The organism is Martinezella rhizogenes, assembly GCF_000799715.1.
GTDB classification, from domain to species: Bacteria; Pseudomonadota; Alphaproteobacteria; order Rhizobiales; family Rhizobiaceae; genus Rhizobium; species Rhizobium rhizogenes_C.
This window is the reverse complement of the sequence record NZ_JUHG01000017.1, coordinates 115,344-173,014: the sequence shown is the minus strand read 5'-3', so window position 1 is coordinate 173,014 and position 57,671 is coordinate 115,344. Positions and strand designations below refer to the sequence as shown.

At 58.7% G+C, this 57,671-nt stretch carries 54 protein-coding genes (2 of these 54 cut by a window edge); 30 read left to right on the top strand and 24 right to left on the bottom strand.

The features are described 5' to 3' along the window. The 11 genes from EX00_RS25190 to EX00_RS25145 all read left to right on the top strand — a co-directional run. Positions 1-480, top strand: partial view of a sensor histidine kinase gene (locus EX00_RS25190; protein WP_047464134.1) — the 3' end only. 969 nt of this gene lie to the left of the window's left edge; only the last 480 of its 1,449 coding nucleotides appear in the window; its start codon lies beyond the left edge, outside the window; the stop codon is at positions 478-480. Between the two features lie 225 nt (positions 481-705). Further along, positions 706-1,206, top strand: coding sequence for a hypothetical protein (locus EX00_RS31575; RefSeq protein WP_155294137.1), 501 nt, complete (start codon positions 706-708; stop codon positions 1,204-1,206). Next, positions 1,203-1,823 carry a methyltransferase family protein gene (locus tag EX00_RS25180; protein WP_047464132.1) on the top strand — a complete coding sequence of 207 codons (621 nt, stop codon included), beginning with the start codon at positions 1,203-1,205 and terminating at the stop codon, positions 1,821-1,823. Before EX00_RS31575 ends, EX00_RS25180 begins: the two co-directional genes overlap by 4 nt. Before the next feature lie 434 nt (positions 1,824-2,257). Next, entirely contained in the window at positions 2,258-3,403 is a 1,146-nt protein-coding gene (locus EX00_RS25175) for a patatin-like phospholipase family protein (protein WP_234709108.1), read from the top strand. Between the two features lie 36 nt (positions 3,404-3,439). After that, entirely contained in the window at positions 3,440-4,300 is an 861-nt protein-coding gene (locus tag EX00_RS25170) for a DUF3313 domain-containing protein (RefSeq protein WP_234709107.1), read from the top strand. A gap of 210 nt (positions 4,301-4,510) precedes the next feature. Then, positions 4,511-5,569, top strand: coding sequence for an alpha/beta hydrolase (locus tag EX00_RS25165; RefSeq protein ID WP_202903769.1), 1,059 nt, complete (start codon positions 4,511-4,513; stop codon positions 5,567-5,569). Positions 5,570-5,717: 148 nt separating this feature from the next. Beyond that, complete coding sequence (locus EX00_RS31800; protein WP_202903774.1) at positions 5,718-5,858, top strand: hypothetical protein; 141 nt, start codon at positions 5,718-5,720, stop codon at positions 5,856-5,858. A 62-nt stretch (positions 5,859-5,920) separates the two neighbouring features. Next, a complete protein-coding gene (locus tag EX00_RS25160; RefSeq protein ID WP_080761333.1) occupies positions 5,921-6,292 on the top strand; it encodes a carboxymuconolactone decarboxylase family protein in 372 nt (123 codons plus the stop codon). Positions 6,293-6,300: 8 nt separating this feature from the next. Further along, positions 6,301-6,771 carry a (R)-mandelonitrile lyase gene (locus EX00_RS25155; protein WP_047464128.1) on the top strand — a complete coding sequence of 157 codons (471 nt, stop codon included), beginning with the start codon at positions 6,301-6,303 and terminating at the stop codon, positions 6,769-6,771. Between the two features lie 87 nt (positions 6,772-6,858). Then, on the top strand, positions 6,859-7,344 hold the full coding sequence (locus tag EX00_RS25150) for a cytochrome P460 family protein (RefSeq protein WP_047464127.1): 486 nt from the start codon (positions 6,859-6,861) through the stop codon (positions 7,342-7,344). Positions 7,345-7,360: 16 nt separating this feature from the next. After that, entirely contained in the window at positions 7,361-8,047 is a 687-nt protein-coding gene (locus EX00_RS25145) for a DUF4405 domain-containing protein (RefSeq protein WP_047464126.1), read from the top strand. Between the two features lie 80 nt (positions 8,048-8,127). Here the strand turns inward: EX00_RS25145 and EX00_RS25140 are convergent, their stop codons facing one another. Then, a complete protein-coding gene (locus EX00_RS25140) occupies positions 8,128-9,024 on the bottom strand; it encodes a LysR family transcriptional regulator (protein ID WP_047464125.1) in 897 nt (298 codons plus the stop codon). Between the two features lie 394 nt (positions 9,025-9,418). Here EX00_RS25140 and EX00_RS25135 point away from each other — a divergent pair, with 394 nt between their 5' ends. The 3 genes from EX00_RS25135 (at position 9,419) to EX00_RS31565 (ending at position 10,876) form a co-directional block, all read left to right on the top strand. Then, positions 9,419-10,414: an aldo/keto reductase gene (locus EX00_RS25135; protein WP_047464124.1), complete on the top strand. Its 996-nt coding sequence runs from the start codon at positions 9,419-9,421 to the stop codon at positions 10,412-10,414. 73 nt (positions 10,415-10,487) lie between these two features. Beyond that, the gene (locus EX00_RS25130; RefSeq protein ID WP_047464123.1) at positions 10,488-10,703 is read left to right on the top strand and encodes an FAD:protein FMN transferase; all 216 of its coding nucleotides are present in this window, start codon (positions 10,488-10,490) and stop codon (positions 10,701-10,703) included. Between the two features lie 8 nt (positions 10,704-10,711). Beyond that, positions 10,712-10,876: a hypothetical protein gene (locus tag EX00_RS31565; protein ID WP_155294136.1), complete on the top strand. Its 165-nt coding sequence runs from the start codon at positions 10,712-10,714 to the stop codon at positions 10,874-10,876. A gap of 63 nt (positions 10,877-10,939) precedes the next feature. On the opposite strand, the gene EX00_RS25125 is transcribed toward EX00_RS31565, so the two are convergent. The 9 genes from EX00_RS25125 to EX00_RS25085 form a co-directional block, all read right to left on the bottom strand. Further along, on the bottom strand, positions 10,940-11,989 hold the full coding sequence (locus tag EX00_RS25125) for a dipeptidase (RefSeq protein WP_047464122.1): 1,050 nt from the start codon (positions 11,987-11,989) through the stop codon (positions 10,940-10,942). A 228-nt stretch (positions 11,990-12,217) separates the two neighbouring features. After that, positions 12,218-13,756 carry a hydantoinase/oxoprolinase N-terminal domain-containing protein gene (locus tag EX00_RS25120; protein ID WP_047464121.1) on the bottom strand — a complete coding sequence of 513 codons (1,539 nt, stop codon included), beginning with the start codon at positions 13,754-13,756 and terminating at the stop codon, positions 12,218-12,220. After that, positions 13,753-14,829, bottom strand: coding sequence for a DUF917 domain-containing protein (locus EX00_RS25115; protein ID WP_047464120.1), 1,077 nt, complete (start codon positions 14,827-14,829; stop codon positions 13,753-13,755). The genes EX00_RS25120 and EX00_RS25115 overlap by 4 nt, the downstream gene beginning before the upstream one ends. Before the next feature lie 67 nt (positions 14,830-14,896). Then, complete coding sequence (locus EX00_RS25110; protein WP_047464119.1) at positions 14,897-16,492, bottom strand: ABC transporter substrate-binding protein; 1,596 nt, start codon at positions 16,490-16,492, stop codon at positions 14,897-14,899. Positions 16,493-16,547: 55 nt separating this feature from the next. Continuing rightward, on the bottom strand, positions 16,548-17,681 hold the full coding sequence (locus tag EX00_RS25105) for a DUF917 domain-containing protein (protein ID WP_047464118.1): 1,134 nt from the start codon (positions 17,679-17,681) through the stop codon (positions 16,548-16,550). Beyond that, positions 17,674-19,230, bottom strand: coding sequence for a hydantoinase/oxoprolinase N-terminal domain-containing protein (locus tag EX00_RS25100; protein ID WP_047464511.1), 1,557 nt, complete (start codon positions 19,228-19,230; stop codon positions 17,674-17,676). The genes EX00_RS25105 and EX00_RS25100 overlap by 8 nt, the downstream gene beginning before the upstream one ends. Positions 19,231-19,247: 17 nt before the next feature. Next, positions 19,248-20,894, bottom strand: coding sequence for an ATP-binding cassette domain-containing protein (locus tag EX00_RS25095; protein ID WP_047464117.1), 1,647 nt, complete (start codon positions 20,892-20,894; stop codon positions 19,248-19,250). A gap of 4 nt (positions 20,895-20,898) precedes the next feature. Then, a complete protein-coding gene (locus EX00_RS25090) occupies positions 20,899-21,780 on the bottom strand; it encodes an ABC transporter permease (protein ID WP_047464116.1) in 882 nt (293 codons plus the stop codon). After that, a complete protein-coding gene (locus EX00_RS25085; RefSeq protein WP_047464115.1) occupies positions 21,780-22,808 on the bottom strand; it encodes an ABC transporter permease in 1,029 nt (342 codons plus the stop codon). Before EX00_RS25085 ends, EX00_RS25090 begins: the two co-directional genes overlap by 1 nt. Positions 22,809-22,945: 137 nt before the next feature. Here EX00_RS25085 and EX00_RS25080 point away from each other — a divergent pair, with 137 nt between their 5' ends. Both EX00_RS25080 and EX00_RS25075 read left to right on the top strand, forming a co-directional pair. Further along, positions 22,946-25,300: a helix-turn-helix transcriptional regulator gene (locus tag EX00_RS25080; RefSeq protein ID WP_047464510.1), complete on the top strand. Its 2,355-nt coding sequence runs from the start codon at positions 22,946-22,948 to the stop codon at positions 25,298-25,300. 253 nt (positions 25,301-25,553) lie between these two features. Next, positions 25,554-25,760, top strand: coding sequence for a hypothetical protein (locus EX00_RS25075; protein ID WP_047464114.1), 207 nt, complete (start codon positions 25,554-25,556; stop codon positions 25,758-25,760). Positions 25,761-25,782: 22 nt separating this feature from the next. On the opposite strand, the gene EX00_RS25070 is transcribed toward EX00_RS25075, so the two are convergent. Beyond that, positions 25,783-26,511, bottom strand: a complete 729-nt coding sequence (locus EX00_RS25070) for a GntR family transcriptional regulator (protein ID WP_047464508.1) — start codon at positions 26,509-26,511, stop codon at positions 25,783-25,785. 185 nt (positions 26,512-26,696) lie between these two features. On the opposite strand from EX00_RS25070, the gene EX00_RS25065 reads away from it, so the two are divergent. From EX00_RS25065 to EX00_RS25045, 5 genes are all read left to right on the top strand, one after another. Further along, the gene (locus EX00_RS25065) at positions 26,697-27,683 is read left to right on the top strand and encodes an ABC transporter substrate-binding protein (RefSeq protein ID WP_047464113.1); all 987 of its coding nucleotides are present in this window, start codon (positions 26,697-26,699) and stop codon (positions 27,681-27,683) included. Positions 27,684-27,772: 89 nt separating this feature from the next. Then, positions 27,773-28,552 carry an ABC transporter ATP-binding protein gene (locus EX00_RS25060; RefSeq protein WP_047464112.1) on the top strand — a complete coding sequence of 260 codons (780 nt, stop codon included), beginning with the start codon at positions 27,773-27,775 and terminating at the stop codon, positions 28,550-28,552. A 4-nt stretch (positions 28,553-28,556) separates the two neighbouring features. Further along, positions 28,557-29,480, top strand: a complete 924-nt coding sequence (locus tag EX00_RS25055) for an ABC transporter permease (protein WP_047464111.1) — start codon at positions 28,557-28,559, stop codon at positions 29,478-29,480. 13 nt (positions 29,481-29,493) lie between these two features. Next, positions 29,494-30,741 carry a kynureninase gene (gene kynU, locus EX00_RS25050; protein WP_047464110.1) on the top strand — a complete coding sequence of 416 codons (1,248 nt, stop codon included), beginning with the start codon at positions 29,494-29,496 and terminating at the stop codon, positions 30,739-30,741. A gap of 38 nt (positions 30,742-30,779) precedes the next feature. After that, a complete protein-coding gene (locus EX00_RS25045) occupies positions 30,780-31,610 on the top strand; it encodes an alpha/beta hydrolase (protein ID WP_047464109.1) in 831 nt (276 codons plus the stop codon). A 13-nt stretch (positions 31,611-31,623) separates the two neighbouring features. Here the strand turns inward: EX00_RS25045 and EX00_RS25040 are convergent, their stop codons facing one another. Next, a complete protein-coding gene (locus EX00_RS25040) occupies positions 31,624-32,046 on the bottom strand; it encodes a VOC family protein (RefSeq protein WP_047464506.1) in 423 nt (140 codons plus the stop codon). A 488-nt stretch (positions 32,047-32,534) separates the two neighbouring features. Here EX00_RS25040 and EX00_RS25035 point away from each other — a divergent pair, with 488 nt between their 5' ends. Continuing rightward, positions 32,535-33,692: an ABC transporter substrate-binding protein gene (locus EX00_RS25035; RefSeq protein WP_047464108.1), complete on the top strand. Its 1,158-nt coding sequence runs from the start codon at positions 32,535-32,537 to the stop codon at positions 33,690-33,692. A 162-nt stretch (positions 33,693-33,854) separates the two neighbouring features. On the opposite strand, the gene EX00_RS25030 is transcribed toward EX00_RS25035, so the two are convergent. Continuing rightward, entirely contained in the window at positions 33,855-35,984 is a 2,130-nt protein-coding gene (locus tag EX00_RS25030) for a TonB-dependent receptor (RefSeq protein WP_047464107.1), read from the bottom strand. A gap of 657 nt (positions 35,985-36,641) precedes the next feature. On the opposite strand from EX00_RS25030, the gene EX00_RS25020 reads away from it, so the two are divergent. Continuing rightward, positions 36,642-36,953 carry a hypothetical protein gene (locus EX00_RS25020; RefSeq protein WP_047464106.1) on the top strand — a complete coding sequence of 104 codons (312 nt, stop codon included), beginning with the start codon at positions 36,642-36,644 and terminating at the stop codon, positions 36,951-36,953. Positions 36,954-37,066: 113 nt separating this feature from the next. On the opposite strand, the gene EX00_RS25015 is transcribed toward EX00_RS25020, so the two are convergent. Together EX00_RS25015 and EX00_RS25010 are read right to left on the bottom strand one after the other, a co-directional pair. After that, positions 37,067-37,576: a hypothetical protein gene (locus tag EX00_RS25015; protein WP_047464105.1), complete on the bottom strand. Its 510-nt coding sequence runs from the start codon at positions 37,574-37,576 to the stop codon at positions 37,067-37,069. 147 nt (positions 37,577-37,723) lie between these two features. After that, positions 37,724-38,674, bottom strand: a complete 951-nt coding sequence (locus tag EX00_RS25010; protein ID WP_052210950.1) for a LysR substrate-binding domain-containing protein — start codon at positions 38,672-38,674, stop codon at positions 37,724-37,726. A 131-nt stretch (positions 38,675-38,805) separates the two neighbouring features. Here EX00_RS25010 and EX00_RS25005 point away from each other — a divergent pair, with 131 nt between their 5' ends. Next, on the top strand, positions 38,806-40,059 hold the full coding sequence (locus EX00_RS25005; protein WP_047464104.1) for an aromatic ring-hydroxylating oxygenase subunit alpha: 1,254 nt from the start codon (positions 38,806-38,808) through the stop codon (positions 40,057-40,059). Next, a complete protein-coding gene (locus tag EX00_RS25000; protein ID WP_047464103.1) occupies positions 40,049-41,128 on the top strand; it encodes an FAD-binding oxidoreductase in 1,080 nt (359 codons plus the stop codon). Before EX00_RS25005 ends, EX00_RS25000 begins: the two co-directional genes overlap by 11 nt. A gap of 88 nt (positions 41,129-41,216) precedes the next feature. On the opposite strand, the gene EX00_RS24995 is transcribed toward EX00_RS25000, so the two are convergent. From EX00_RS24995 to EX00_RS24975, 5 genes are all read right to left on the bottom strand, one after another. Continuing rightward, positions 41,217-41,984 (bottom strand): SDR family NAD(P)-dependent oxidoreductase, encoded by a 768-nt coding sequence (locus EX00_RS24995; protein ID WP_047464102.1) that lies wholly within the window; start codon positions 41,982-41,984, stop codon positions 41,217-41,219. Beyond that, positions 41,981-42,124, bottom strand: a complete 144-nt coding sequence (locus tag EX00_RS31560) for a hypothetical protein (protein WP_155294135.1) — start codon at positions 42,122-42,124, stop codon at positions 41,981-41,983. Before EX00_RS31560 ends, EX00_RS24995 begins: the two co-directional genes overlap by 4 nt. Positions 42,125-42,200: 76 nt before the next feature. Then, positions 42,201-43,523, bottom strand: a complete 1,323-nt coding sequence (locus EX00_RS24990; protein ID WP_047464101.1) for an acetyl-CoA hydrolase/transferase family protein — start codon at positions 43,521-43,523, stop codon at positions 42,201-42,203. An 878-nt stretch (positions 43,524-44,401) separates the two neighbouring features. Then, a complete protein-coding gene (locus tag EX00_RS24980) occupies positions 44,402-47,551 on the bottom strand; it encodes an efflux RND transporter permease subunit (protein ID WP_047464099.1) in 3,150 nt (1,049 codons plus the stop codon). 9 nt (positions 47,552-47,560) lie between these two features. Next, a complete protein-coding gene (locus EX00_RS24975; protein WP_234709106.1) occupies positions 47,561-48,793 on the bottom strand; it encodes an efflux RND transporter periplasmic adaptor subunit in 1,233 nt (410 codons plus the stop codon). A 284-nt stretch (positions 48,794-49,077) separates the two neighbouring features. Here EX00_RS24975 and EX00_RS24970 point away from each other — a divergent pair, with 284 nt between their 5' ends. Both EX00_RS24970 and EX00_RS24965 read left to right on the top strand, forming a co-directional pair. Further along, positions 49,078-49,797 (top strand): response regulator, encoded by a 720-nt coding sequence (locus tag EX00_RS24970; protein ID WP_047464097.1) that lies wholly within the window; start codon positions 49,078-49,080, stop codon positions 49,795-49,797. Then, complete coding sequence (locus EX00_RS24965) at positions 49,794-51,212, top strand: sensor histidine kinase (protein ID WP_047464096.1); 1,419 nt, start codon at positions 49,794-49,796, stop codon at positions 51,210-51,212. The genes EX00_RS24970 and EX00_RS24965 overlap by 4 nt, the downstream gene beginning before the upstream one ends. A 462-nt stretch (positions 51,213-51,674) precedes the next feature. On the opposite strand, the gene EX00_RS24960 is transcribed toward EX00_RS24965, so the two are convergent. The 3 genes from EX00_RS24960 to EX00_RS24950 form a co-directional block, all read right to left on the bottom strand. After that, positions 51,675-52,367, bottom strand: coding sequence for a DUF3313 domain-containing protein (locus tag EX00_RS24960; protein ID WP_052210948.1), 693 nt, complete (start codon positions 52,365-52,367; stop codon positions 51,675-51,677). Positions 52,368-52,516: 149 nt separating this feature from the next. Beyond that, positions 52,517-53,146 (bottom strand): methyltransferase family protein, encoded by a 630-nt coding sequence (locus EX00_RS24955; protein WP_047464095.1) that lies wholly within the window; start codon positions 53,144-53,146, stop codon positions 52,517-52,519. Between the two features lie 103 nt (positions 53,147-53,249). Beyond that, the gene (locus EX00_RS24950; protein ID WP_047464094.1) at positions 53,250-54,284 is read right to left on the bottom strand and encodes an ABC transporter substrate-binding protein; all 1,035 of its coding nucleotides are present in this window, start codon (positions 54,282-54,284) and stop codon (positions 53,250-53,252) included. A 370-nt stretch (positions 54,285-54,654) separates the two neighbouring features. Between EX00_RS24950 and EX00_RS24945 the strand changes: the two genes are divergently transcribed. Both EX00_RS24945 and EX00_RS24940 read left to right on the top strand, forming a co-directional pair. Continuing rightward, the gene (locus EX00_RS24945) at positions 54,655-55,347 is read left to right on the top strand and encodes a response regulator (RefSeq protein WP_047464093.1); all 693 of its coding nucleotides are present in this window, start codon (positions 54,655-54,657) and stop codon (positions 55,345-55,347) included. A gap of 2 nt (positions 55,348-55,349) precedes the next feature. Next, entirely contained in the window at positions 55,350-56,501 is a 1,152-nt protein-coding gene (locus EX00_RS24940) for an ATP-binding protein (protein ID WP_047464092.1), read from the top strand. 152 nt (positions 56,502-56,653) lie between these two features. Here the strand turns inward: EX00_RS24940 and EX00_RS24935 are convergent, their stop codons facing one another. Then, positions 56,654-57,556 carry a LysR substrate-binding domain-containing protein gene (locus EX00_RS24935; RefSeq protein ID WP_047464090.1) on the bottom strand — a complete coding sequence of 301 codons (903 nt, stop codon included), beginning with the start codon at positions 57,554-57,556 and terminating at the stop codon, positions 56,654-56,656. Between the two features lie 80 nt (positions 57,557-57,636). Here EX00_RS24935 and EX00_RS24930 point away from each other — a divergent pair, with 80 nt between their 5' ends. Continuing rightward, positions 57,637-57,671 carry the 5' portion of a serine hydrolase domain-containing protein gene (locus tag EX00_RS24930; RefSeq protein WP_047464088.1) on the top strand. Its footprint extends 1,153 nt past the window's final position, so the window shows 35 of its 1,188 coding nt (coding positions 1-35); its start codon is at positions 57,637-57,639; the stop codon falls past the right edge of the window.

Genomic DNA, 57,671 nt, shown 5'->3' with positions numbered 1-57,671 from the left:
AGCGGACCTGAGCGGTTTGGATATTTGTGCCAGCAAAAAGCGCTCATACGCGCCATCACCAATATAGTGGAGAACGCGGTAAGGTTCGGCACAAAGGTAACTATCGACTTACGCTATGGCCCGCAAGGTGGAGCAGTAATCATCGTAAGCGACGACGGCCCCGGCCTTGAAGAAGGGCTCCAAGACAAAGTTCTGGAGCCCTTCTTCAAGGCCGACGAGGCCCGGTCACAGAATTTCAACAGCGGTTTTGGGCTGGGACTTTCGATTGCGGATGAAATCGCAAAAGGCCACGGTGGCTCGCTTTTGCTGGAGAACATATCGCCGCATGGCCTCCGCGTGACGATACAATTGCCGCCGGTACAGGCTAACTCTGAATATATGATGGCTTCCACCGACAAAGGAGGGGTTCTCGGTCGAAAAGCGCTCGCTGGCGATAGGCAGACCGCCGGCACCAAGCGGATTAAAATATTCGGTACTTAAATATAAGTACTATTAATACCTAAATTTTACATTTTTATCGACGAATGCCAATTAATACTCAAAGTAATTCCATTTTTTGGCGGGAAAATGGGATTCATCGTCGAATACCGGAATTTATATTCCGAAGGCCGATATTCGCAGTAGCATAACTTAACATGTCTTAAAGCACAGAAATCAGTCTTCCGCATATCCTGGTACGCGAACCTCAGCGATCAGGAGCGCTTCATGTCCGTCAAAATCTCACCTACTTTCCACAAGGCCATTCGACCAAGGCTTGCCTGGATTGTGCCATCAATGCCGCCTTGCGGTGACAACCTTTGTCGGCCTACGCAGGGTTTGAGGCCGCATCCAACACCGGCGGTTTTCGCAGGCACGATCGCGAGAGTTCATCGGGCGTGTGTTGAACATCCCGACCTGGCGATTTACAAATTGTTGGAAGCAATGGACCGTGGCAGCCTGTTCTTCGCCTCGTTTATCGGCAGGCCTCTTTCTGTCCCGCCGTCCTATATTCTTCTCCCAGCGATCGGGCTGGGAGTATCGGGCGCCAGTGACCTTGTGTCGCGACGTATTTTCGCGCTCGTCAGTGCCGTCGCGGGTGCTCGCGGTTCTGTCGGCACCCGGCTCGGATGGCGGCCGTGGCCCGGTCAGTTGGACGAGGCCCGCGCTTCGGCGTTGAAGCCACGGGCCTTATTCGGAAAGCTGCTCGCTTTCGAGGCGGGCCATTGAGTAGCCTTTCCCTTTCCACCGTTCAGAACACCCGTATCAACGCCCTGCGCAGTCTTGCATTCTTATATTTGGGCGGCGTTTGTATCAGCCAGTCATCCTGGCCGACCGATGGCGTCGTCCATACGATTTTGGCTTCAGCGGGCATCATCGCAACATTTGTAGCAATCTTGGGGCGTATGTGGTCGACACTATACGTGGGTGGACGGAAAAGTGTCACCTTGGTCATGGATGGACCATATTCTGTAACGCGCAATCCGCTCTACTTCTTCAGTCTTGTAGGGATTGGTGGTATCGGGGCGCAAACGGGCAGCATTTTGACGATGCTCATTTTCGTCGCGACAGCCCTCGCCGTCTTCACGGCAACCGTCGCTCAGGAAGAGAAATTTCTGCGAAACCGTTTTGGAACAGTCTTTCAGGACTACCTGGCTTCAACGCCACGTCTGCTTCCGAAGCCATCCCTTTGGCGAGACACGAACGAATTGGAAATAAGACCTCGAAACGTTCTCAGAACCCTTCGGGATGGTTGTCTTTTTCTCATTCCCTGGCCGCTCTTCGAACTCATCGAAGTCGGACAAAGCAATGGTGTCCTGCCAATTCTTGTTCGGTTGCCCTTTTGAAGAAGATCGGCGGACCTGAAGATTTGCAACGGCGTCTCCTCGGCACGAACGACACATACTCGATTTTTCAAAAAATCGGACACCACTAAGTCTTGTCGAGACTTGGGGTTTTCATAGCCTATCTCGGGCGAATTTGACCCCAATTTTCCCGAGGTAGACTGGCCGGGCTCAGCCCCGAGTCCGGCCAGTTTAACCATCAATAAAAACCCCAAGGCAATGACAAAGTTGAGTTAATTCCGCCAAATAAGAATCCAAAGGAGGATTCCAGTGAATTACAAAAGCTACTTTATGTTATGGCATTTCGCCTGGATATTATTGATCCGGCAAAAGACATGGGCCGATGTCTACAGGACATCCGGCGGAAACTTTAATGTAGTTTCCAGACACTTGCTCGGAACGGGGCAATAGTTGTGCATCGTGTGATAATCATCTTCATGTTGGCTTTTCTTGCGAGCTGCATGGCACCGGACCGTGTTGCCTATGGGCCGAAGGCCGCCGCGACCGCCGGTATCGAGGGGTTTAACGATATCCGTATTTATGCGGATACGAGCCGGAATCTCCCCGAGACACATGCGTGGTTGCCTATTCCGAGAAGCAAGGAAGTCAATTACCTGGTTTTGTCGGGCGGAGGCGCTGGAGGCGCGTTCAGCGTCGGGGCGCTGAACGCCTGGTCGGATGGGGGACAGCGGCCCGAATTTGATATTGTCAGCGGCGTCAGTACGGGTGCGCTGATTGCGCCTTACGCCTTCCTTGGTCCGGCCTATGACAGCATCCTTGTCGATCTGTACACAAGCGGTGTCGCCAAGAAGTTGATCGATGCCGATTTTCTGCCCCAAGGTCTTATGGGCGCGAGCCTCCTGAAGCAGAAGCCACTTCGGACAATGGTCGAACGGCGCCTGACGCGGGACGTATTGGCGAAAATCGCCGCGGAGCATCGCAAGGGACGGCGCCTGCTTGTTTTGACCTCGAACCTCGATTCCCAAAGGGCGGTGATATGGAACATGGGCGCCATTGCGGATAGCGGCAGGCCCGATGCGCTACAACTCTTCCAGGACATCATCATCGCGTCGGCAAGTATCCCCGGCCTTTATCCAGCGGTGCTCATCAAAGCAAAATCAGGCGATCAGTCGTTCGAGGAGATGCACTCCGACGGGGGATCGGCCTCCCAGATCCTGACTATTCCGGAGGGATGGATGGCCAACTCCGACAAGGTCGAGTGGCCCAAGGGCGTGACGTTAAACATGTACATTATCGTCAACAACGCGCTGATGTCCGAATTTTCGACCACCACGAACAACACGTTTGCAGTCATGGCCAGGGCGAATTCCTCCCTCATCAAGGCACAGACACGTAGCGCGCTGGTGGCCACTTACGTCTATGCCCAAAAGAACGGCATTCGGTTCCGTGTCGCCTCGATCGATACGCAGGTCGCCTACAACATGACCGACCCATTCAACACCAACTACATGCGCGCGGTTTACAACCTCGGATACGCAAAGATGGCAAGCGACAGCCTGTGGAAAGACAGGCCCTCGTTCACCGGCACGCCTAAAATCACACAAACGGCGCAGTGGCGGTAACCGCACTGGCTTTCCCTCACCCAACAGGAGAACGAAATGTTGCATTCCCGCCTTGGCCTGGCAGGCATCCACCCGTGTTATCGACTGATTGCGCCCGCTCTCCTTGCGTTGTCGCTTGGTGGCTGCGCCGCTGTGCCCCTCGAACAAGCAAATTCGCTGACATCCTACGACGGTTTGACATCAAACAAAGGGCGATTGACGAAGGCAAATTATAAAGTCGCTCCAACCGATCTCGCATCAACTAAAACGATCTACATTGAGCCAACCGCAGTTTCAGGTGCTGCTGCACTGTCCATCAAGAAATCTTCAGACCAAGCTCTAGTCGCAAATGTAATCAGCCGCGCGCTCTGCGTTGGCGTCAGCGATCGTTTCGTGGTTGTGGAGCGAAAAGAGGATGCGGATCTCGTCGTTCACGCAACCATCACCCGCATCGTGCCGACCAATGCCACGGTGGCCGGTCTGTCGACCGTAGCGTCGCTCGGAGCCAACTTTGTCGTTCCCGTTCCCGTCCCGAGGCTGCCCATGGGGCTTGGGGGGCTTTCCGTAGAGGCCGAGGCAACCACAAGGGACGGCAGGCAAGTTGGTGCGATGGTATGGGCCAAGGGCGCGAACTTCGTGACGACGAATGCACGCGTTTCGCAAATTGGGGACGCCTATTCGCTTGCGGCGAGCTTCGGCGGTGATTTTTCCAAGATGCTCGTCACCGGCAAGACGCCCTTCAAGGGGCTGCCGAAAATCCCGTCTGGGCAAAGAATCAAGTCCGACCTCGGTGGAAAGCCCAAATACCCTGCTTGCGAGAAATTTGGCCGGTCACCCGGCCTGAAGGATTTTGCAGCCTCTCAGGTCGGGATGCCACCGTCCTGGACCGACAAACAGCGCCCGGCACAGGCCCAATAGAAAGAAAAGAAATGACGAGCAGACCCTGGAAATTCAGATCAATTTATTCCATAACAACTTATCAAAAGTTTGTGATTGATAAGTTGTTCTAATAAGGCTTATCGCCCTCGTCCCTCTAATCCTCATCGCAAATCAAGACTACCTTCTTGCGCAACCAATTGCGCGAGAAGATGATCTATGAAAAGCGGGACGTTGAAATTCCTTGCCGCCATGCTAGCTGCTTCGGCATATGTCAGCACAAACATGACTGGCTTGGCGGCCGAGGTAGATAAGAAAGCACCCCTTGCAATCGAGGAGCAAGGGAGCTTTGCCGTCGGTGGAACGGTGCTTGGTAAGCCAGGCGCTTATAACAACAACGCGCCGACGGCCGAAGGGCAGACCCTCCACGGCGACCATGTCTACGCCTTCTATCAGGTGCCGCAGGATCCGAAGACCCTGCCGATCGTCATGCTGCATGGGGCCTATCAATCCGCCCGCAGTTGGGAGACCACACCGGACGGCCGCGAGGGCTTCCAGAACATCTTCCTGCGCCGGCATTTCCCAGTCTATCTGGTCGATCAGCCACGTCGTGGACGCGCCGGCAACAGCACCGTCGCCACGACGATCGAGCCGACGCCCTACGACCAGCTCTTCTTCGATCAGTTCCGCCTCGGCAAATGGCCAAACTTCTTCGACAATGTCCAGTTCGATCGAAAGCCGGAGGCCCTGGATCAGTTCTTCCGGTCGGTCACACCCAATACCGGTCCGTATGATGCAGGGGTCGTCTCGGACGGAATGTCGGCACTATTCAGCAAGATCGGCCCGGCTATCCTCTTCACCCATTCGCAGGGCGGCGGGCCGGGCTGGCTGACTGCGATCAAGAACACCAACGTCAAGGCCATCGTCGCCTTTGAGCCCGGCAGTGGTTTTATCTTCCCCGAGAGCGAACTGCCGCCGGCGATGCCGAGCGCTGCGGGCACCTTATCTCCGGAAGCTGTGTCACGCGCGGATTTCGAGAAACTCACGCGCATCCCGATCGTCATTTACTACGGCGACAACTTCTCCGTCGAACCGACTGAGGAGCGCGGACAGGACAACTGGCGGGTGCGGCTCGCCATGGCCCGGCTCTGGGTCGATGCGGTCAACAAGCACGGCGGCGACGCCCGCTTGGTGCATCTTCCGGAGATCGGAATTCGCGGCAACACGCACTTCCTGATGTCGGATCTCAACAATGTCGAGATCGCCGATCTGGTCTCGAAATTTCTCACCGAAAAGAAGCTGGATCAATAAGGGGGCTGTTCCGCCTCGCTGACGAAAGAAAGCTTCGAGCGGAACAAAGGGGTTCGAACTGACAGACGAAATCATCAACAAGAAACGGCGCGAGTTCCTCGGAGCCTCCACGCTTATTCTCTCAGGTGCAATGTTAGGAGTTCCGACAATGAGCAACACCGACGCTGTCGCAGCCGACTACAAACAAAACCCGTTCACGCTGGTCTATGACGGCTCGATCACCGTGGTGCTCCGGTTCTGTTCCGGGGCGCCATGTTCCCCTCAACACTTGCGAGGAGTCACACATTGAAGACGCTCACCAGACATCTGTTCGTCGCAACCAGCCTGCTTCTGTCCGGAGGAATTTCCACCATGGCGACCGCCCAAAGCCAGCCCACCGCCGCGTCGGATGCGGCCCCTGTCCAGCAGCAGTCGCGCGCCCAGCAACTGATGGGAGCGACGGCGCCAAAACTGGCTGAACTCACGGATAATGTACTTTACGGCGATATCTGGGAGCGCCCAGGGCTTTCAAAGCGAGATAGGAGCCTTGTCACGATTTCCGCGTTGATCGCCCTCAATCGTCCGGATCAACTCAGATCGCACATCAAGCTTGGCCTCCAGAACGGCCTGACCAAGGACGAGATCGTCGAGACGATCACGCATATGGCCTTCTACTCGGGCTGGCCAAGCGCAGTCTCCGCTGTTGCGGTCGCCAATGACGTTTTCCAAGAGAACTCAAAGTGAGCCGTCCAATGAAGTCCCTTGCCGCGACAATCCTTTCTCTCGCCGTGCTGGCGTCGTCCGCGTCGGCTCAGTCCAACCAAACGATCACCGTTACGCATCCAGAGTCACAACCCTCCACCGTCGGGCCCGCCGATAACTTCACTGGCTCGGTACGGGTCGACTCCCGCTTCCAGGGCACCGCGCCCGCTCGCATCGGCGGCGGCATTGTGACTTTCGAGCCTGTCGCTCGCACCGCCTGGCACACGCACCCTCTGGGACAGACGCTTATCGTCACTGCCGGCCTCGGTCTCGTCCAGGAATGGGGCAAACCCGTGCAGGTCATCAGGCCAGGCGACGTCGTCTGGATTCCGCCAGGCGTCAAGCATTGGCATGGCGCGACGCCGACCAACGGCATGTCGCATATCGCCATCGTTGAAGCGCTCGACGGCAAAACTGTCGCGTGGTTGGAGAAGGTCACGGACGAACAGTATCGACAGTAGCCGCGCGCCAACGGCAGTCGCCGCGATCCCTGGAAACGGGACCGGACGGCTCCATCGCTATCAACGAACTCCGAAGCGAGGTTCTTCATGTGGAAATTTGCAAAGCCATTGGCGTTCGCAACTCTGGTCGCCGGCGCGGTCTTCGTCGTCGGCTGGCAGGTGCATGCCGAGACCAACCGGGTGAAGTTTCCCGAAAACCTCGATCAGCTCGTCCATTATACGACCGTCCGGCGCGGTAATGTGACCGAACATATCATGACGACGCAAGACGCAATCGATGCCGTCAAGAACAAGCGGCCAATCCCGGCGGGCAGCCATTTCGTGCTCGTCGATTACCGCGATGACAAACTCCATCGCTATTTCGTGATGGAAAAGGGCGAAGGGTTCGGTGCCGACTACGACGATTCCCGCCGCACTGCCGACTGGCAGTTCCAGTGGTTCTGGCCGGACAAGTCCGTCAACATGGACGAGAACACCGCTCGCTGTCAGTCGTGTCATCGCGGCCAGGCAGACAGCGATTTCCTATACACAGCCTATCGCATCCCGAGATTTGATGGCACGCCGGTCGAATAATGTGAGGAACCGCGCCTTGAATTCCGTTTTCCTCCTACGCCTTACCTTTGACCTTATCGCGGCCGGCCTGCTCCTTTTTTGTCTCTCCTACTGGTGGCTCGGGAACATAGTCCATGAATTGGCCGGAACCACCATGTTCCTGCTGGTCGTTGTGCATAATGTCTTCAATCGCCGATGGTACGGCACGATACCCAAGGCCCGTCGCAAGGCGCGCGGACTGTTCAACATCGCAGTGACGTTTCTGCTGCTTGTCGCAATGCTGGTCTTGCTCGCAACCAGCGTGTTCATTTCCAACGCGCTGTCTGGCATCATGTCGCCCTATGGCGGCTTCACCGTGAGGCAGATTCATACCTTGGCGGCTTACTGGGCGCTCGTCATCGTCGCCGTCCATATCGGTTTGCGCTGGCCGATGATCATGGACTTGGCGCTCAATCTGTCCAGCATCTCCAGACCGAGCCCATTCCGCACCTGGGCATTGCGGCTTATCGCCGTCTCGATCGCCATTCATGGCATCTGGAGCTCTTTCGAACTGGGCCTTGGCACCAAGCTCACCATGGAAGTGACTCTCGATTGGTGGAATTTCGAAGAATCGGTTGCCGGTTTCTTCGTGCACTGTGTCACGATCGCCGGCCTGTACATCTTCATCACCTATTACACCGTCAAATGGCTGCAGCGCCGCAAGCGGGTAGCCTTAACGGCCTAGGGCAGGCGCTTCCGGGTAATCGTGCCGCGCTTCCCCTGCCCTACAACATGGCGGAGTAACTGACCCCGAAGAACTTAGGATCAAGCCGAGCGGTAGCGGAGAACATCCACCAGCAACGATAGTGCGGGTGACGAATGCCGGCGACTTGGATAGTATAGATGGTAACCTGGAAAATATGGGCACCAGTCTTCCAAAACGCGTATCAGCCGACCCGTCGCGACAAAGGGCTGCACCTGGTCTTCCGGCATATAGGCCACCCCGAGGCCGTCTAAGGCCGAGCTTAGCCGCAGACCAAGATTGTTGAACACGAGTTGCCCTTCGCCGCGCACATTGACCTCACGGCCGTCTTTCTCGAGACCCCACGGGAATAGTCCACCGTAGGTGGGAAGCCGTATATTGATACACCTATGCACCATCAGGTCCTGTGGTGTTTCAGGCGGTGGACGGCGTTCAAAATAAACAGGGGACGCAACAACGGCCATCCGCATCTCCGGGCCGATGCGTACGGCAATCATATCTTTGGCGACCTGCTCGCCCATTCGGACTCCGGCATCGTACCCTTCGGCGACGATATCGGTCAGGCCATAGTCGATGATGATCTCGACATTGACGTCCGGATGATCCGGCAAAAATCGCTTTAAGGCCGGCTGTAGGATGGAAATGGCCGGATGTTCGCCCGCCGTAATCCGAACGGTTCCGGCGGGCTTTTCGCGCAGCTCGCTCAACGCTGCGAGCTGGGCTTCGATCTCTTCGAATCTGGGAGCCACAGTCTGCAACAGGCGCTCGCCGGCTTCGGTTGGGGCGACGCTGCGTGTCGTGCGAGTGAGAAGGCGAAGTCCAATCCTCTCCTCAAGAGCGCGTATCGTCTGGCTGAGAGCCGACTGCGAAACCCCGAGCTTAGCTGCGGCCTTGGTGAAACTGCGTTCTTTGGCGACGGCAGCAAACGCAGCAAGATCGTTGAAGTTTTCGTGTGCCATTCATTAGTCCAGCTAATAGCAATATGCCAATTATAGCACCTAATCGCTCGCCTTTGCGAAGGCTATATTCCTATCATCCACATCGGGAGATCATTGAAAGAATAGACCATCGCATTGCGAGAGCTATTGAAATGATAAACAGCAGTAGGGGCCGACACCCTTCTCTCGACACGTATGCAACCGGTGCCGCCTGACAAAGGCGATATGCTTGTCTGCGCGCTCATCAGCTATGCAGGGCGGAAAATAGAACTCCCGAGAAATCATTAGCCATTCTTATAAGTTCATGCGGATTAAACCGGATAATCATTCATCGTGACGTCCATTAGAGTGGCGCTGACGTGAATTGCCGCAGCCATTGTTGGCATCCGGCCATGTTAGAAAAGTGGAGAAAACCATGAAAACACGAAAACTTGGAAGCAATGGTCTCGAAGTGTCCGCCCTTGGCCTCGGATGCATGGGCATGACAGGCGTCTATGGTCCAGGCGTCGAAAAAGCCGATATGATCAAGCTCATCCATGATGCGAATGCCCGCGGCGTGACGTTTTTCGACACGGCCGAGGCTTATGGTCCATTTGCCAACGAGGAACTGGTCGGCGAAGCGCTTAAGCCCATCCGCGACAAGATTGTTATCGCCACCAAATTCGGTTTCGACATCAATCTGGAGAGCGGCGCACGTTCTGGGGGCACCAATAGCCGTCCGGAGCACATCAAGGCGGTGGCAGAGGCGGCACTCAAGCGCTTGAAGACGGATCGTATCGACCTGTTCTACCAGCACCGTGTCGACCTCAATGTACCGATCGAAGACGTCGCGGGCGCCGTCAAGGATCTTATCGCAGAAGGAAAGGTGAAGCATTTCGGCCTGTCGGAGGCCGGCGTCAACACCATTCGCAGAGCACATGCCGTTCAACAGGTCGCCGCGGTTCAGAGCGAGTATTCGCTGTTCTGGCGTGGGCCGGAAGCGGAGCTGTTGCCCGTGCTGGAGGAGCTCGGTATCGGTTTCGTTCCGTTCAGCCCGCTCGGTGCCGGTTTTCTGACCGGCAAGATCGATGAGAACACAAAGTTTGAACAAGGGGATTTCCGCAATCTCGTGCCCCGCTTCTCCCCGGAAGCTCGCAAAGCCAACATGGCGCTGGTTGGCGTGATCAAGGATGTAGCGGATCGCAAGGGCGCAACGCCGGCACAGGTCGCGCTCGCGTGGTTACTGGCGCAAAAACCCTGGATCGTGCCGATCCCCGGTACGACGAAGCTGCACCGCCTTGAGGAAAACCTCGGCGCGGTCGATCTCGAACTGACGATTAGTGATCTGGCAGAGATCAACGCCGAAGCTTCCAAGGTCGAAGTCCAGGGCGAACGCCTGCCCGAGGCCGTGTTGAAAATGACCGGCCACTGATGGCAATGGAGACGACCGTCCCGCGATTTAGGCAGGACGGTCGGGCGGCTAGCATGTTCAGCCATTCCACCACATGACCGACGGGCGAACCGGCGTTCCCGTCCGGGACGTGATCGCGACCTGGGCTATCGCAAACGATGCAATGACGGCTGATGGCCTGGCCACCGCGTTGTTTTTCACCGCGCCCGATCAGTTGACCAAGGTGTTCCCGTTTTCATTCGCTCGCATGTTCGCAGACGGAGGAGCGGAGAGCTCGTCGAACTTCGATGGCGAGTTCTTTACTCGATGAAATGAGAGATGTTGCTCTTCGATCAGTCTGCATGGCGCTGTCGCTCCGTGGTCGTCGGCGGCGTCACCCGCATGATCGCGGACGTGAACGACGGAAAAACCGTATTCCATGACATCTATACCAAGGCACAGAAGCGCGGTCTGAAGAACGAGGCAGGCTACCCTCTCTCTTAGGAACTGCTTCTGCTCTGGACAATGCGCGCCGCCCACACCATTCACTTCGGCCTAACTGGCAAACTAGTGGCATGCTCCCCAGGTGCGTTCTAGCACCGAAAGCCAGTTGCGATGCGCGATCTTCGTCAGCGCCTCGTTATCATAGCCTGCCTGCCGCAGCGCGCTCAGCAGGCGCGGAAGGCCGGTGACGTCGCCAATCTTGTTCGAGATCAGCGTGCCGTCGAAATCCGATCCCAGCGCGACATGATCGATGCCCACCCGTTCAACCAGATAGTCGATGTGGCGCACCATCACCGAAATATCCGTCCCGGCATCGGCCTTGCCCTCGGGGTGGAGGAACTTGACGCCGAAATTCAGCCCGATGAGGCCGCCTGTCTCACGGATCGCATCGAGCTGCCTGTCGGTCGCATTGCGGCTATGGGGGCAGATCGCAAAGGCGTTCGAATGCGAGGCGACGAGCGGCGCATCCGAGATTTTCGCGACATCCCAAAACCCGGCATCGTTCATATGCGAAAGGTCGATCATGATCTTCAGCCGGTTGCACAGGCGGATCAGGTCGCGACCGGCTTCGGTCAATCCGGGTCCGATATCGGGACCATGACCGAAACGGAAGGGTACGCCATGCGCGAAGATGTTGGGGCGGCTCCAGACCGGACCGAGCGTGCGCAACCCCGCCGCGTGAAGCAGATGGAGAAAATCGAGATCCGGTCCGACAGCTTCAATTCCCTCGATATGGAAGACCGCGGCGAAGCTGCCGTATTCGATTGCGGTCCGGATTTCCGCGACCGACGTGCAGACCGTGAAAGCGCCTTCCGACTGCCCCTCTATCCGGCGCAGGAGAGCGGCCTGCGCGATCGTGTGATCCAGCGCGCTCTGACGATCGACCCGTGGCAGATCGCCGTTGGCATCCAGCGCCTTGCCGGTTCCGGGGACATAGACAGCGCAAAGTCCGCCGACGAGACCGCCCTGCCGTGCACGGGGAAGGTCGATGTGCACGCCCTCCTGTCCGTTCAGGAAGCGCGCCTCCGCGCCCACACGCCCCTCGCCCATCAGGCGCGACAGAATGTCGTTATGCCCATCGAATACGGGAATATGGATCGGATCTTCGCTCATTCTTGCCTCCGTCACAGCGTGACCTCGTAGATTTTCTCGTGGGTGGCGACGAAGGCTCTGCCTTCAGCCGTTATCCAGTCCTGATGTGATAGGGCGCGAGATCGCGATTGACAACGCGGTGCGCAGCGCTCGCGAGATCCTGTTTCAGATAGGCCACGCGAGACGCAATGTCATGCCCACCACATTGCAGATGAAAAACTCGCCCTTGCCGGGGCCATGCGATTTTCTTTAATTGAAAGCGATGTCTCCGATCACCCGCACACGCACGCGGCGCGCCCCGCCCGGCAGGTAGGCGATCGGGATATCCTCGACCTCGAGGGTCTTGAGGCTTGCACGGCTCGCGCCGGAAGCGACGGCGGCATCTCGCGCCCCATCCTCCGCTTTTGCAAGCGCCTCGTCACGACTCAGGCCCGAGAACACCTGATCGACTTCGCCGGAGACCTGCGCCATCGCGGCACCCAGTGCATTCGCCACGCCGGCATTTTCGACGCGAAGAATTTCGGAAGCTCCGGCGATCTTGTCCGGGATCAGGAAGGCTCCGCCGCCAACGGCAATCAGTGGCACATCCTCCGCCGAGGTCTTCATCTGATCGAAGCTGTCTGCGACCATATCACGGATACGCCCGAGGCTCGTCTTGACGAAGGCCGGATCAAGGTTCTTCACGCGGTCCCTGTCGCCCATCTCGATCAATCCCGCCGCGACAGCGACATCCGACGTGGTCAGCGTGTTGCCGCCAAAGACGCGGGCTTCAGTCAAGATGCGATAGCCGACCGAGCGCGGGCCGATCTTTCCGGTTTCCGGATCGATGATCGTTCCGCCACCAAGAGCGATCGGCAGGAGGTCAGGCATGCGGAACAGCGTGCGTACACCGCCGATATGGACGATATTGTTCGCCTCGCGCGGAAAGCCACCGACAAGGCAGCCGATATCCGAGGTGGTGCCACCGACATCGACGACCATGGCATCCGTGAGCCCGGTCAGGAAGGCCGCGCCGCGCATCGAGTTCGTCGGTCCGGAGGCGAAACTATGAACCGGGTTTGCCGCCGCCACATCGGCAAGCGCCACCGTGCCGTCGTTCTGCGTCAAATAGAAAGGTGCGGCCAAGCCCGCCTCGCGCAGCGCATCCGAAAAAGCCTGCACGGTCGTCTTGCCGAGGGATTGCAGCGCCGCATTCAAAAGCGCGACGTTCTCGCGCTCCAGCAATCCGATCCGGCCAAGCGTATGCGACAGCGTGATCCTCGCATCCGGGATCACCGAACGGACGATCTCGGCCGCCTTGACCTCGCATTCGGTCGTCAGCGGCGAAAAGGTGGCGGAGATCGCGATTGAGGTAATGCCCGCGTCGCGGATCTTCATCGCGGCGTCGCGGATCTCATCGGGGATCATCGGCACCAGCAGGCTGCCGTCATATTCGTGGCCGCCATGCACCATGAAGATCAGTGGATCGACCGCAGCACGCAGATCCTCCGGCCAGTCGCACATCGGCGGCAGCGACGCGCCGGTCGGCAAGGCGATGCGGATCGCCGCGACGCGCTCCAGGCGCGCGCGCTCGACCACGGCATTCGTGAAATGCGTCGTGCCGATCATCACTGCATCGATGGGACGGCCAGCTCCTCCCGCTTGCCCCGCCACATGGCTCAACGCCGCCTTCACGCCCGACATCACGTCCTGCGTCGTGGGAACCTTGATCGAGGCGATGATGTTTTCGCCGTCGATCAAGACGGCATCCGTGTTGGTGCCGCCAACGTCAATACCGATGCGTTTCATGCGAATACCGATCTGAAATCAATGTCATAACCGAAAGCACGAGGGCCGACCGCGGCGATCCCCGCGGGCGAGGTCAGGAGTTTCGGGGCAGGCAGAGCCACGACCGTCACGCGCTGGCCGTACCGCACCGATTCCGTGCCGATCGCGCCGCCCGAAATCGTGTCGAGCAGGCACAGAAGATCCGGCGTCATCGCAACAGGCTCGCCGTCGCGGAAAGCGACCGCCCATTCGTTCTGGAAGGCCAGCTCCATACGCGCACCCTTGTCCGCGTCGATGCCTTCGATCACCGTGCGTCCTCGCAGGAAGCCGCCGGTGGTCTCGCGCGCAACGTCGATGACCTTGCCGCGAAACAGCTGCTTACCGCCCTCGTGTTCGAGAACCGCTTTCACCGGATCATCGTGGCGCGCACGCGCCACGATCACGGCCCGGCCGAGCTCGGTCGCCTTGGTGATCGTATAGTGAATACCCCATTCCTTGACCTCCCGGCCGGTGCGGGGTGCTTTGCAGGTGGCGGCTGTCGAGCCGACCTCGGTGCAGATCTTGCGCGAGATCCGCTCCATCCATTTCCACGACGCCGCGCGGGTGACGATGACTTCATTTTCGCGCACATCGACCAGAGAAAGCGGGAACATCGGCAGATTGCCGATGGCAAAGGAAGTCATCTGCGCCTCCGGATAGGCGCGGCCCATCGCATCGGCGTTGACGACCGGGCGGCCGAGCATGGCTGCGGCAAGAAAGGAAGACAGCGCATTCGAACCGCCGATCTCCACACTCATGATCGCGCGGAAAGGCTTGCCGAGGTAATCCTCCATAACCTCGACCGCGCGGGCAAGATGAACGGGATCGCCCAGCCGCTCCTGGCTGACCAGCGGCGCGCCCATCTTCGAGACGACGGCAACCATGTCGTCGTCGTCAAGCGCCATCGGGTCCATCACCTGAACGCGCCGGCCCTCGGCATAAAGACGGCGGAGATTCAGCGTCGAGATATAGGGATTGCCGCCACCCCCGGTCCCCAGAATCCAGGCACCCGTTGCAAGCGGCTCGATGTCGTCTTCGGAAAATTCCTGAAGCATGTGTCACCTTCGGCAATGGCGTTCCCGACCCCAACGGGGCCGGGTCTGCTTGTCTGGAATGCGGAGATCAGTTCGCCTTGCAGTCCCAATGGAAGTTCGAGAAGTTCAGATCCCAGCTTTGCATCGGGATGAATTCGTAACCCTGCAAGCATTTGTTCGCGGCATAACGGCGGTTCGGCGATACGGCCCAAACATCCGGCTGCAGATCGAAGAGCTTCGCCTGAAGCTCCTTGTAGGCCGCGTTCTGTTCCTTGACGTCGGTGGTCGCGCGCGCCTTGTCGATCAGCGCATCGACCTCCGGATTCTGCAGCCATTCCATCGACATCCAGGTGCCTGAAGCCTTGGAGTGATACTGGTTGTAGAATATCGCATCCGGCGAGGGATAATTGGGCGAGATGTTGACCTGCGTGGACGCAGGCGTCGTTTCCGGCTTGGAAGAGAGCTCGACGATGCGGTTCCACGGCTCGGGCTTGATGTCGAGGGTGATGCCGATCTGTTCAAGATTTGCCTGCATCAGCAGCGCCACGTCCGCCTCAAATGCGAGCGAGGCGACATAGCTGTTGACCAGCGTGATCTTCTGGCCAGCATATTTCGACTTGGCAAGCTCTTCCTTGGCCTTTTCGAGGTCGAAGACACCCGGCTGGATGTCGTCGCTATGGGCATCCTTGAATGCGGTCGAAAGCGGGCCGGTCATGTCGAAGCCCGGATAGATCGCCTCCTGAATGGTCTTGTAGTCGGTCGCATAGGCGATCGCCCGCCGTACATGGACATCATCCGTCGGATAGACCTTGGAGTTCAGCTTGATGACGAAGCCGCCGGCCGTGCCGGTCTGGATCAGCTTGTAGTTCGGCATCTTGCCGATTGTCTCATAGGTGTCATTGCCCATGCCATGCGAGGAAAGGCCGAGATCACCTTTCTCGGCCAGGGCCTTCACCGTGGCATCGTCGCTCGTCTGAATAAAGCGCACTTCGTCGATCGGCGTGCCCTTGGTCCAGCCGAGGAAATAGTCAGAGTTACGCGCGATCACCATGTCGGCCGAACGGTTGTAGCTGACGAGCTTGTAAGGCCCCGAGCCCGCCGAATGCTCGCCGACATAGGCTTCGCCCCATTTGTCCTCCGGCTTCGTATTGGCCTCGATCAGCTTTTCGTTGAGCGCCATCATCAGCGGCGTCACCGCCATGAAGGGCGAGAACTGACGGTCGAGCTTGATGACGACGGTGGTATCGTCGGGCGCGGTGATGTTTTCGGGTTTCACAAGGCCGACGACGAGGTTCGAGGGACCTTTGTTGATGCCGAGCAGACGCCGGATCGACCAGACGAAGTCCGAGGCCTTGAGTAGCGTGCCGTCCTGGAATTTGGCGTCATCACGCAGATGGAAGGTGTAGGTCAGGCCGTCCGGCGAGATTTCCCAAGATTTTGCCAGATGGGGAACGATATCGCCCGAAGGGCTCACCGTTGTCAGACCGTCATACATGTTCACGATGGCCATGTAGCCGGTGTAGTCGGTGACCTTCGCCGGGTCGAGCGAGCTGAAGATCTGCATCGTATTGACGGCGATCGACACCTTGTCGGCCGACGAGGCCGCAACCGACGTCAGCGGCAGCGCCATGGCCGTGCCGAGGAACAGTGCTGCAAGGCGCAAACTATTGGAACCCATTTTCATTCACGTTCTCCTCTTGGATGCGGAAACTGAAACTGCCCCGCTTATGATTATGTGATTATGCTGCCGTCCCCACAGGAGCAGGCAACGGCAGGTAAGTAATGTCGCGGTAGCCGAAGGCCGCCGGGCCGACGACGTCGAGCGCGCGCGCACTGCGCAGCAATTCGTGACAGGGGATGGCGATCACGGCGACGCGCTGGCCGTAGCGCAGCATTTCGGTGGTGATTGGATAACCCGTATCGACATCCAGCAGGACGATCAGATCGGGCACGCAGACCTCGACCTTGCCGTCCCGGCGGAAGATCAGGAATTCGTTCTGGATCGCCACGTTCGCCGTCTGACCGATGCAATCGTCAAAGCCCGCAAGCTCCATGTCGCCCACGGCAAAGCCGCCACGCAGATGGCGCTTCAGATCGGTGATCTTGCCGTTGAAGATGCGTCGCCCGCCCTCAAGCGCACAAACTGCCGCGATCGGATCTTCCTGCGCTTTGCGCGCGCGGATCACCGCTTCGCCGAGCGCGATCGCCTTGGTGTAGCTTTTCTGAATGCCATATTGATGGACGTAGTGCGCCTGCATCGGCGCCGTCGCGAGCATGGCGCCGCCGCCCTGGGCCACGACGCAGGCGCGCGCCATGCGCTCGTGCCAGACCTCGGACACCGCATGGCTGAAGATCACGGCATTCCCGTGCAGATCGCACATCACCGAGGGCGTAGAGCTGTGACCATAGATCGAGAAGGTGGTCATCTGCATTTCGGGAAAGGCCCGACCCATGCCGTCGCAATCGAGGACCGGCAGCCCACCGAGCGCCGCCGTGACCAGCGGGTTCATCGCATTCGAACCGCCGATCTCCTCGCAGACGATGGCATCGATCGGCGTGCGGATCAGCTCTTCCATCGCGCGCAGGCAGCGCAGCCCCTCGCGCCCTTCGCGGATACGCTCCACGCCGACGACCGGGGCGCCGATGCCGCCGATGGACATGCATAGCGCATCCGCCTCGATACTGTCGGTGGCAAGAACCTTCATCTCGTAACCGGCCTTCATCGCCTCAAGGGCGAGAAGCTTGCCCTGATACGGATTGCCGCCACCGCCGGTGCCGAGAATGCCGGCGCCGATCTCCAGCGCATCGAGGTCTTCCGGCGTCAGTATGCGCAGGACGGCGTCGTCATATTTCAGCTTGCGCGTCTCAGGCATGATCGCCTCCCATTTCTCCGACGACTTTGACGTGGATGCGCGTGGCGTTGCCGGGCAGATAGGCAAGCGGCATGTCCTCGCGCTCGATGACCTCAAGCGTCTCGGCAAGCGCCCCCGCAGCGATCGCTTTCTCACGCGCTTCCGCTTCCGCTTCTGCGAGCGCGCTTTCGCGCGTGCGTCCGTCGATCAGCGAGAAAACGCGGTCCGTTTCACCGCTGATCTGCGCGATAGCGGCGCCGACGGCATTCGCCACGGCGAAATTCTCAGGCCGGATCACCTCCAATTCACCGATACGGTCGGGCATGAGGATGGAACCGCCGCCCACGGCGATCACCGGCACGGGCGTCGATGAGATGCGGCTGCGCTCGACGCAGGCTTCGAGCATCGCATTGATCTTCGCGACGGCCGTATCGACCAGTACCTTGTCGAGGTTTGCGACCAGCGCCCTGTCACCCACATCGGCCTTGCCGGAGGCGACGGCGATATCGGTCGCGGTCAGCGTCGTGCCGCCGAAGCAGAGGGCTTCCTTGCGAACGCGGTAGCCCACCGACTTCGGTCCCACGGTCAGGCCGGCGTCGCCTCTGACGACCAGCGAGCCGCCGCCCAAGCCGATCGAGAACACATCGGGCATCCGGAAGTTCGTGCGCACGCCGCCGATATCGACCGTAGTCGAGGCCTGGCGCGGGAAGCCGTGCGAAAGCGAGCCGACATCCGAGGTGGTGCCGCCGACATCGACGACAACGGCATCCTTGATACCGGTCAGGAATGCCGCACCCCGCATCGAGTTGGTCGGGCCGGAGGCGAAGGTCAGGACCGGGAAACCGCGCACGACATCGGCGGCCATCAGCGTGCCGTCGTTCTGCGTAATATAGAACGGGCACGGTATCCCCGCCGTCTCCAGGGCCTTGCCGAATGCCGCCACGGTGCGATCCGCGAGCGACAGGAGGCTGGCGTTCATGATCGTCGCGCTCTCGCGGGCGATCAGGCCGTGGCGACCGATATCCTTTGACATCACGACCGGCAGACCGGGGCAATGCTGTTGCAAGATCTCCTTGGCGCGGAGTTCCATGGCGTCGTTGATGCCACTGAAGACGCAGGTGACAGCCGCCGCCTTCAGACCCTTGGCACGGATGTCGCCCGCGATCCGGACAATGGCGTCCTCGTCCAGTGGCGAGAGTTCGCGCCCGTCGAATTCATAGCCGCCTTTCACCTGATACCCATGATTGCCGACGATCTCGCGAAGGTCGTCGGGCCAGTCGACCATCGGCGGCAGGCCGGCCCCCGACGGCAGGCTCAGGCGAATCGCCGCGACTTCGTCCATGTGACGCCGCTCGATCACCGCATTGGTAAAATGCGTCGTACCGATCATGACAGCCGCAATCCGCGCCCGGTCGATGCCGGACGCTTCGATCACCTTTTCGAGTGCTTCGATCACGCCCGACGTCACGTCTTCGGTCGTCGAGGCCTTGACCCCCGCCAACACAGTCTTTCCATTCAGTACGACAGCGTCCGTATTGGTGCCGCCGACGTCAATTCCAACGCGATACACGTCAGGCTCCTCTTCGATCAATCTATGGTTTTCACGAGGAAGCGCATGCGCTCTTCCTGGGTCACGACGGGTTTCTGGCGCTCCTCCTCGTCGGTGACGACGGGGATCGCGGCGATCAGCGCGCGGGTGTAAGGATGGTTCGGCTCGGCAAAGACCTCGGACGTCGGCCCCTCCTCCACGATCTCGCCCCGCAGCATGATCGCAATGCGCGAGCAGAAATTCCGCATCAGCGAAAGGTCGTGCGAGATCATCAGGTAGGTGAGACCGAGATCCCGGCGCAATTGCAGGAGCAGCTCGATCACCGTCTTCTGCACCGAGACATCGAGGGCGGCGGTGGGCTCGTCCAGGATCAGGATCTTCGGCTCGGCCGCAAGAGCGCGCGCGATGGCCACACGCTGCTTCTGGCCGCCTGAAAGTTCGTGCGGATACTTCGCAAGATAGGATTGCGGCAGACGGACAAGGCCCATCAACTCGCTCATCCGCGCCTCGCGTGCTGGCCCATCCATGCCGATGGATCTCAGCGGCAGGGCAAGTGTTTGCTTCACCGTGCGCTTCGGGTTGAGCGAGGTACCGGGATTCTGGTAGACGATCTGGGTCAACCGTTTGCCATGCCCCGGCGCGGGGGCATCAATGGTGACGCTTCCAGAGGTCGGGCGCGACAGGCCCATGATGATGCGAGCCACCGAGGTTTTGCCCGAGCCGGATTCGCCGGCAAGCCCGAAAATTTCGCCCTCGCGCAGCGTCAGGTTCACATCGCGCACGGCGTGGAAGCCGGGACGCCTGCCATAGATCTTGTTCAACGCCTCGACCTTGACGATGGGAGCGCGATCGCTTTGCGGCAGGTCGGTGACGCGCCGGCCATAAAGCGGCGGCACCGCCTCGAGGAGCGCCTTGGTGTAGGGCTGTTTCGGACTGTGCAGAATCTCGGTGCAAGGACCGGCCTCGACGATATCGCCATGATGCATGACCACGACCCGGTCCGCGACCTTGCGCACGACGCCGAGATTGTGGGTGATCATCAGGAGAGCCATGTTCTCCTCGACGACCAGCTGGTTGATAAGGTTCAGGATCTCGTCCTGCGTGGTCACGTCGAGCGCCGTGCCGGGTTCGTCGGCAATCAAGAGCTTCGGCTGATGCAGCAGCGCAAGCCCGATCAATACGCGCTGACGCATGCCGCCCGACAGTTCCGACGGATAGGCGTTCATCACGCGCTCGCCGTCGGCAAGCTGAACCCGACGCAGCACCGCCGCGATACGTAGGCGGCGATCCGCCCTAGACGAAACCACGCCATCGCGCTTATCGGCGAAGCGCATGACGTCATCGAGATGCGTGCCGATCTTGAACACCGGATTGAAGGACGAAAGCGGGTCCTGCATGATCAGCGAGAACGCCGTACCCTTCAGCGCTTCGCGCTCGGATCGAGGCATGGTCAGCACGTTGCGCCCCGCAACCGCGATCGTGCCCGAGCTGATCGTCGCATTCTTCGGTAGAGTGCCGATGATCGCCTTCGCGGTTACCGATTTGCCCGATCCGGTTTCCCCGATCAGCGCGACGCGCTCTCCGGCGGCAACGGTGAAGCCCACATCACGCAGGACCTGCCGGGTACGGCCGTAGGTGGTGAAGGAGACGTTGAGGGCCTCGACCTTCAGAAGCGGTTCGGCCATGGGCTCAGCTCTCCACATCGAACATATCGCGTAGGCCATCGCCGAGAAGATTGAACCCGAGCGTCACATAAAGCACGGCCACACCGGGGCAAAGGACTTCCCACCAGTAATCGGGCATGAACTGCCGCCCATCGGCGACCATGGAGCCAAGGTCGGGTGTTGGTGGCTTGACGCCGAAACCGAGAAAGCTGAGCGTCGCGCCGAACAGGATCACGAAGGCCGCATCCAGCGTCGTCTTCACCGAAATCACCGCGACGCAATTCGGCAGGATCTCGCGAAACAGGATGTGCATCGGACCGGCGCCGGCAAGACGGGCGGCTTCGATGAAGTCTTCGGAGGCAATCGATTTGGAGACCGAATAGATCAGCCGCGCGTGCCACGTCCACCACAGAAGCGTGATTGCGATCATCGCATTCATCAGCGTCGGCTCGAGCAGATTGGACACAGCAAGCGCCATCACCAGAGGCGGCATCGCCAGCATCACATTTGTCAGCCCGGTGATGATCTTCTCGACCCAGCCGCCGAAGTAGCCCGCGATCAGGCCGAGCACGGTGCCTATCGGCACCGAAATGCCAAGCACGCCAATCACGAGAAGAAGCGAGACGCGAAGGCCAAAGACCGTCCGCGAGAAAATATCGCGGCCCGCCTTGTCCGTGCCGAACCAATGCGTCAGGTCCGGCGGCATGTGCCGCGCACGGAAATCGACGACCGCACCCACATGCTTCGGATAGGGCGTCAGCCACGGCGCGAAAACCGCCAGTACGGCGACCGAAATCAGCATCAACGTGCCGATCACCGCAGCCGGATTGCGGCTGAAGCGATACCACATCATATAACCGTCGCTCAGTCCCCGATCGGAAGCATCGAGCATATTCATATCGGCCATCAGCGTGCCTCCCTGCGGCGCAGGCGCGGGTCGATGACTGAGATCAGGACGTCCACGATCAGGTTCGCAACGATGAAGAACAGCCCCGCCACCAGCACCACGGCGGTGATCGCATTCAGATCCTTCTGAAGGATTGCTGTTAGCCCATAGGAGGCGAAGCCACCCCAGGCGAAGACCATTTCGATCACAAAGGCATTGCCGATCAGCGACGCGAATTCGAGGCCCATGATCGTCAGCGGCGCGATGGAGGAGAGCTTGAGCAAATAGCGAAAGATGATGACGCGTTCCGGCACGCCGAAGCTTTGCAGCGTCAGGACATGATCCTTGCGCTGGTTCTCGATCATCGACGAGCGGGTGATCCGGGTGATCTGCCCGATACCCGCCATGGACAGCGCGAAGGCCGGCAGCACCAGGTGTTGCAGCGCGTTCAGCATGACGTCGAAACGTCCCGCCAGCAGCCCGTCAAGCAACAGGAAACCCGTGGGGCCGCCTTGCCAGTTCAATGTATGATCGATCCTGCCGATGATCGGCCAGCCGGGAAGGTAACGCGCCGCCAGCAATTGCAGGCTGATCGCAAACAGAAAACTTGGAATCGTTACCCCGGTCAGGGACAGGACACGCCCGATATGATCCCAGGCGCGATCGCGGTAATGCGCGGTGATGACGCCCAGCGGAATAGCGACCACAAACATGAAGATCACGGAGACGAGCACCAGCTCCACGGTCGCTGGAACAGTCTGGGCGAGGTCGGTCGTGACCGGACGCTGCGAAACGAGCGACATTCCGAGATCGCCGTGCAGGGCGTTGCGCACATAGTCGAGATATTGCAGCACCATCGGCTGATTGAGGCCCATCTGAAGACGCAGCGTATCGACCTGTTCCTGCGTCGCGGCCGGCCCGAGCGCCATGCGCGCGGGATCGCCCGGCACGACGCGCGCCAGCAGAAAGATCATGATGGACAGGGCGATCATGACCAGCACGAACGTGCCGATCCGAGTGAGGATCGCGACCAACGGATGTTGCTGCATCGCTAGGGGTGCCTTGTTGACCAGCTGCGTAGGGACACAAGCATTTCCCTCAACGCCTCTGCAGGCAACCTCACAAAGGTATAGTTTTTTAGCAGTATGGTATAGGTTTTTGTGCGACAGTGATCTATCGGACCATCATGAGCATGTTTTTGCCGCGCCCTCATCTCTGTTGCCGCATTGCCGATGAAACCGCGGGTGTGATCTTCCTGCGCGCGCCCGCCGGCGCTGGAAAAACCGTCCTGTTGCGTATGGTTGCGGAGATGTTGGGCAAGCGTGTCTGCTCATTGCAGCAGCCCCGGCTGGATGACGTCGAGGACGGATGGCTTTTGTGGGATGTGCCGGTCTCCGCGAGATCGGCACGGCTTTCCGCTCAGGTTCTGGACACTGCCCAATCCGTCGTGATCGCGTGCCGTCCGGATCAGCGCATCAGTGGATTGGCGCGGCAGATCCTCTACCGTCGCTCCGCCACATTCGATGCGATCGACATGACTTTAACCGAGGGCGAGCTGCGCGAGCTGCCTTGCGAGCAGGCAAGCCTCATGCGCGACGGATATGCGGGTTGGCCTGCCTTTCTGCCCCTGGTATCTGCCCCGAATGAAAGGCTGTGCATCGACTACCTGCGAGAGACTTTTCTCAGCCATCTGCCGCCCGGGCAGACGACTGCTCTCTCGATCTGGCTCGAGGCCTCCTTGCCCGCGCCGACTGGAGACTGGACGGAGATGCTGCCGCCGTTTCTGACGGCGAACCCGGAAAAACATCCGGACCTTTTGCGGCTTCTTGCCATCGCCGTGCGCGAACGACTGGCGACATTCGAGACCGAGGGAGCGGTGATAGAGGTCGCATCGGCATACGAGCGGGCGGGACGATCGCTTGCGGCCATGGCCCTGCTCATCGACCACGGGCACGAGGCCCATGCGGCGCAGATCCTCGAACGCGCTCACGGCCGGGACCTGATCTATCGCAGCAGCCTGAACAGGTTTCGGGATATCGTCCTGCGCTTCTCACAGGAGATGATCGCGACCAACGAAACGGTGCTCTTTGCCGTCACACGAACGCTTCTGAAGCAGGGCGAATTGCAGCGCGTGCGCCATCTCCTGAGCCGGCATCTCGGCTCCGACTATCTGGACCCCTTGAAGGTCCTGGCGCGCGGATCACGATTTTCCTTCGCCGCCCGGACCTTCAGGCTCAATCTGATGATTGCCGAGGACCTGACGCCGAGCGATGCGATGATCACCCGCCTTGGCGAGTTCATGGCGGATTATCCGATGGGCGACCACGGCAAATGGGCGGCGTACTACAATGCGCTTCTCGAGTTCGAGATCCGCCGCCGCAACTTTCGCGAGGCGGAGGCCGCAGCCGCCCGCGCCCTGATCTATCTGCGCCAACTAAGCGGACAGCCGCTGCTCGAATTCTTCATTCATCTGCATCAGATCGTGCTGTGCCTGATGAGCGGCGACGCACTGTTCGCCAGACAAGCCGCACGGGAAGCGCGGAGCAAGCTGGAACAGGTTCCACATGAGGCGGAAGCGGAGTTCCGAATGCTGCGTCTGGCGGAGGCCTGCATCGCCTATGAAACGGGGCGTTCGCGCGATCTTCTGGATTTTGTCCAGACGGAATTCGAACAGTTCGCCGCCGCGGAGATCTGGCCGAGCCTGATGCAGTTCGCACTTCACTACGCCTCGCAGGTTTTAGCCGACCATTTCCCAATGGCGATCCGGCCCGGCTTCCTGGACGGGCTATGGATCCATCTGTCGGAGGGGCTGCAGTTTCACGCGATGATGGAGATCCGCACCGCCATCGCTTATCAGAACGCCAATCGCTGGGGCGATGCGGCCGCCACGCTTTCAGCCGTGCGCATGCGGATCGGGCGCAACTGGGTCGAAAGTGCGACCGAGGAACTGACACGTCTGAGCCGACGCGATGAGATTTCCTATGCCATGGCGTGGTTGCGCGATGCCGTACGCCTTTCGACGCCCCGCGCCTATCTCTCGCGCCAGATCGATGCTCTTATCGCCAACCCGCAGGTTACGAACCGGGAAAAAGTGGCGCTGCAGCTGTGGCGGAGTTACGCCGCGCACCAGCGCCGCGACAATGCCGCAGCGCGCGCGCATATCCTGTCCGCGCTCGAAAGCGCGACTCGGCTTGGATGCAATGGCGTATTGTCCGAGGAGCGGATCTTCCTGGCGCCTCTTTTGAAAAACCGGCGCATCCGAAGCTTCATCGAAACTTTCTCCGATGTCCGAACCGCGCTTTCCATCTTCTCTACCTCGGTGAATTCACCACAGGCCCGCGCATTGCAGGGCGGCTTGTCACAGCGCGAAGCGCAGATGCTGCAACTGATCGCCGGTGGACTGTCGAACAAGCGCATCGCCCAAACGCTCAACATTTCCGAGGTGACGGTGAAATTCCATCTCGGCAATCTTTTCAGAAAGCTGGGGTGCAGCCGTCGCGCCGAAGCGCTTCGCGCAGCGACGGCTCTTGGCTGGCTCTAGCGAAGGAAAACTAAACCGCAGGCCTGCTATACGCGCTCGCTCCACAAGCTTCCGCCACGCCTTGAAACGGTCGAGGGCTAGCGCTTCATCGCCGATGAGCCCGCCGCCTTCACAGGTGCGGCTTCGCTCGAACAAACAAATCAAACCGCGGCGTCACTCGACTATCTCGGGCTCATTCTCATAACGACTCTTCGAACTGCATTGTCCTGCAAATTCGCTATAAGGCATCTGCTCGAACAAATCAGGAGACATCATGGAAACCGTGGAAATCAGCAATCGCAGCGACTTCGCTCTTTGGACGATCCAGCGCGCGCAGGAAATCGTGACGGGAGAAGGCGCTGCTTTGGCGATGGCCGCTCGCGGCATGAATGAGGAAGAGCTGTCGAAGAGCGCGGCCGCTCTTGGCAAGGCCATCAGCGATGCGATGGTTGAAGTCTTTGATGGTCTGATGATTGGGTAATCTCAAAAAGAGTTCCGTAGCGTTACCCAGCCTCGTCTTCGGAGTGAATATAGACCTGCAGCGTATAGCCGATATGCTCGGTCATCAGCACCCTTGCGCGTTCGATATCGCGGTCGAGCGCCGCTTCCATCAGCGCCGTATGATGCTCCATCGCCATCGCGTCGCGCAAAGCGGCGACCGCCTTTTCGTAGCCGACCGTCAGGCCTGCGGCAGCGCGCTGCGTCGGCGCCAGGCCGAGGAAGCGGTGGTGGCGGCGGAGCTGGTCGGAAATCGTGCTTTGGAAGCGTTGCAGCCAGTTCGATGATGCCGCGCTGATCAGCGCGGCGTGAAAGGCCGTATGCCTCTCGTCCCATTCGTCCGCCATCTCCTCGGAAGCGGCATCGGGGACGATCTTGCAGCGCGACAGGCGGTAGTGAGCGGTAACGACAGCGGATTCCCAGTCCGGGCCACCCTTCGCGATCGATTCCAGCAGCAATGGCAGTTCGACGACCATGCGCGCCCGCATCAGGTCTTCCAGTTCCGCGCGCGACACCGGCGCGACGGCAAAGCCGCGATTGCTGACCGCGGTGACAAGCTTCTCGGCCTCTAGCCGCGACAGTGCCTCGCGCAAAGGGGTCCAGCCGACACCATAGGCATCCCGCAAGACACTGAGCTTCAACGACGCGCCGGGCCTGAGCTTCGTGTTGAGAATATCCCGCCGTAGCAGCCAATAGGCCGCTTCCGTCTTGGTCAATGAGTCCTTGTCCTGCATGGCGTTCGTCCCGGTCATCCGAGTCCTGAAATTATATATAAAATGGCTCTGATGTAAAAATATATATCAAAGGTTCTGATGGTGCATATCATATATCAGAAATTGACAGAGACACGGCAGGCGCTATGATCCGCCGCAACAAGGCCGATTAAACGCGGCTGCTCACAACATCCGGGAGGGAAATCATGCGCAAAACCACGTCCAAATGGCTGTCCGGGCTCGTTCTTGCGAGCGCTTTCATGGCGAGCGTCGCGACTGCGACCGCCGAGCCGATCAAGATCGCCATCGCCAATTTCGGCGAACATCCGCAGCTCAACGCCTCGATCGCCGGCTTCAAGAAGGCACTGGCCGATAATGGTTTCGTTGAGGGCAAGGATGTCGTCTACACCGAAAGCAACACCAGCTTCGACGCTTCGCTGGTGCCGCAGATGATCGCCAAGCTGCAATCCGATCATCCGAAGCTGATGTACACCGTCACCACGCCGGTCTCGCAGATCGCCAAAAAGGCGCTGGCAGGCTCGGGTATCCCGATCGTGTTCTCGGCCGTGACCGACCCGGTCGCCGCCAAGCTGGTTCCGTCCTGGGATGCCGGCGACGAGGGCATTACCGGCGCATCCGACCTGCAGGATATCGCTGCCATCATGACCTTCACCAAGAAGCTGCTGCCGAATGCCAAGCGCTTCGGCCTGCCCTACAATCCGGGCGAAGCCAACGACGTCGCCCTGCTTGAGAAGGTCAAGGAAGCAGCACCTGCCGCCGGCTTCGAAGTAGTTCCCGTTGGCGTCGACAGCGTCAACGACATTCAGCAGCGCATCGCATCGCTGGCCGGCAAGGCCGACGTGATCTACACGCCCGCCTCCAACCTCTTGCAGCCGGCGATCACCGCCGTTTCCGCGGCGGCTCGTCAGGCGCAAATCCCGATCGTCAATTCGGATGACGCCGCCGTTCGCAGCGGTATCGTACCGGCAAGCTTCGCGGTCAATTACGAGCAGGTCGGCGAAAATGCCGGCAAGATAGCCGCGCAGATCCTGAAGGGCGCGGATCCGAAGACGATCGCCCCGGTGCGCCCGGCCTATGCGGACCATGCGCCGCTGATCAACAAGACGGTTCTGAAGGCTTTCGGCGCAGAAGTGCCGGCCGGACTTGCCGATTGCAATTGCTTCGTCAACTGACAAGCGGCATCTTCGACTGATAATTCAGCAGATATGGCGGCGTGGCCAACGCCGCCATTTTGCAAGCTTATACCGCAGGGGAGGCACGGATGCTGGACATCAAATCCGCGCGCAAAGTTTTCTACAAGGGTCTGCCGGACGAGAAGGTCGCGCTCGACGGCCTCACCCTGTCGCTCAAATCAGGCGAATTCGGCGTGGTCATCGGCTCGAACGGTGCCGGCAAGAGCAGCATGCTCAACGCCATTTCCGGCGCGCTCAGCCTCGATTCCGGCCAGATCATCATCAATGGCGACGACGTCACCGGCACGCCGGTGCACAAGCGCGCGGCACGCCTCGCCCGCGTCTTCCAGGACCCGATGAAGGGCACCGCCGCCAGCATGACGGTCGCCGAAAACATGCTGCTTGCGGAACTGCGCGGCAAGAAGCGCGCCCTGCGCCCCGGTCTCAATGCATCTAGGCTTGCCACCTATAGGGAACGGCTGTCGGTTCTCGGCCTCGGCATGGAAAACCGGCTGGATACGAAGGTGGAGCTACTGTCCGGCGGCCAGCGGCAATCGCTGTCGCTGATCATGGCGGTCGGCGGTTCACCGGATGTCCTGCTGCTCGACGAACATACGGCGGCACTTGATCCGCGCACCGCCGGTATCGTCATGCAGGCGACAGTGCGCACCGTCGAGGCGCTGAAGCTGACGACGCTGATGGTGACGCACAACATGCAGCACGCCGTCGATTTCGGCGACAGTATCATCATGCTCGACGCCGGCCGCGTTCATCTCGAGATCACCGGCGAGGGAAAGCGCCGGATCACCGTGCCCGAGCTGATCGGTCATTTCGCCGTCAAGACCGACCGCATGCTGCTGGTGAGCTGATATCATGGATTTCATTCAGACAACCGTTTCGAGTTTCATTTCGCTGATCCCGGTGACGCTGGCGCAGAGCTTTATCTTGAGCTTCGTCGTGCTCGGCATCATGATCCCTTTCCGCATGCTGAGCTTTCCGGATCTGACCAGCGAAGGCGCCTTTCCGCTTGGCGGCTGCATCTGCGGCATCTTGCTTGCGGCAGGCGTGACGCCGCCGCTCGCGATCGTCGCCGCCTTCGCCGTTGGGCTCGCGGCTGGCTGCTGCACGGCCTTCATCCATCTGCGCTTCCGCATCCATACACTGCTCGCCGGCATCCTGATGTCGACCATGCTCTACAGCATCAATCTCGGCATCATGGGCAAGTCGAACCTCTCGGTCTTCGGCGCACCAACCGTTTTCGACTGGGTGCCGTTGACGCAGCCGGGCTTTCCGGCGAGCAAGATCATCGTCGCCGGCGTCATTGCTCTTATCGTCCTCATTGCCCTCAACCTCTATTTCAAGACGGAGAAGGGCACGGCTATGCGCGCCGTCGGCGCCAATCCCGACATGGCCGAGGCGCAGGGCATCAACGTCTGGGCCGCGACCATCGGCGGCGTCGGTCTTGCCAGCGCTTTTTCCGCCACCAGCGGTGCGCTGATGGTGCAGTCGCAGGGCTTTGCCGACGTCAACATGGGCATCGGCATCCTCATCAACGGCCTGGCCGCGCTGATGATCGGCGAGGCTTTCACCGGCAAGCAATCCGTGTTGCGTCAACTGCTCGCGCCCTTCGTCGGCTCGATCATCTACTACCAGCTGGTGTCGCTCTGCCTTGCCGCCGGCCTGCCGCCATCGAACCTGAAGCTCGCCACCGGCCTGTTCGTGCTCATCATGCTGGCGCTGCCGAGCATCCGCCGCAGCCGTGGCGGTGCACCCTCCAGGGAAACCATTCGCGAATAAAGAGGCCGATACCATGGACAGCCTTCCCGATCTCGCCGCCATCGAGGCCATGGACGAGGCCGATCCGCTGCGCTTCTTTCGCAGCCGCTTCGCCCTGCCCCACGGCGTCATCTATCTCGACGGCAACTCTCTTGGCGCCGCCTCGCATGATGTCTTCACGGAACTCAAGCAGGCGATGATGGAGGAATGGGGCAACGGCCTCATTCGCAGCTGGAACAGCGCCGGCTGGTTCCAACTGCCGCTCGAACTCGGCGACCGCATCGGCCGGCTAATTGGCGCAGCCCCGGGGCAGACCGTGGTTGCCGACTCCACTTCAATCAATATCTACAAGGCCCTGCATGCGGCTTTGGCGATGCGCCCCGACCGTAACGTCATCGTTGCCGAAGGCGATAGTTTCCCGACTGACCTCTATATGGCCGAAGGTGTCACTTCCACGCGGCCGGGCACGACGCTTCGCCTCGAAGGCCGGGATGCCGACGATATCGAGAGCCTGATCGACGATCAGGTAGCCGTCGTCCTCGTCAACCACGTCAACTACAAGACGGGCGCGCTGCGCGACATGGCGGCGCTGACGCGCAGGATTCACGAGGCCGGCGCGCTGGTCATCTGGGATCTCTGCCACAGCGCCGGCGCGTTGCCGGTCGATCTTGATGGTAGCGATGCCGATTTCGCGGTCGGCTGCACCTATAAATATCTGAATGGCGGTCCCGGCGCGCCGGCCTTCATTTATGCCGCGCACCGCCATCATGGCTCAATCGTCCAGCCACTCAGCGGCTGGTGGAGCCATGCCCGGCCTTTCGCCTTCGAGCAGGGTTTTGCCGAAGGCGATGGCATCAAGCGCTTCCTTTGCGGCACGCCGCCGGTCCTGTCGCTGCGGGCATTGAAAGGCGCGCTTAGCATCTGGGACGAGGTCGATCTAAACATGTTGCGTCAGAAGAGCATCGCGCTCAGCGATCTCTTTATCCGTCTGGTGGAAGCCAAATGCGGCCAATATGGCGTCGTGCTGGACACCACGCGCGACAGCGAACAACGCGGTAGCCAGGTCTCCTTCACCCATGACAACGGCTATGAAGTGATGCAGGCGTTGATCGAGCGCGGCGTCATCGGCGATTTCCGCGCGCCTTCGACCCTGCGCTTCGGTTTCACGCCGCTTTACGTCAGCTACCGCGATGTCTGGCAGGCGGCGGGCGTGCTGGAAGATATTCTGAGCAGCGGATCATGGCAGGAAGCGCGCTTTGTCGTGCGCTCCGCTGTGACCTAACAGCGGATGGGTGTTTGCAGGAGCCAGGAGATCGGGCGATGAGCTATTTCAGGATCACCGATTGGGACGTTGCCTATACCAACGGTGCCTATGTCGTTGATGGAGACCGCTGGCCGGCGGCCTGGGTGGAACCGGCACAGGCCTTCCGCGACAGCATGACTACCAGCGGGCGAGCCAAGCTCGACCTTGCCTACGGTCCGAGCCCGCGCAATCGCTTCGACCTCTTCCTCCCTTCGGAAAAACCGAAGGGGTTGGTTGTCTTTGTCCATGGCGGCTACTGGCTGCAACTGGACAAGAGCTATTCGTCACATCTGGCCGCAGGCGCCGTTGCCAGCGGCTACGCCGTCGCCATGCCCTCCTACACGCTTTGCCCGGAGATGCGCATCAGCGGCATCGCGAAGGAGATCGCGGCCGCAATTGGTGCCGCGGCCGACATGATCGATGGTCCGTTGATCCTCACCGGGCATTCGGCCGGCGGCCAGCTCGCCACCCGCATGGTCACCACCATCTCTCCGCTTTCACCATCCGTACAGCCCCGCATCCGCCATGTGCTGTCCATCTCGGGCCTGCACGATCTGCGCCCGATCATGAAGCGAGCCATGAACCAGCAACTGCGCATCGATGCTGCGGAAGCCATGGCCGAGAGCCCAGCGCTGCTGGAACCGATGGACAATCTCCGGCTCACCTGTTGGGTCGGTGGCGCGGAACGCTCCGAATTCGTCCGTCAGAACGCCCTGCTTGCCAATATCTGGACCGGTCTCGGCGCGGCAACCTCTGTGGTCATCGAGCCGGACCGCAACCATTTCACCATCTTGGACGGCCTTGCCGATCCGGCGCATCCGTTGACACGAGCCCTGCTCTCCGACTGATCGGAAGGAGGGACTATGCCTTTACAGGTGCGTTGATCGCCCAGGTGACGCCGAAGGGATCGCGAAGCTGGCCCCAGCGATCGCCCCAAAACATCACCTGCGGTTCCATGACGACCTCCGCTCCAGCCTCGACGGCACGCTTCCACCAGGGATCGAGGTCGTCGACCAGCAGTTGCAGCGAGAAAGCCTGCGGCTTTTCCACTCCAAAGCCATGTTCGGGATAGAAATCGCCGAGCATCAGAGAGCTGCCGTTGACATAGAGATGAATATGCATCGTCCGGCCCTGCTCATCGGCCGGATACATAAAGGCACGCTCGGCTCCGAAGGCGCGCTCGTAGAATTCGGCCGCCTTCACGGCGCCATCCACCATCACATAGGCCACCAGGCCACCCTTGGCCGGGATATTGGGCTTCGATGATTGTTCTGTGTCGGTCATGATCGTCTCCTCGGAACAGGTTTGAAGATTGCACCCATCGACGGGCTGTCCCAAGGACGACTGCCGATCACGTTTTCCGACAGGCGAAGCCAAATATTTTTCATTTGATGATTTCGTGGCAAAACACTTTGCATCCGAATGAAAGGCGAGAAGCATATGGACCGACCGCGAACAGTGTTGCTCTCCCTATGCCTGCTGGCCACGACGACCCAGAATTGTTCGGCAACCGAAACCGTCTATCGGGGGATAGAGGACGACAGGACGAACGGCGTGAAACACGGTCTGTTCGAAATCAGGTAAGAGGCGAGGCAATTCATCGCCACGGAAAATCTGTCTCGTGGCACCCATTGGGAGGTGCTTGACCTAAACCTGAAGATTCAGGTGGACGCTGCATTTCCATTGGTTACGGCTCTTTCCAAATTGTCGCTTTTCCTTGCTCTGGCTCTATGGCTTAAGTCGCGCAAGACATTCGAAGAAGAGGTTTATTCGTGAGAAGACGGCGTTCGATATATCAGGGCGCAATAGCCCTGCTGGTGTTGCTCACCTTTTGGCATATCCCGGCAACGGCGCAGGATGGACAGTCACCGATCACCGTTATCGACGTGGCCAATCGCAGGGTGACGGTCAACGCGCCGGTCAAACGCATCTTGCTCGGGGAGGGCCGGCAACTCTATCTGATCGCCTCATTGGAGCCCAAGGACCCGCTGTCACGTATCGTTGCCTGGCGTAATGATCTGATCCAGGCCGATCCGGGAACCTATGCCCAGTATCTCGAGGTTTTTCCCGACCTTGCGAAACTGCCGACTTTTTCGGGGCAGGAAGGCAGTCTGATCGACATCGAATCGGCCATCATCCGCAAACCCGACGTTGTTCTCCTCAACATCGAGGCCATGCGTGCCAATGAGGATGCCCAATATGTCGAGAAGCTCGCATCCCTGGGCATCCCGGTACTTTATGTCGATTTTCGCCACCATCCGCTCGAAAACACAGAGCGGACTATTCGCTTGCTGGGCGAAATCATGGATCGCAAGGAGCGCGCCGAGGAAATCATTGCCTTCCGCCGGCAAGCAGTCGCACGCGTCACCGACGTGCTCGACAAGGTGAAACCGGATCGCCCGCGCGTGTTCGTTGAGCGTATCGGCGGCTATTCGGACGATTGCTGCCTGTCCTTCGGCGCGGAAAACTTCGGCAGATATGTCGAAGTGGCAGGCGGTCACAATATCGGCAGCGACTTTTTGCCGACGACCTTCGGCCAGATCAATCCCGAGCAGGTCATTGTGTCAGACCCGCAGCACGTCGTTGTCAGCAGCTCCGATTGGCAAGCCTATGCTCCGGGCGGTCACTGGATTCCACTCGGTCCGGGTGCCGATCCCGAGATGCTGCGGAAAAAGCTCGAATGGTATTTGACGCGCGATGCCTATACCGGGACCCAGGCGCAAAAGACCCGCAATTTTCACGGCATATGGCACCAGTTCTACAACAGCCCGTATGAATTCGTCGCCATTCAGCAGCTGGCGAAGTGGTTTCACCCGGATCTTTTCGCCGATCTGGATCCCGACGCGACCTTTGCGGAATATCATAGGCGTTTTCTGCCCATCGCCTACAAGCCGGGCTATAGCGTCAGCCTGACGACAAAAACGCCATAAATAAACGATCGGAGAAACAGACGGAAATCCCTGTTTCTCCAAAGCTCAATGGCCGCCGGGTTCGACCCGCATATTTCCCGACCCCAAAGCAAAAACGGCGCGCCTGCCATGGATGAGCAGGCGCGCCGATAATCATGGTGGCGATTTAGGAAATCCCGGTTCCTAGAAATCGGTTGTCATCGACAGCTTCACGGTCAAGGGTGCGCCTTGCGAGATTGTGCCGAAGCTTGCAACGCCCGACCAATAATCCTTGTTGAAAAGGTTCTCGACCGAGGCACGGAAGGTCACAGGCCGATCCTCGATCGTGGTCGCATAACGGGCGCCGAGATCGAACCTTGTCCAGGACGGAAGTTCAGTCTTGTTGGCTGTGTCGGCAAACTGTTCATCCGTGAAGATGACATTGGCGGCAAGCGTCAGCCCTTCCACGAACGACGTATCCCATTCGGCGCCGAGATTGGCCTGGATCGTGGGGACGCCGATCGGAGTGTTGCCGGCGGTTGCGGCATTGTTGGTCTTCGTCAGTTCGCCGTCGATGAAGGCGACCCCGCCGAGAAGCCTAATGTCGGAGGTGACTTCGCCGGTGGCATTGATCTCGAGACCGCGGTTACGCTGGTCCCCGCCGGCGACGAAGACCAGATCAGAACCCCGGCTTTCAAGCTGCCCGAAGGGTTTCTCGATCTGGAAGACAGCCGCGCTGAGCATGACCCTGCCAAGGTCGAACTTTGCGCCGATTTCATACTGCTTCGTTCGATAGGGCGCCAAGGTCTCACCGGCATTGATCGCATTTGCCGGCGCCGTGTCGCCGACGCCGAGACCTTCGATATAATTGGCGTAGAGCGATACGTTTTCCCATGGCTTGACCACGAGACCGATGAGCGGCGTGACCGCGGTTTCATCGGATGACGACGTGACCGCGCCCGTTGCATTGAAATTCTTCGAATCGATCGACTGGAAGCGGCCACCGACCGTCAACTGCACGCGTTCGTCTAGGATCGAGAGCGTATCCGATAGTGCAATGCCGGACAGGGTGCTTTCCGATGCCCTCCCGACGCTACTCGGCGCTAGCACATACTGTTCGGGGCGCAGCACCGGATTGTAGATGTTGGTCCGCTGCGCCGTACCCGAAACGGAGGCTCGATCCAAGGTCTGGCGCAGATAAGTGGCCTGCAAGGTCACGGCGTGCGAGACCGGGCCAGTATCGAACTTCGCGCGGACGCCGGTTTCGGCGGTTACTCTCTCGACGTCGAACACGAAGTTCTGCGGCGTGACGCTGACATCGCCGTTCGAATTCAGAAGACTTGGCGTGCCGAACAGCCTTGCGACATGGGAGCGTCCTCCCCCGACCGCACCAAAAATCGTGACCGTATCGCTGAGGTCATATTCGGCGCGCGTCATCAAGGAGAGATCCCTGCTGCGTGACCATTCCCATGGCTCCTGAATATTCAGCCGGCCGTCGGGCGCATTCGGAAGCGTAAGCCCCGCCACCGGGAAGAAGGGCCGCTGCGGCGCATCGAGATGCTGTTTCTGGCCGATGACGTCGACGCTGGCGCGGAAATTCTCCCCCTCGTAATCTAGGGCGAGCGCGCCGACATAGGCTTCCTGTTTCTGATCGTCGAGCGGGGTATTTCCGCCACGCACACTGCCATTGAAGCGCAAGCCGAATTGCCGCTCGTCACCGAAGCGGCGGGCAAAATCGAGGTGCGTGCCGCCTTGCAGGTCGGAGGCATATTCCGTGGTCACCCGCGTCAGGTCTTTATCCGGCGCGCGCTTGGGCACGATATTAATCGCGCCGCCGACGCCGCTGTTCGGAGAAATGCCGTAGATCAGGGCGCTTGGCCCCTTCAGTACCTCCACTCGCTCCACATAATCCGTGAAGACGCGATAGGTCGGCGCGACGCCGTAGAGACCGTCGAAAGCGACCTCGCCGAAGTTGCCTTCGTTGACCGGGAAGCCGCGGATATAGAAGGAATCGACCATACCGCCGGTCGCATGCGTGTTTCTGACGGACGGATCGCTCGCAACCACGTCGGCAACGGTGTTTGCTTGCCGGTTCTCGATCGTCTCGGCCGTATAATTCGTCGTGCTGAAAGGCGTGTCCATGACGTCGCGGTTGCCGAGCATCCCCACACGGCCACCTTTTGCGACCTGTCCGCCCGGATATTCCTCCGGTAGAGAGGATTCACCGCCCGATGCCTTGACGACGATCGGCTGCAACTCAGTCGCGTCCTGCGCCGCTGCCGGGCCGCACACCCCAGCAACCAGCAAGGACAGAAGTCCAATGCGCTTCTTCACATATACCCCCTTGAATTCGCCGAGAACGCGAGTTCATTGATCCCCACACGCGATGCCAGGGAGCTATATAATATGATTTATTTAGTCAAGATAAATTGGCTCAAAGCGAGCAACGCAGATATGACAATGGAGTTATTAACATTAGGGATTTCAGACATATAGCCGGCGATCGGAGCCAATCAGTGCACCCAACCGCGCATAGAAATCCGGCATCAGGGAGCAGGCGCCATAACTGGCGATGCGGCTATGAGCCAAACTTCGTGAACCGTATCGAGGTATAAATCTCCGGAAAAACTTCCTGCATAACCTCGCGTTCTGCGGCGGATGCCTCGGACGATACGGCGACCGGATTGCGCGGGCTGACGTAATTGAACAGCAAGTCATGGTCACCGCCTGTCTCAAGCTTGACCCCGCTGTTGAACTGGCTGAAGCCGTATTGGCACTCCGCATAGGTGACCGCATATCGGCCGGGCGCGATGGGTCTGAACGACCGGGCGTAAGGCGTGGCGTTCGCCGCCCTTTGCGCGGCAGCTACATCACGGTAAGCGGAAGCTCGCTGAAACTGCTTTCCTGGCGCGATGTAGTGCCACTAGGCGCTTGGCCCGCCGCAATGGTAATGGATGATGCTGAGAATCGATCACATATCGGAATGAACGGATGAATCTAAAATATATAAACTACCTGGCAGTTGGCGCTTGCGCCCTGTTCCTTGCAAATACTGAATTTGCCGTTGCTGCATCAAAATGTAAGTTTGGCGAGACCCAGAGGGACAAGATCGTCAACGGCATGAGTTACGACCGGGTTGTAAAAATTTTGGGCTGCAAGGAAGAGCGGTCCGGTTCGGGTGAGTATACTTTTTATGATTGGAAATCGACCGTGCCACGCCGACCCAACGATGATCCCTTGACCTATCCGGGGATATCGGCAGGCGTCAGAGACAACAAGCTGTTCATGGTCACCCGCTATTGATGCCGGAACAGGGAGGTCACGGGCGGAAGGAGCACAATTTATGGTAGCCGGCCTCCGTGTCGTTTTGTGAGTTTACGCTTCTATCAACAGCGCGTTTTCCCGAGTTTTCCAGTTCAGCGGTTGAGGGCTCCGGACGCAACGTCAATGAAGGGCACTGAGTACATGCAGACAAAGAGGGAACCATCCTCATTGTATTCCGTACGTACCTGCAGGCCGCTTTTCATCCATTGGTCCCATTCAACAATGCCGTCATCTTCCTCGGTCCGGAGAGGCGTCCCGAACCCTCGTAAAGCTTCGTGACGGTTGTGAATTGGGCCGGGGCTGAAAGGGAAAGGACCGACATAGGCCTTACGCACCTTGTTGGCGTTGCCGTGGGCAAAGATGGCTGACAAGATCGCTTTGCCATCATTCTTGGGCGCTCCGAACCTGCTTTTGTAGTCAGTATGAAAATAGAAGGCGAGCTCAATACCCAACGAATTTAGCTCGCAATGCCCAGTGCCGGCGCCGCGCTGCACCCGCCCCGGCATCACAGAGATGTCGAATCCGACAGACGCCAACAGGTCGGCCAGTTCCCTGTTTTGTTCGGAGGAACCCAGATACGGTAAAAGCTTATCGAGGGTCATATGTTCTCAGCACATTTGCGATTGAAAAGAATTCGATGATTGATTGAAAAATTATCCACACTGGTGAGTTATGCCCACCATGATGATCAGACACGCAAATCTTGCCGTGTCCTGCGGCATCTATAGTCGCAGTACGGAAGATTGTGGTTACCCTCGGTGGCCCGAGGTTTCGGACAAGCTTTTCGCTCCATTGAACGGACGATATGACATTTCCGACAGCCATGAAAGAAAGTGACGTGCGGCCTCGGTCTGGCGACGCCGTTTGGGAATGACAACGAAATATGCGTTCCGCGTCTTTACCGTCGCTTCCGTGACCCGGACCAACCGACCTTGAAGCAGGAGATCCTCGACAAGATGTCTCCAGCCCAGGGCGATACCCTGTCCGTTCAGGGCCGCGTAGATGGCCTCGGTGTAGAAGCTGCATCGCAATCCGAGTGTCTTTTTCGGCATTTCGACCGAAAACGCGGCCAGAAACTCGCTCCAACCGGTCCATGTCGGATCATCTGTCGCATTTGAAATCAGGGGATGGCCGATCAGATCCGATATGTTTTCGATATTGCCAGCGGCATTCGCGAAATCAGGGCTGCAAATCGGAAAAATCTCGTCTTCGAACAGCATCTCGGCCACGCCGTCGGACCACATACCGCTACCGAAGCGGATCGCCATGTCGAAGTCACTCGACTCGATATTCGGCATCGTGTCCTGGCTGACTATGCGCAGACTGATCTCAGGATGCCGCTTGGAAAACTCCGAAATTCTCGGCAACAGCCAGAAATGTGAAAATCCCACGGAAGCAGCGATGGTGAGCTCCGTGACGTGATCCTCTTTCGTGACCTCCAGAACGGACGCCGCAATGAGATCGAAAGCATCCTGCGCAGCCGTTGCCAGCGTCTTGCCTTTTTCGGTCAGTTCAATCTTTCTGTGAAGTCTTACGAAAAGCGGAAAGCCAAGCAGCTCTTCCAATAGGTGGATTTGCCGACTTATGGCTGCCTGGGTAACACCAAGCTCACTGGCCGCCTTGGTAAAACTGGCGAGCCGGGCCGCTGCCTCGAACGAGGTCAGAGCAGTAAGTGGGGGAAGTTTTCGCCTCAGCGCCACCGTTGGATGTCCTTGTTTTCGTCATATGGTTTTAGCATTACATAAGGTTATGGCAACGCTCATTATTTATGCCGTTGAACTGCTGCTCTCCAGCAAGCAATCTCATGCGACCGATCAGATAAGGTGAGATTATGCTCAACAAATTCCCATCGTCGATTACCGCCTCATTGGACCAACGCGCCGACGGCCACTCCCTTCCAGCGGGGCTGTACACCAGGGATGACGTGTTCCAGGCGGACCTAGACGTCTTCTTTGCGAACCACTGGATTTACGTTGGCCTAGAATGCGACGTGCCCGAAGCTGGCGACGCGGTCGTTATCGATATCGGCAACACCAGCCTCATCATTCTGCGGGACGACGACAACGAAATCCGCGTCGTTCGGAACGTCTGCCGTCATCGTGGCTCCAGAATCCTCGACCCAGGCCCGACCGTTATTTCCAAGCTCGTTTGTCCGTATCACCAGTGGACCTACGAACTCACAGGCGAACTGAGCTACGCCCCGCATATGGGCAAGGATTTCGACAAGAGCTGCAAAAGCCTGAAGGCGGTCAACTTCAAATCGATTGGCGGCTTGATCTATATCTGTCTTTCGGACAATCCGCCCGAGGATATCGCCGACCTCGAGCAGGCCATGCTCGAGCGACTGGCTCCTTACGATATTCCCAATGCCAAGATCGCGCATCAGATGGACGTTATCGAGAAGGGTAACTGGAAGCTCACGATCGAGAACAATCGGGAGTGCTACCACTGCTCGGCCAACCATCCTGAACTCTGCGTTTCCTTCGTCGATCTCGACTTCGGTTACGATCCCGAAAGCCTGAGCCCCGAAGACCGCGAACAGGCCGAGGCCCATTTCGCGATGTATGAGGCCCGCACGAAGGCATGGGAAGAAGAGGGCTTTCCCTCGGCCGCCATCGAACATATGAGGAACTGCGAAACCAACTTCCGGACCCAGCGCCTCATCATCGCCGGTGCGGGTGAGTCCCAGACCGAGGATGCCACGGCCGCGTCTTCAAAGCTCATCGGACACATGACCCGCAAGGACCTCGGCGATATGCATCTCTGGGGTCACAACAGCTGGAACCACTTCATGGGCGACCATGCGGTGACCGCCATCGTAATCCCGTTGTCTGCCGATACGACGCTCGTGAGGACGAAGTGGCTCGTCCACAAGGACGCCGTCGAGGGCATCGACTACGATCTCCATAAATTGACCCACGTATGGATCGAAACCACCAACCAGGATGCTGATCTCGTCGCGCGTTCGCATTCCGGCATACAGGACCCCGCCTATGAACCGGGCCCTTATTCCAGGTTCAGCGAAGTCGCGCTGAACGATTTCGGCACCTGGTATGTCGAACGGATGCGCGCCCATGGCTACTGAGCAGTTGTCAATAGCGAGCAAAGCCATTTCCGACACATGGAACCCGGAAACCGACGACAGGCTCGTCTGCATCGACGTCCATGACGAAACGCATGACGTGAAGAGCTTCACATTCGTGTCGCCGGATCGAAAGCGGTTTTCGTTCAGCGCCGGTCAGTATTTCATGTTCGAACTCGGCCTCGAAAACGAGGCGGACGGCCGCTGTTACAGCATCTCGTCCTCCCCCTTCCGGACAAACGCTATCACCATTACGGTGAAACGCGTTCCCGGAGGTAAGATATCGAACTGGCTGCACGACAACCTCGTGCCGAACACGGTCGTCAAGGCCTCAGGGCCTCTTGGTCGGTTCGTAAGACCGTTGGCCAAGAAGTATCTATTTCTTTCCGGTGGATCAGGCATTACGCCGGTCATGTCCATGGCGCGGGAATTCGCGGATGCGGCGGAGCCGATCGACATCGTTTTCGTCCATGCCGGGAGGACACCGAAGGACTTCGTTTTCCGAAACGAGCTTTCCCATCTCGCGGAACGGACGAAAGGCTTCCGGCTGCTGCTTCTGCCGGAAGACATCGCAAATGAGCGGTCGTGGCCCGGTATGACGGGCCGCATATCGAAGGAACTGCTTTCGCTGGCCGTTCCGGACATCGCGGATCGCGTCGTGATGTGCTGTGGGCCTGCTCCGTTCATGCGCGCCGCCAAGAGCATCAGCCTGGAAGTCGGGGTGCCTGCCGAGAACTACCACGAGGAGAGCTTCGATGCCGCGGTGATCGAGGAAGCGCCTCCGCCGATCGTCGATGCGGTCGAGACACAGACTTTCAGCGTTCAATTTTCGAAGCAGGGTAAATCGGTCGACGTTCGCGCCGACCAGACTGTCCTTTCCTGTGCAAAGAAGGCCGGGGTAAGAATACCGTCGTCCTGTGCGAACGGAATTTGCGGGACTTGCAAGTCGAAGCTCACAAGCGGAGCCGTCGATATGAAGCACGACGGCGGTATCCGGCAAAGGGAGATCGACGCGGGTTTCTTTCTACCCTGCTGCTCGAAACCTCTCAGCGATCTCGTAATCGACCGCTAAAGGCACCGCGGAAGCTCGGCGATCTGACCAAACCTCCGTGTTCAAGGATGCGCCACTTTCGCTCTTTATTAGGGCTCACTTGCGGTCGTCAAATCGCGGTGAAGCCGTTGTCGACAAACAGGTGGGCGCCGTTGACAAAGCGGGATTCATCGCTGGCGAGATAGAGCGCGGCCTGCGCCACATCCTCGGGTTCACCGATGCGGCCCTGTTGGGCGGCGATGGCGGCCTCCGAAACGTCGACGCCCAGAGCCTGCAACTCGGAAACCTCCCGCAGACCATGCGGCGTTCTGATGAAACCCGGGCACACCGCATTGCAGCGGATGTTGCGGTCGCGAAACTCGACGCCGATCGCCCGAGCGAACATATGAACAGCACCCTTCGTGGTGTCGTAGAGGACTTCCATCGGCGTCGCGGCCACGGCGGAAATCGACGACGTGCAAACGATCGAGCCACCGCCCGCGGCGATCATTCCCGGCAGCACTGCCCGCGTCATCAGAAACATGGAGCGGACATTGACCGCGTGCAGCCAGTCCCACTCCTGAACCGTCGTTTCCAGGAACGGCTTGATGACAATCGTTCCCGCGTGATTGAACAATACGGTGACCGCGCCGAATGCAGCTTCCGCTCCTTTCACCGCGTCGGCAACTGCCGCCTCGTCAGAGACATCCGCCACCCAGTGCGCAGCTACGCCTCCGGCACCGCGAATGTCTTCGACGGTTTGCGCGGCGGCGTCGCCATTCCGGTCGATGATCGCGACCTTCGCGCCCTCCTGCGCGAACAGTCGGGAAGCTGCCGCTCCCATACCCGTCGCCCCACCGGAAATGATTGCAATCTTGCCTTTTAATCTATCCGTCATGCCCTTGCCTCACCTATCACGATTTTCACAATATTCTTGCGGACGTCAGCGATATCACTTTGATCGGCATTGAGCAGACGCAGATCGGCATGGCGGCCGCTTTTGCCGATCGCCTGATAATGCAGGTTGGCAATATGCAACGGTCCGTCCGGTCGATCCTGGCGATCATGCCGTGGTCGCTCGCGTTTTCGTCCAGCTCATCTCAACGCTCGGTGTTCAAAGCCCTGCCCCGTGGGCTGCTCGCTCCAGCTCCTCACGAAAATCCGGGTGGGCGAGCCCGATCAGCGCCCTTGCTCGCTCGGCCACGGACTTGCCCTTGAGGTTCGCCCATCCATACTCAGTCACAACGATATGCGTGTCGTTGCGCGATGTTGTCACCGGTCCCGTCAGCGCCGGAACGATGCGCGAGAGCGTACCTTTCGCCGCTGTGGAATGACAGGCGATGATCGAACGACCGCCCCGCGAGGCATAGGCGCCGCGCACGAAATCAACCTGGCCCCCGGATGCACTGAACTGCCTTCCATTCATGAACTCCGAATTGCATGCGCCGTTCAGATCAATCTGTAGCGTCGCGTTGACCGATACCACCCGGTCATTCTGCGCGATGACGAAGGGATTGTTCACATAGTCGACCGGATAGGCCTCAACCTCCGGGTTGTCGTTCAGGAAGTCGTAAAGCGCCTGATCTCCAAGTGCAAAGGTGAAGATCGACCGCCCGGCATGGGTCTGCTTGCGGCTGTTATCGACCACGCCCGCCTTGACTAGCCTGGCGAGACCCGGCGTCATCATTTCCGTATGAATGCCAAGATGGCGATGCCCTGAAAGCCCAGAGCATACCGCGTCAGGTAAAGCGCCAATACCCATTTGGAGGCAGTCACCATCGTCTACCAGGCCCGCGATGATCGCCCCGATGGCGTCATCCACTTCATTGCGCGGGGCCGCAGGCAAGATCGGCAGGCTGACATCGTTTTCAACCAGCGCCGTCACGCTTGACACGGGGATCATGCAATCGCCCCGCACATAGGGCATGTTGCGATTGACCTCGAGGATCAGCCGAATTCCAGGCTTTCGCGATACCGTGAGCGCATAGTCGGTACTGGCGCCAAGGCTGAAATTGCCATCCGCGTCCATCGGCGAGACGGTTGCAATCAACGTGTCCACACCGACATGCTCGACCATTGAGCGCGGCACCTGGCTGAAATGACAGGGTACAAAGTCGACGGCAGGCAACGCCTCCGCCGATCGCCTCTTGTCAAGCGCACGCTCCACGCCCCCATGAAAGTAACTCATGGGGGTGATCCGGTCGCGCAGGTCGAAATCGAATACGCTCGTTCCCGCGACGCCAGTGCAAAGGAGATAATGGAGTCGCACATCTTCTATGGCTCTCGCCCTGGCCCGTTCGGCAAACGCCGCCAAAATGGCGGGTGGCTGACCGGCAGCCAGTGGCATCGCGACCTTCGCCCCGGACGGAATCATCGTGACCGCCCCGTTCGCGGACGTCAGCCGGTCGCGATACAGCCTCTGATGGATCGTCGTCATTGGGTCCTCCTCCCAGCGCACTTTTCAGAACAAATCAGCATCCACTTCCATGATCACATCATCACCGGCATTCGCGACCGTTGCCAGCGCTTTCGTCTGCCGCAGAGCGTTCCGTCGCCAGCTTGCCCGCCCCTGTCGAAGGCCTCGGATGCTGCGTGGAACAAACGCAATCATCATTGCTGTTAATATACAACATATGATTGAATAATCATTTCATCATGGACAATTATTAAGTATTTTCGAAAATAGAAAATTTCCTTCCAAGTCGCTTCCGATAGTACTGTTATTGAGTTGAGGGGCGTCAGCCACAATGCGGGCCGACAAGTACAAGAGCAACTTCCTGCTTTTTAGCAGTGAAGCGCGTTCTGTCTTTGGGTTGGGCAAATGAAAATTGACGAGCAGCTGGATACTGGACCTTCGGGAAGAGATTGTTACGCAGACGACGTCGGAAGCTTTGCTCGACAAGGCGGCTGCGCTACTGGACCCGATCTCCTCCGCCAGAACTCTTGGATCGCAGGCAAAAATGCTGTCCGGCACTATATCGATGAGCCTGCGATACTGACTGGTTGGCGTCCATCATTTGAAGCTAACAACCAACGCCTACCAGCGCGCGTGTAATCGTACTTAAACGCTGTACGACCGCACTCTACGGCCGGCTCCAGCTGAAGTGCTGCGGAGTAAGACGATGACTCCGCATCCAGCTCTGTTACCGAACTCGCCAGGATCAATCCAATCAGAACGACCCCAATCACGGCGAGGTCCGCAATGCAGCGCGAGCCGATGTCGGAAATTTTGTCGACGCAGCGATCGACGTAGTCGGGATTATGATCTTTTTGCATCTTTATCTCCTTTTTCGCATGGGCGCGCGCGGTCAAAGGCTACTTTGCCGCTACGGACGCGCCCGATTGTTCGACAGCAGGATTCGAGATGGTTGAATGTCCCTTGAAGATGCGGCGGACCGCAACGAACAGAACCGGGATGATGAATATTCCGAGGAAGGTCGCGGAAATCATGCCGCCCATGACACCGATGCCGATCGAGTTCTGACTGCCGGATCCCGCTCCATCGGCGGTGGCCAACGGCAATACGCCAAGAATGAAGGCAAAGGACGTCATCAGGATCGGACGCAGCCTTTGCCGCGCAGCTTCAAGAGTGGCCTCGATCAGCGGCTTGCCGGCACTCTGCTGGGCGATGGCAAACTCGACGATCAGGATCGCATTCTTGGCGGCGAGCCCTATCGTCGTTAGCAATCCGACCTTGAAGTAGACGTCGTTCGCCTGGCCGAAAACCGTCGCGGCCACGAGCGCGCCGAATACGCCCACGGGGATGGCAAGCATGACCGCGAACGGAATGGACCAGCTTTCATAAAGCGCTGCCAAGGCCAGAAAGACGACAAGAACCGAAATGATGTAGAGCTGGAGCGCCTGATCACCCGACAGCCGTTCCTGCGCCGAAAGGCTTGTCCACTCATGCGAGAAGTCGCCAGGCAATTGCTGCATCAACCGGTCGATTTCATTCATTGCCTGTCCCGAGCTTGCGCCAGCCGCGGCCGCGCCTTGGATCTGGACGGCAGATGCGCCGTTGTAGCGCTCGAGCCTTGGCGAGCCATAGTTCCAATGTCCGCTGGCAAAGGCCGAGAAGGGCACCATGTCGCCGCGACTATTGCGCACGAACCAGCGGTCGAAATCCGAAGGCTGCATCCGGAAACTCTTATCCGCCTGCACATAGACGCGTTTCACGCGCCCACGATCGACGAAGTCGTTGACATAGGTGCCTCCCCAAGCGGTCGACAGCGTGGAATTGATATCGTCAAGACTAAGCCCGAGAGCGCTCGCCCGGCCCTGATCGATGGAAACCGCATATTGAGGCGTATCCTCCTGGCCGTTGGGGCGGGTACCGGTCAGCTGCGCGTTCTGGGATGCAAGGCCGAGCAACTGGTTGCGGGCGGCCATTAAGGCATCGTGCCCGACGCTTTCCGTATCGCGGATGAAGAAGTCGAACCCATTGGAATTGCCAAAACCCGGCACCGCCGGCGGTGCGAGAGCGATGACGCGCGCATCGCGGATATTGCCGAATGCCGTCATGGCGCGTGCCGCAATGGCTTGCGCCGTGGACTCCGGCGTCGTTCGCTCCCCGAAATCCTTCAGATCGATAAAGGCGATGGCGAGGTTTTGTCCCTGACCGCTGAAGTTGAAGCCGATCGTGCCAAACACGCCCTGCACATTCTGCTTCTCGTCAGTCAGGAAATGCTGAATGACCGTGTCGAGCACCCGGCCGGTCCTGTCGGCTGTCGCGCCCGGCGGAAGCTGGATCGTGGCAAAGAGGCGGCCTTGATCTTCCTCGGGAAGAAAAGCCGTCGGCAGCCGGTTCATCAGAACACCAGTGACCGCCGAGACCGCCACGAACAGGATTATCGCCACGGACATCCGCTTTATCAAAACGCTGACACCGCCTTGGTAAAGCCGGGTGCTGCGCTCGAAGCCGCGATTGAACAAGCGGAAGGCAATCCGTTTCGGCACATGGGCTTGCGGCTTGCGCAGTATCGTCGCGCACAGCGCCGGCGTCAGAATAAGGGCCACCAAGGCGGACAGGACCATCGCCGACACGATCGTCACCGAAAATTGGCGATAGATGACACCGACCGAACCGGAAAAGAAGGCCATCGGAATGAACACGGCTGACAGCACCGTGGTGATGCCAACGAGTGCGCCGCTGATTTCCTGCATCGAGCGGATTGTGGCTTCGCGGGGGCTGAGGCCCTCCTCTTCCATAACCCGTTCGACGTTCTCGACAACAACGATGGCATCGTCCACCAGGAGCCCGATGGCCAAAACCATGCCGAACATCGTCAGCGTGTTGATCGAATAGCCGAATATTGCGAGGATCCCGAAGGTCCCCAGCAGCACGACGGGCACGGCGAGCGTCGGGATCAGTGTCGCTCTCAGATTCTGGAGAAAGACATACATCACGATGAACACCAGCACGATGGCTTCGAGCAGCGTCTTGATGACGCCTTCAATCGAGAGCCGGACGAAAGGCGCCGTGTCATAGGGATATTCGACCTGAACATTCGCGGGAAAGCGGCTGCTCAGCCTCTCGATCGCTCCCTTCACCGCATCCGCTGTATCGATGGCGTTGGCTCCGGTCGCGAGGTTGAAGGCGATGCCGGCGGCGGGATGAGTGTCGTAGATACCGGTTGTGGTGTAGCTCTCGGCGCCCAGCTCCACAGATGCGACATCCTTCAGCTGCACCAGCGCGCCATCTTCCTCGCTTTTGAGAATGATCGCCTCGAACTGCTCCTTGGTCTGCAATCTGCTGCCCGCCGTCACGGTGGCATTGATTTGCTGTCCCAGCTGCTGCGGTAGGGCTCCCAACTGACCCGCCGACACCTGAGCGTTCTGGGCCTGGATGGCATTGCTGACGTCGTTTACGATCAAATCGTATTTTGCCAACTTGTCGGGATCGACCCAGATGCGCATGGCGTAGCGCGAACCGAAAATCTGAGTGTCGCCCACCCCCGGTATGCGGCGCAGCGTATCGTTCATCGACGTATCGATGTAATCCGCGAGATCGTTTGCCGTCAGCCGGTCGTCCGTCGAAACGAAGGAGGCGACCAGGAAGAAGCTCGACGTCGACTTGGAGACGGTGATGCCCGTGTTCTGCACGACCTGGGGCAGCCGCGCTTCGACGAGCTGGAGGTTGTTCTGCACCTGCATCTGCGCGACATCCGGGTTCGCCGTGCTGGTGAATGTCAGCGAAATCGACGCCTGCCCCGTCGAGGTCGATGTGGAGGTGATGTAATCGAGATTGTCGATGCCCGTCATTCCCTGCTCGATAACCTTCGTTACCGAATTCTCGACGGTCTGCGCGTCCGCGCCGGGATAGTTTGCGGTGATCCGCACCGTGGTAGGCGCGATCTGGGGATATTGCGAGACCGACAGCCTGGCAATCGACAGCGCACCCGCCAACATCACGGCGACCGCAATTACCCAGGCGAAAATTGGTCGATCAATAAAAAAGCGAGACATTGTACTACCTTACCGTGTGGCGGTGCCGGAAGTGTCACTGGACGACCGATCCGCCGTCGCCTGATTGGATTGCGTTTCGACGGCGTGGACTTCACCGGTCCTTTCATCGACGCTGACAGCACTCACCTCGACCTCTTGGCCGACCTGCGCTTTCTGCAGCCCGTCGATGACGATGCGGTCGCCGGCGGCGACCCCGGCGTTGACGAGCCAGTTGTTTCCGACGGTCCGATCGACCGCCAGAACGCGCTCCTCTATCTTGCTGTCCAGGGTTACAAACCTGGCGGTAGCCTCTCCCCGGGCGTTCCGCGAAACGGCCCGTTGCGGCACCAGAAGCCCGTCCTGGATGACCCCTTCCTCGACGATGGCACGAACGTACATGCCGGGCATCAGTAGTCTATCGGGGTTTGGAAAGATGGCGCGGATGGACACGGTTCCGGCACTGGCCGATACGGAGGAATCGAGAAATTGCAGCTTTCCAGGATTGGGATAGCGGCTCCCGTCTTCAAGCAGCAGCTCCACCGTGACAAATTCGCCATTTGTCTTCATCCGGCCGCCCGCAAGTGCCTTTCTCAGCCGGAGAATGTTGGCGCTGGATTGCACGACATCCACATTGATGAGATTCAACTGACGGATCGTGGCCAATGCCTGTGCTTGATCGGCCGTAACGAGCGCGCCGGGCGTAACGCTCGATGCATCGATCCGGCCGTCGATCGGCGCACGGATCTTCGTGTATCCGAGATTGATGCGGGCCGTTTCCAGCGCTGCATTTGCGGCGGCGACATCCGCCTCGGCTTGCACCAGTGCCGTCTGCGCATCATCGAAATCCTGCTTGCTGACGGCATTTTGCCTGCTGAGGCTCATGAAGCGATCAAGCCGCCCCCGGGCGCTTGGAACCGCACCGTTTGCCCGCTTGAGTGCGGCATCGGCATTTCGATATGTCGCTTCGAAGGGCGTGGGATCGAGTTCATAGAGAACGTCGCCCGCCTTGACCTCCCCGCCCTCCTGAAAGTTACGGCTTTGGACGATCCCGCTCACTCTCGGCCGAATTTCAGCCATGAGGAACGCGCTCGTCCGTCCGGGCAGTTCAGCGACCAGGGTAACGCTCCTGGATTCCAGCGTCTGTGCACCAATCGCCGGCTTCGGCGGAGCTTGGCGTTGCTGCGCGGTCTGTTGATCGCTGCAAGTCGTGAGGCTTGCAATAATGGCGGCTCCGAAAGCGGCCCGCAAAACTAAATTTGGCACGATTGCCCTCATAAAAAATTTGATTGGGAGGGCCTGTGGTCTGGAAATCCACAACGCCTTGGCCCGGAGCAGCACGAACTTGCTTGTCAAAGTTCGAATGTTCTCAGGCTATGCGCCGTCTGTCGCAGAGTTGTGCCAACATCCCACGGAGTGTGTATCAATTTGTATCCGATTGAGCGGCGCCGGCAGTTCCGGAGACATTTTTATACAATTTTTCAGATGTCGAGCTCGCCCTAAAGAGTATAGTCGTTCTGTTTTCCAACTAGGGATAGAGACGCCCGGCCATGCACAATGAGCCTCACATCATTGTCGTTGACGACCATCGCGATATTCGTGACTTGGTGGGTGCCTATCTTTCGCAACACGGCTATCGGGTGAGCGTCGCCGATAGCGGCGCGGCGCTGCGAAAGTCACTGGAGCGTGGCGCCCCCGACCTCATCATTCTCGATATCATGATGCCGGGGGAGGACGGGCTTTCTGTCTGTCGGCAAATTCGTACCAGTGCCGAATTACCCATCATATTCCTGACGGCCATGACGGATGACACCGATCGGATCATCGGATTGGAGTTGGGAGCGGACGACTATCTGGTGAAACCGTTCAACCCACGCGAGTTGCTCGCACGGGTGCGCGCCGTGTTGCGCCGGACCTCCAGCGTGCCATATGCGCGCGAGACGCCGAAAGATCAGATTATTCGCTTCAACGGATGGCGGCTTCACGCCAAGCGAAGGGAATTGCAAGCCAGCGACGGCCTCGGCGTGGCGTTGAGCACTGCGGAATACCGGCTTTTGAAAGTGTTTCTGGACCATCCTTTCATGGTCCTCACCCGCGAACAATTGCTTGATCTGACTGTGGGGCGCATAGCCGATCCCTTTGACCGCAGCATCGACAATCAGGTCAGCCGCCTACGAAAGAAAATCGAGCCGGACCCGAAGAATCCCACCATCATCCAGACCCATTGGGGCGGCGGCTACAGTCTGGCAGTTGAAGTCGAGGTGCTATGACCTCCTGGTGGAAAAAAAGTCTCGCGGGCCAGTTTATCGGCTTCGTGCTGGCAGCGTTGCTGGCCGGGCAAACCATCGCGTTTCTCATTTCGTCCAATCAGCGCGAAGCCGCGATACGGCAGGCAATTGAAGGTGACTTCGTCAGCAGAACGGCCGCCTTGTCGAGCGTGCTTGAAAAGCTTCCCGTCCAGATGCGGCATGACGTGCTGCTCGGGAATTCGACAGGCTATGCACGTTTCTGGATTTCAGCAACAAATCCGCAGTTGGATGCGGGGGCATGGTATCGCGTCGCGCAAGCCTATCTCAGCCAGCGCATCGCTGAACTTATCGCCAACAATGGCGCCGCCGACGCCGCCATCCTGGCTGCGGCTGAAAAAAGCCGTGTTGGCAACGAAGACCCTCAGCTTTCGAACTGGGCGCCGCTCCGATCCAGCCTTTGGCAGAATGATTCCGACACCGTACATTTCTTGCACTTCTCGGACGGCGAGGGGATGGGAATCGCGAAGCAGCTGAACGATGGAACTTGGCTGAATGCCGCTTATTACAAACCAACACCACCAGATATGCTGACCTCGCAGTCACTGCTCTCCATAGGGATCACGGCTGCGGTCCTGAGCCTGATCGGGATTCTAATTGCAAATCGCATTGCGCGTCCATTGCGGGATCTTGCCTTATCGGCGGAGGCTCTCGGCAGGGGCGAGATCGTTGCGCTTTCTCCGCCCAAAGGGCCGGACGACATCCGCCAGCTATACGAATCCTTTGATCGGATGCAGCTGAGATTACGCCGCTTCATCGACGATCGAACGCGGATGCTTGCCGCCATCGGACATGACCTGCGAACGCCGCTGACGACGTTGCGCCTGCGTGCCGAATTCGTGAAAGATCCCGAGCTCCAGCAGAAAATACTCGCGACCGTCGATGAAATGCAGATGATGACGGAGGAAACCCTCTCGTTTGTGCGCAGCGAAGCCGCGTCGGAAGAAACCCGCACGATCGACGTTGCAGCGCTTCTCGGCAGCCTTTGCGACGATCTTGCCGAGCTCGGCCACGATGTGAGCTTCTCGGAGACCGATAGAATTAGCTATCGTTGTCGCCCCGATAATCTTAAGCGGGCGGTGCGGAACCTCATCGAGAACGCTCTGCGCTACGCCGGCAATGCTTCGGTCAGCATTCAAACCTCTCAGACGTCGATCGCAATACTGGTTGACGACGACGGACCGGGTATTCCAGCCTCCGAATGCGAACAGGTTTTTGCCCCGTTCTACAGGATCGAACATTCCCGCAATCGAGAAACGGGCGGGGTCGGCCTGGGGCTATCCATTGCAAGAGCGATCGTTCGCCATCATGGCGGCGACATCGTCTTGTCACCGAACAATCCCGGACTGCGAGCGGCTGTCGTCTTGCCGTTACTGTAACAAACGGTCGCTGCGGATCCATGTTTCCATGAGCCTCGTCGTCTTCGCGGGACGGTGCAACGCTGGCATATGCCGAAAACTCTAATCCCGGCCGCAACTCCCATTCAACGTCGGGGCGGCAAGCCGGCCACCTTGGCTCCCGAAATTTGTTGAGGCGTTCAATGCAACGAGACAATAGCTTTTTGTCACGGCCTATCCGTGATCGAGTCGGCTGAGACGAATGCTGACATTTACAGCTTCATCCATGAGTTGCGGGATCACTATCAGATAGCGAACATCATCTATCATGGGCTGAATCTCCCCGGTCCGGAGGCGTATATCGTTCTGGCAACCTGTGACCCCATATGGGTGAAATAGTATCTCGACCATCAGATGGTTGACACCGATCCGATCATACGATCCGCTCGATGCGGCCTGTCAATTGGACCGACGTCGAGCGGAGGCAAGAAGCGCCGAACGGAATTACTGAAGCGAGGTGGCCACTGCGGGCTGCAATTTTACAATGAGATCATCGGCACCCTTTTGGATTCCGACTTTGGACGCCCCCAGCGGTCCCAAGCTTGCTCCCACATTGAGCGCACCAGGATACTGCTTCGAAACGTAGGCCAAGAGCAGTTTGTTGGTGGCGCTGTCGTATAATTCGACAGAGTAATTGACGGAGCCGCTGAGTGTCCCTTCTTTTCCACGGGCCGCCTGAACGCTGTTGACCGCCAGCCCGAGGGGCATAATTTTTGCTGCCGTGGAGAGAACCGGCGCGTTCGACTTCGCGCCTGTCAATGTCAGTCTGAGCCTTAGCGTGGCAGGACCTGGTATCGAGGTCAGCGCGTATTTTGACTTCAACCGGTTTTCGAATGTGTCTTTCATATAGGAAGCAAGAGCGATCTTGTCTTTGTCGCTTGTATTGCCAAACTGGTGATCGCGATCTCTGTAAATTGCGACAGGCTCGACGATCACCGCGGAGTAGGCCCTGAAATTCACACCGCCACCGGAATAGAGCAGTGGAACTTTTCCATCCTTGTTGTGCGTGTTCACAGATAGTTGTCTGGAAGAGGCGATGCCTTGGTAGGCCACCGGATCGGTGCTAGCGCAGCCAGCCGAGACGGCCGTTAGCGCAACCAAAGCAGCACGGAAAAAACCCAGAAAATTTACTGGCATGAGAAACTCCTGATGGGACAATGAATGAGTTTTGGAGGCACCTGGGGGCAAAAACTTGCGCGGCCAGGCGAAAGAGAAAGACGTCGCGACATCCGCGATCTGCCTTGATATGCGATGCTCAGATAGCGTGGCGGTCCGCCTGATTGCTTTCAGGGGACGATAATCGACACCGGAAGAAGGCCGCTTTCGCGGAGATATTCGACTAGTTCGGAAAAAGGGATCATGGCCAGAATGAAAAGAGCGTCTCGGATCGTCGCCAGCAGCGCTTTTCGAGAAATGGCGTGGGCCTGTCCCCACTTGAACATAGAGACATCCGGCCAGAACAATGGTGTGCGACGGGCATATTCCGCGTATTGTTCGCCGAACAGATGCGCCAAGTATAGTGCTTCCCGTTTCGCCGTATATCTGAACACGATGTAGGCGAGCAGCGTGAAAATCGCCGTGGCGAGCAGGCTTCCAAACACCAGGCAGACGCCGCTGATCGTAATCAGGGAAAAGAGATAAAGAGGATTGCGGGTGACCGAATATGGCCCCTCGGTCACAAGCTCCAAATTTTTCAGGCCGCCAACATAGACGATCGACCAGATCCGACCGATGACGCCAAACGCAATCAGTAATGTTCCCATCTGGGCGAACAGCGCCAGAGCGAGGCTTCCGAGGGGGAAGATCGGACCGGCAACAAGATGGAAAGTGATAAACGCGGCAGTGAGTGCCCAAAGCGCCCAGATTCGCGACTTTTGCTTGAAAGGTCGATCAGACGATGTCATGAAAATGGCCATTGTTTTCAGCTCTATAGTGTTCAAATAACGACACAGACGCCGGCACGCGCGATTTCGCGGCCGCAGCCGTGCCCGATGACGCTTTGCACTCTTGCAATTCGATCTACGGGTTCGTTGGCTGCCTTGGCAGGCCAGCAGCCTTTGCCAGGTATTGAAGATCGTAGTATTTCTCGACATCCGTCAGCACCTTGCGCGGCTCCCCATACTCGCTCCGCAAGGCCAGCACGGTTTTTATTCCCGCCATGTCGAGGTCACCTGTCCGGTTGATCCCCTTTTCGGGGTGCAGAAGGATTTCGTAGGTCACGTCGGCAAACGTCTCCGACATATTCGGCATATTCCGACGCAGGATTACGATAGCCTCAGCCTTGTTGGCCGGCTCATAGAGCCAGTCGAGAGCGGTAAGATATGCGCGTATATAGCCGACGAGTGCCGCCTCGTTGTCGTTCGCCCAGCTTCGACGCACGGAGAAGGCCGTGCCCTGATAGCGGCCAAGAACATCGTCGGCATCGGCCAGCAGATTGAAGCCTCTGACTTGCGCGGCCGCGTGCATCGGCGAGATCAGGAGCGTGCCTGACTGCCGTTTCTCCATTAGCGCCTGGAAACGCTCCTGCAACCCGCCGACGCTGACGAATTCCACATCGGAGAACTTGAGCCCGCCTTTTTCCAGCAGCTTACGCAGTACGAACGCATAGCCGGTCGTGACGGCGTCAACGGAGAGCTGCTTTCCCTTGAGATCCGCATAGCTCTTCACCTCCGGCACAGTTACGAGCTGCAGAAAGCCGTGGTTGCCGGCGCCCATGAAGGCAAAGATGTCGGGCGTCTCTTTTGTCGGCGCTTCGCCCTGCCCTTCCATATAAGCGATCACATTGTCGATCCCTGCCATGGCGATGTCGAACCTGCCGTCGATAAGGCCGGTCATCAGAAACTCCGAGTTCGGCGTCGGCGTCAGCGTCACCGCGATACCGTTGCGATCGAAATATCCTTTCTCTTGCGCCGCCCAGATCGGCCAGTTGTGGGGGCTCGGAAACGCAATCACCGATATCGATTTCGGTTGCTCGGCGGCGGCGGCCCCGGCGCTCTCAAGCGCGGCATATAAGGATGCCACACCAAAAAATGCGGTCGCCGTTGAAAATAGCATCGCTCTCTTCCACGTTTGCTTGATGCTCACTCGCGGAGATCTTATTGGCCATATTCCGGATGTTGTGCCCAGTAAGCGTCTCATTGAGCCGAATCGTGCGACCCTCGGCGCGGCTGGCCGCTGCTCCTCGACGAGGACCGAGCTCAAATAATCAAATGCAAGTCGCATGCCGACGTCTCCGAAAGTTCCGATACCAACGGTTTGCAGCGGGACGATCAAGGAACTGTCAAGACGAGATCAAGATACTGTCCGGAAACGGTGGTATTGTCGTGGCGGCTCGGTTTGGAATTTGCAGACGTCCTCATTGTCAATAATAGTTCTGCCTTCAGCGTCGAGACGGAGGCAGACGAAAGAATTGCAGGGAATAAGCGTGGACAACAGTCTCGTTCTGATCGTTGAGGATGAGCCGGCAATCGCGGAAATACTCGAAGCGTATCTGTCGCGGGACGGCTTTCGAACCGTCCGGGCCAGCGATGGCGAAACCGCCCTTCAGCATCATGCTCAACTGAAGCCCGATATCGTGCTACTCGATGTGCGTATCCCGAAACTCGATGGTTTCGCTGTTTTGAGTCGCCTGCGTCAGACCAGTTCTACGCCTGTCATTATGGTGACGGCTGTCGCCGATGACCTCGACCGCTTGAGCGGCCTGCGTCTTGGCGCCGACGACTATGTCGTCAAACCGTTTAACCCGCAGGAAGTCGTCGCTCGGGTCAGGGCGGTTCTGCGTCGGACCCTGGGAGAACGACAGGATACAATCCAAAGGTTTCGCGCCTTGGAAGTGGATTTCGGCAGCTACTCCGCCGTCATCGACAAGGACGGAAAGCGCGTACCACTGTCTCTGACGTTGAGCGAGTTCCGAATTCTCGCCCATATGATCCGCCATCCGGGCCGGGCTTTTGCGCGGTCCGATATTCTCGACGCCTGCCTGCCCGACAGCGATGCCCTGGTTCGCACTGTGGACATGCATATTTCCAATCTTCGGCGCAAGCTGGAGGATATGGGGCAGAAGGGCTTTTTCCCTGCGGTACGCGGAGTTGGCTACCGTTTCTTCGATCCCGAGTGAAGATGCCTAGATTTTCCAACTTTTCATTGGCCACGGTCACCGCGATTGTAATTGCAACCATGCTCGTTCTCAGCGTCGGCATGACTGGTCTAGGGGTCGGCTGGTATGCCTCCTATATCGAGCAAGGTGCAACGGATAACCTGCCGCCGAGTGCCGAGGCCGCCTTTAGGGATTTGAACGAGGCTGCCGTTCATGACAGGGATGCGCTCAAGATTCTGCTCGATCATATCGAAACGCAGACGGATCTGAGAATTCAACTTTCCATAGTGATTTCCAGCCTGTTTTCCGCTCTGACATGCGCCATCATCGGGATATATCTGGTACGACGGATCGTAAGTCCCCTGGAAGAGCTTACCTCAGCCGCTAAAGCCCTGGAAACGGGAGATTTTTCGGTGCGGGTCGCCGCGTCTCTCAATGGCACCCGTGAAGTATCCAGCCTTGTGGAGAGCTTCAATGCTCTTGCTACGGGTCTTGAGACGATGGAAGAAAGATTGCGTTTCAACAATATGGCGGTCGCGCATGAACTGCGCACGCCGCTGACGATTCTGCGAGGGTCGCTGCAGGGCATGCTCGACGGTGTGTTTCCCATGAGGCGGAAGACCATTTCCGATCTTTTGCTTCAAGTCGAAGGCCTGGCAAGAATTGTCGAGGATTTGCGCACGCTTTCATTGGCAATAGACCAGAAACTCGTGATGCAGCGTCAAAGGCTTGATGTTGCCGAAGTCGTCAAAGCCATTCTTGCATCGGCGAAACCCCTGGTCGACGCATCCGGGTTTCAAGTCGAGACCGATCTTCAGCCGGCCTGGATATCAGCGGACTCGTCCCGTATCCGTCAGGCTGTGCTGGCTCTTTTGGAAAACGCCTGCCGCTATGCAGCAGGCGGTGGTCGGCTGCGTTGCGAAACGGAGCAACTGGCGGATGGAAGCGTCGTCATCCGCGTTCTCGACCGTGGCCCGGGCTTTCCTGAGGATATGCAGGCGGTCGCGGTCAATCCATTTTGGCGGGGCGATCCATCGCGCTCGCGCGCAACTGGCGGAACAGGGCTGGGGCTCTCCGTGGTACGGGCCATAGCAATCGCTCACGGAGGACATCTCGAGCTTGAGAACCGAACGGGCGGCGGTGCGACTGTAGAAATCCACCTGCGGCGAGAATAGGCCGTGATGCGAACCTATTCAAATGACCTTCGCGATTGAGTTGTTGCAGCAATTGCGTCTGTATAGAGCTGTCGGTTCAACATTGCGTATCCTCATGAGCAGGGCGAACAGACCTCGGGCCTGACACCATATTGCCTGGAGGATGACCGGAACTAGCCACAAAACCAGTCGATAAATGCCCGAAGTTTTGGCGACTGAGCCCGTGAAGGGTAATACAGCTGGAACTGGACGGGACGCGGCTCGAATTCTGTCAGGAGTTCGACCAATTCACCTGCTTCGATGGCAGGTATTTCCGTCTCTCTAAAAAGTTGGGCGATGCCGAGGCCCGAGCGAACTGCGAAGTCGAAGTGGTGATTGTCATCGAACACCAGTCGTGGTGACGGATCAAGACGGAATACCTGACCGTCGATATTGAAGGTCAAGGGCACCAATCGCTGGCTCGCCGGAAACCTGTAGCGGATAAGCTGATGGCTTGTGAGATCGTTGGGATGCTGGGGGATGCCAGCGGCTTCCACGTAGGAGCGCGAGGCCAGCACGGAGCGGCGGAGACTTGGACCGATAGCGCGAGCGATCATATCCATCTCCAGGGTATCTGCAAAACGGATGCCCGCGTCGAAACCGCCGGCAACGATATCGGTCAATCGATCATCCGTTGTCAGTTCGACCGCGATGTCCGGGTAGTGCCGGACGAAAGCAGCCAGCCGCGGCAAGATGCAGACCTGAGCCGCCAACCGCGACAGGTTGATCCGCAAATTGCCCGCCGGGCGCTTTTCCACAGTCCGGACCCGGTCGAGTGCGTCCGCGATGTCGCTGAAAGCCCGATCCGTGTTTTGTAGGAGGAGGCGACCGGCCTCGGTCAACCGGACACTACGGCTTGTCCGCTCGAAGAGCCGGGTTCCGACAAGAGATTCGATCTGCCGGATTTTCTGCGACACCGCCGACGGCGTTATCCCCAGCCGGCCAGAGGCGGCGGTAAAGCCGCCTGTCGTTGCGACCATGCGAAACACGGGCAACAGCGAGAAAAGGTCGCTTCCAATTGTTAAGTTCTGCTTCATGGCCTTTGAAGTATGGCCCGCCTTAACTTCACGATCAAGGTGAAATATCTAGTAAACATCCTTGTAAACTGGAGTGACCCATGACCGAAGATTTAACCCCCAAGACACAAAGTCT

Excerpts from the sequence above, each read along its gene's own strand:
- EX00_RS25140 (WP_047464125.1), bottom strand. The coding sequence starts at position 9,024 with ATGGCACACGAAAACTTCAACGATCTTGCTGCGTTTGCTGCCGTCGCC.
- EX00_RS25040 (WP_047464506.1), bottom strand. The coding sequence starts at position 32,046 with ATGACCGACACAGAACAATCATCGAAGCCCAATATCCCGGCCAAGGGT.
- EX00_RS24980 (WP_047464099.1), bottom strand. The coding sequence starts at position 47,551 with ATGTCTCGCTTTTTTATTGATCGACCAATTTTCGCCTGGGTAATTGCG.
- EX00_RS25055 (WP_047464111.1), top strand. The coding sequence starts at position 28,557 with ATGGATTTCATTCAGACAACCGTTTCGAGTTTCATTTCGCTGATCCCG.
- EX00_RS25125 (WP_047464122.1), bottom strand. The coding sequence starts at position 11,989 with ATGAGCGAAGATCCGATCCATATTCCCGTATTCGATGGGCATAACGAC.
- EX00_RS24950 (WP_047464094.1), bottom strand. The coding sequence starts at position 54,284 with ATGCTATTTTCAACGGCGACCGCATTTTTTGGTGTGGCATCCTTATAT.
- kynU (WP_047464110.1), top strand. The coding sequence starts at position 29,494 with ATGGACAGCCTTCCCGATCTCGCCGCCATCGAGGCCATGGACGAGGCC.
- EX00_RS24940 (WP_047464092.1), top strand. The coding sequence starts at position 55,350 with ATGCCTAGATTTTCCAACTTTTCATTGGCCACGGTCACCGCGATTGTA.
- EX00_RS25110 (WP_047464119.1), bottom strand. The coding sequence starts at position 16,492 with ATGAAAATGGGTTCCAATAGTTTGCGCCTTGCAGCACTGTTCCTCGGC.
- EX00_RS25070 (WP_047464508.1), bottom strand. The coding sequence starts at position 26,511 with ATGCAGGACAAGGACTCATTGACCAAGACGGAAGCGGCCTATTGGCTG.
- EX00_RS25000 (WP_047464103.1), top strand. The coding sequence starts at position 40,049 with ATGGCTACTGAGCAGTTGTCAATAGCGAGCAAAGCCATTTCCGACACA.
- EX00_RS25150 (WP_047464127.1), top strand. The coding sequence starts at position 6,859 with ATGTGGAAATTTGCAAAGCCATTGGCGTTCGCAACTCTGGTCGCCGGC.
- EX00_RS25160 (WP_080761333.1), top strand. The coding sequence starts at position 5,921 with ATGGCGACCGCCCAAAGCCAGCCCACCGCCGCGTCGGATGCGGCCCCT.
- EX00_RS25060 (WP_047464112.1), top strand. The coding sequence starts at position 27,773 with ATGCTGGACATCAAATCCGCGCGCAAAGTTTTCTACAAGGGTCTGCCG.
- EX00_RS25080 (WP_047464510.1), top strand. The coding sequence starts at position 22,946 with ATGAGCATGTTTTTGCCGCGCCCTCATCTCTGTTGCCGCATTGCCGAT.
- EX00_RS25105 (WP_047464118.1), bottom strand. The coding sequence starts at position 17,681 with ATGCCTGAGACGCGCAAGCTGAAATATGACGACGCCGTCCTGCGCATA.
- EX00_RS25085 (WP_047464115.1), bottom strand. The coding sequence starts at position 22,808 with ATGCAGCAACATCCGTTGGTCGCGATCCTCACTCGGATCGGCACGTTC.
- EX00_RS25020 (WP_047464106.1), top strand. The coding sequence starts at position 36,642 with ATGAATCTAAAATATATAAACTACCTGGCAGTTGGCGCTTGCGCCCTG.
- EX00_RS31800 (WP_202903774.1), top strand. The coding sequence starts at position 5,718 with ATGAGCAACACCGACGCTGTCGCAGCCGACTACAAACAAAACCCGTTC.
- EX00_RS25170 (WP_234709107.1), top strand. The coding sequence starts at position 3,440 with ATGTTGCATTCCCGCCTTGGCCTGGCAGGCATCCACCCGTGTTATCGA.
- EX00_RS25130 (WP_047464123.1), top strand. The coding sequence starts at position 10,488 with ATGACCGACGGGCGAACCGGCGTTCCCGTCCGGGACGTGATCGCGACC.
- EX00_RS31565 (WP_155294136.1), top strand. The coding sequence starts at position 10,712 with ATGTTGCTCTTCGATCAGTCTGCATGGCGCTGTCGCTCCGTGGTCGTC.
- EX00_RS24970 (WP_047464097.1), top strand. The coding sequence starts at position 49,078 with ATGCACAATGAGCCTCACATCATTGTCGTTGACGACCATCGCGATATT.
- EX00_RS25115 (WP_047464120.1), bottom strand. The coding sequence starts at position 14,829 with ATGCTTCAGGAATTTTCCGAAGACGACATCGAGCCGCTTGCAACGGGT.
- EX00_RS25165 (WP_202903769.1), top strand. The coding sequence starts at position 4,511 with ATGCTAGCTGCTTCGGCATATGTCAGCACAAACATGACTGGCTTGGCG.
- EX00_RS24960 (WP_052210948.1), bottom strand. The coding sequence starts at position 52,367 with ATGCCAGTAAATTTTCTGGGTTTTTTCCGTGCTGCTTTGGTTGCGCTA.
- EX00_RS24965 (WP_047464096.1), top strand. The coding sequence starts at position 49,794 with ATGACCTCCTGGTGGAAAAAAAGTCTCGCGGGCCAGTTTATCGGCTTC.
- EX00_RS25120 (WP_047464121.1), bottom strand. The coding sequence starts at position 13,756 with ATGAAACGCATCGGTATTGACGTTGGCGGCACCAACACGGATGCCGTC.
- EX00_RS25045 (WP_047464109.1), top strand. The coding sequence starts at position 30,780 with ATGAGCTATTTCAGGATCACCGATTGGGACGTTGCCTATACCAACGGT.
- EX00_RS25095 (WP_047464117.1), bottom strand. The coding sequence starts at position 20,894 with ATGGCCGAACCGCTTCTGAAGGTCGAGGCCCTCAACGTCTCCTTCACC.
- EX00_RS24955 (WP_047464095.1), bottom strand. The coding sequence starts at position 53,146 with ATGGCCATTTTCATGACATCGTCTGATCGACCTTTCAAGCAAAAGTCG.
- EX00_RS25065 (WP_047464113.1), top strand. The coding sequence starts at position 26,697 with ATGCGCAAAACCACGTCCAAATGGCTGTCCGGGCTCGTTCTTGCGAGC.
- EX00_RS24935 (WP_047464090.1), bottom strand. The coding sequence starts at position 57,556 with ATGAAGCAGAACTTAACAATTGGAAGCGACCTTTTCTCGCTGTTGCCC.
- EX00_RS24995 (WP_047464102.1), bottom strand. The coding sequence starts at position 41,984 with ATGACGGATAGATTAAAAGGCAAGATTGCAATCATTTCCGGTGGGGCG.
- EX00_RS25135 (WP_047464124.1), top strand. The coding sequence starts at position 9,419 with ATGAAAACACGAAAACTTGGAAGCAATGGTCTCGAAGTGTCCGCCCTT.
- EX00_RS25175 (WP_234709108.1), top strand. The coding sequence starts at position 2,258 with ATGTTGGCTTTTCTTGCGAGCTGCATGGCACCGGACCGTGTTGCCTAT.
- EX00_RS25005 (WP_047464104.1), top strand. The coding sequence starts at position 38,806 with ATGCTCAACAAATTCCCATCGTCGATTACCGCCTCATTGGACCAACGC.
- EX00_RS25015 (WP_047464105.1), bottom strand. The coding sequence starts at position 37,576 with ATGACCCTCGATAAGCTTTTACCGTATCTGGGTTCCTCCGAACAAAAC.
- EX00_RS31575 (WP_155294137.1), top strand. The coding sequence starts at position 706 with ATGTCCGTCAAAATCTCACCTACTTTCCACAAGGCCATTCGACCAAGG.
- EX00_RS25090 (WP_047464116.1), bottom strand. The coding sequence starts at position 21,780 with ATGGCCGATATGAATATGCTCGATGCTTCCGATCGGGGACTGAGCGAC.
- EX00_RS25075 (WP_047464114.1), top strand. The coding sequence starts at position 25,554 with ATGGAAACCGTGGAAATCAGCAATCGCAGCGACTTCGCTCTTTGGACG.
- EX00_RS24990 (WP_047464101.1), bottom strand. The coding sequence starts at position 43,523 with ATGACGACGATCCATCAGAGGCTGTATCGCGACCGGCTGACGTCCGCG.
- EX00_RS25155 (WP_047464128.1), top strand. The coding sequence starts at position 6,301 with ATGAAGTCCCTTGCCGCGACAATCCTTTCTCTCGCCGTGCTGGCGTCG.